Genomic DNA, 55980 nt, shown 5'->3' with positions numbered 1-55980 from the left:
GTGCGGGTGCGGGTAGCTCGACAGGCCCTTGCCGTCCACTTCCTGACGGAAGTTGTTCATCTGGTCTTCGGAGAGGCGGCCTTCCAGGAAGGCACGGGCGTAGACGCCGGGGGAAGCGTGGCCCTGGTAGTAGATCAGGTCGCCGCCGTGCTCTTCGTTGGGCGCCTTCCAGAAATAGTTGAAGCCGATGTCATAGAGGGTGGCGCTGGAGGCGAAGGTGGAGATGTGACCACCCAGATCCGGATCCTTGAGGTTGGCGCGCATGACCATCGCCAGGGCGTTCCAGCGAACCAGCGAGCGGATGCGTCGCTCCATGAACAGGTCGCCCGGCATATGGGCTTCCCTGGTCACTGGAATGGTGTTGCGATAGGGGGTATTGATGGAGTAGGGCAGCTGGGTACCACTGCGGGTAGCCAGTTCGCCCATGCGGGTCATCAGATAATGAACGCGCTCCTCGCCTTCGTGGTCGAGGACGGACTCCAGGGCGTCCAGCCATTCCTGGGTTTCGACGGGATCGAGATCTTGCATGGCTTGCTCCAGGGCGGAAAGGCTTCCAAAATCGGTCGCCTCAGGGTCGCCGCCGGCCTCTTGGGGGCAGCGAAAATTCTTGGATTTATGACCGGACGGTTCCGATCGGCGTGTAGTTTTACTACAAATTCAAATCCGTTTCAGCTCCGAGCTGTAATGGGATAAAAAACAATTCGACGTTTGTCGAACGCGCTGCTCGAGGGCTCGCGAACTCCGAACCGCGGACGAGAAAACGGTTCCCGCTCGGACCAGGTGGTCCGTCGGAATGTCCCTGGCATGGGGTTCGCGGCAGGGTGGTGGGGTTCGACCGTCCCTGCGCAGGACTGCCCATGATACCCCTCCTTCGTCCCGAACTGCCTCCGACTCTTGTCGCCTGTGCCGAGCTCGCCGACCGGCGCCTGGCCGACGCCCTGGCCCCGCTGCCCGTGGCGGCGGCCCGCCAGGCGAACTGGTCCGCGCCGCTGCGTGCCGACTGGCGGCGGGTGGCGGCCCTCAGTGATTTCGTCGTCGAGCAGTTCTGCCGCCTGCCCGAGTCCTGCCTGGCGCTGGTCGACAGCGGCGATCTGGAGCTGTCGCTGGCGCCGGGCGCCATGGCGCAGCACCTGCGCGAGGCCCTGGCCGCCTGCCCGGACGAAGCCGAGCTGGGGCGCCGGCTGCGGCGTTTTCGCATGCTGCAGCAGGTGCGCATCGTCTGGCGCGACCTGACCCGGCGCGCCGACCTGGTGGAGACCTGCCGCGACCTCAGCGACCTGGCCGACGCCTGCATCGACCAGGCCTGCGCCTGGCTCTATGCCCAGCAGTGCAGCCAGTTCGGCGTGCCGACCGGACGCCACAGCGGTCAGCCCCAGCAGCTGGTGGTGCTGGGCATGGGCAAGCTGGGCGCAGGAGAGCTGAATCTGTCGTCCGACATCGACCTGATCTTCGCCTATGGCGAGGGCGGGGAGACGCGCGGCGCGCGGCGCGAGCAGGACAACCAGGAATTCTTCACCCGCCTCGGGCAGCGACTGATCAAGGCGCTGGACGCCACTACGGTGGAGGGTTTCGTCTTTCGCGTCGACATGCGCCTGCGGCCCTATGGCAGCGCCGGCGCCCTGGTGCTTAGCTTTGCCGCCATGGAGCTCTATTACCAGGACCAGGGCCGCGACTGGGAACGCTACGCCATGATCAAGGCACGGGTGGTCGGCGGCGATCAGGCCAGCGGTGCCGAGTTGCTGACCCTGCTGCGACCCTTCGTCTATCGGCGCTATCTGGATTTCTCCGCCATCGAAGCCCTGCGCAGCATGAAGCAGCTGATCCGCCAGGAGGTGCGCCGGCGCGGCATGACCGACAACGTCAAGCTAGGCGCGGGCGGCATCCGCGAAGTGGAATTCATCGCCCAGGCCTACCAGCTGATCCACGGCGGGCGCGATCCGGCACTGCAGCAGCGGCCGCTGCTCAGGGTGCTGACCAGTCTGCGCGAGCGCGACTACCTGCCGGCCGCGGCCGAAGCCGAGTTGCGCGAGGGCTATTGCTTCCTGCGCTATGTCGAGCATGGGCTGCAGGCCATCGCCGACCAGCAGACCCAGACCCTGCCGGTGGATCCCCAGGGCCGGGCGCGGGTCGCTTTCCTCATGGGCTATGCCGACTGGGACGAATTCAGTACGGCCCTCGGAGACTGGCGCCAGCGCATCGACTGGCACTTCCAGCAGACCATCGCCGATCCCGAGGAGGAGACCCAGAGCGCCGAGCTGGAAGACAGCTGGCTGCCGCTGTGGGAGGACCTGCTCGACCCCGAGGAGTGCCTGGCGCGACTGCGCGCGGCGGGCTTCCAGGCGCCGGAGCAGGCGCTGGAGTTGCTGGCCAGCCTGCGGGCCAGCGGGCAGGTGCGGGCCATGCAGCGCGCCGGTCGCGAGCGCCTGGATGCCTTCATGCCGCGGTTGCTGGATGCGGTCAGCGCCGACGAGCAACCCGATCGAGCGCTGGAGCGGGTGCTGCCGCTGGTGGAGGCGGTGGCGCGACGCTCCGCTTACCTGGTCCTGCTCAGCGAGAATCCGCCAGCCCTGGCGCGGCTGCTGGAGCTCTGCGGCGCCAGTGCCTGGGTGGCCGAACAGATCACCCGCTATCCGGCGCTGCTCGACGAATTGCTCAACGAAGGTCGGCTCTATCATCCGCCGCAGAAGCCGGAACTGGCCGCCGAACTGCGCGAGCGCCTGATGCGCCTGCCCGAAGAGGACCTCGAGCAGCAGATGGACGTGCTGCGTCACTTCAAGCGCGCCCACAGCCTGCGGGTGGCGGCGGCGGAAATCGCCGGCAGCCTGCCGCTGATGAAGGTCAGCGACTACCTCACCTGGCTCGCCGAGGTGATCCTCGAGGAGGTGTTCGGCCTGGCGTGGCGCCAGCTGGTGCAGCGCCATGGCACGCCGCAGCGACGCGACGGCTCGCCCTGCCAGCCGGACTTCGTCATCGTCGGCTACGGCAAGGTCGGCGGCATCGAACTCGGCCACGGCTCGGACCTCGACCTGGTGTTCATCCACGACGCCGATCCCCTGGCCGAGACCGATGGTGCCAAGCCCATGGACGGCGCCCAGTTCTTCAATCGCCTCGGCCAGCGCATCATCCACCTGCTCACCACCACCACCCCGGTGGGCACCCTTTACGAGGTGGACATGCGCCTGCGACCGTCCGGCGCGGCGGGGCTGCTGGTGAGTTCGCTGGAGGCCTTCGAGCGCTACCAGCAGAGCGAGGCCTGGACCTGGGAACACCAGGCCCTGGTGCGCGCGCGGGTGGTGGCGGGTTGCCCGCGGCTTGGCGAGCGCTTCGACGAGGTGCGGGCGCGTATTCTCGGTCGGCAGCGGGAGCTCGCGACCCTGCAGGCCGACGTGGCCGGCATGCGCGACAAGATGCTCGACAACCTTGGCACCGCGGTGACCGCCGGCGGACTGGGGCCGAACGCGCGCCGGCCGGAGCAGCGGTTCGACCTCAAGCAGGATGCCGGCGGTATCGTCGATATCGAATTTATGGTCCAATATGCCGTTCTGGCCTGGTCGTGGCAGCATCCCGAATTGCTGCGTTTTCCTGACAACATCCGCATCCTGGAATCCCTCGAGGCGGCTGGTCTGGTACCGGCCACGGACGCCATTGCCCTGCGCGAAGCCTACAAGGTCTATCGCGCCGCGCTGCACCGTCTGGTGCTGCAGAAGCAGCCGGGCAAGGTGCCGGCCGACGGCTTTCTCGCCGAGCGCGACGAAGTGCGCCGTATCTGGCACGGCCTGGGGCTGGACACGCCGTCCGGCAATCCGGCCACCCTTTAGGCCGCCATCAGTAAGGAGAGGCAAGATGTCGATGTCCGTGCGCGAGCTTTCGATCAGACCGGGCCTGAGGGAGTGGGAGTCGGCCACCCGCTAGGTGCCGATCGCCTTCCAGCATGAATATTCTGATCATCGGACCCAGTTGGGTCGGCGACATGGTGATGGCGCAGACCCTCTTCGTCTGCCTCAATCGCCAGCACCCCGACTGCCAGATCGACGTCCTCGCCCCCGAGTGGAGTCGCCCGCTGCTCGAGCGTATGCCCGAGGTGCGCGAAGCCCTGAGCTTTCCCCTCGGCCACGGCGCCTTCGAGCTGGCCACCCGCCGGCGCATCGGCCAGCAGCTGCGCGGTCGCTATGACCAGGCGATCCTGTTGCCCAACTCGCTGAAGTCGGCGCTGGTGCCCTATTTCGCCGGTATTCCCACGCGCACCGGCTGGCGTGGCGAGATGAGATTCGGCCTGCTCAACGACATCCGCACCCTCGACAAAGCGCGCTATCCGCTGATGATCGAGCGCTTCATGGCGCTGGCTTACGCGCCCGGTGCGGAGTTGCCCAAACCCTATCCCAAGCCACGGCTGGCCATCGACCCGGCCAGCCGTGACGCCGCCCTGGAGCGCTTCGGCCTGAGCCTGGACCGGCCGGTGCTGGCGCTCTGTCCGGGCGCCGAATTCGGCGAGGCCAAGCGCTGGCCTGCCGAGCACTACGCCGCCGTGGCCGACGCCCGGCTGCGTCAGGGCTGGCAGGTCTGGCTGTTCGGCTCGCAGAAGGACGCCCCCGGTGGCGAAGAGATCCGCGAGTGGGTCACCCCCGGCTTCGAGGAAGATGTCTACAACCTGGCCGGGCGCACCTCCCTGGCCGAGGCCATCGATTTGCTCTCCTGTGCCGGTGCGGTCATCAGCAACGATTCCGGCCTGATGCACGTGGCCGCTGCCCTGGATCGCCCGCTGGTGGCGGTCTATGGCTCCACCTCGCCGGGCTTCACGCCGCCGCTGGCCAGCCAGGTCGAGGTGGTGCGCCTGGGGCTGGAGTGCAGTCCCTGCTTCGACCGTACCTGCCGCTTCGGCCATTACGATTGCCTGCGCCTGCTGCAGCCGAGCCTGGTGCAAGAGGCGCTTGGCCGCCTGGTCGCCGATCCGATCGAGGTGGGCTAGATGCGCGTGCTGCTGATCAAGACCTCCTCCCTCGGCGATGTCATCCATACCCTGCCGGCGCTGACCGATGCGGCCCGGGCCATCCCCGGCATCTGCTTCGACTGGGTGGTGGAGGAGGGCTTCGCCGAGATTCCCGCCTGGCACCCGGCCGTGAGCCAGGTGATCCCGGTGGCCCTGCGCCGCTGGCGCAAGCAGCCCTTTTCCGCCTGGGCCAGTGGCGAGTGGGGCGAATTCAAGGCGCGCGTGCGCGAGCAGCGCTATGACCGGGTGATCGATGCCCAGGGCCTGCTCAAGAGTGCCTGGCTGACCCGCTACGCCGAGGCACCGGTGGCCGGTCTCGACCGCAACTCCGCCCGCGAGCCCCTGGCCAGCCGCTTCTATGACGAGCGCTATCATGTCGCCAAGGGGCAGCACGCCCTGGAGCGGATCCGCCAGCTGTTCGCCCAGGCCCTGGACTATCCGCTGCCGGCGGGCGTGGGTGACTACGGCCTGGATCGGCAACGCCTGGCCGGCCCCAACGAGACGCCCTATGTGGTGTTCCTGCACGGTACCACCTGGGTCAGCAAGCACTGGCCCGAGGCCCACTGGCGCGAACTGGCCGAGCGCATGAGCCAGCTGGACTGGCCGGTGCGACTGCTGTGGGGCAACGAGGCGGAACATGCCCGTGCCGAACGCATCGCCGACGGCCTGGATGGCGTCCAGGTACTGCCGCGACTGAATCTCGCCGGGGTGGCCAAGGTGCTGGCCGGCGCCAGTGCCTGCGTGGCGGTGGATACCGGCCTCGGTCATCTGGCCGCGGCCCTGGACGTGCCCACCGTGTCGCTCTATGGCCCGACCAGTCCGAAGAAGGTCGGCGCCTATGGCCGTTCCCAGGTGCACCTGAGCGCCGTCGGCCTGGACGGCACCGACGAGCCGCGCGATCAGCCATCGGCCAGTCTCGCCGCCCTGACCCCGGAACGGGTCGAACTGGAACTGGAAACCCTGCTGTTGGAAGACCTCCCCGCATGACCCTGGCTTTCGTGCTCTACAAGTATTTTCCCTTTGGCGGCCTGCAGCGGGATTTCCTGCGCATCGCCCAGGAGTGCCAGCGCCGGGGCCATGCCATCCGCGTCTACACCCTGATCTGGGAGGGCCCGGTGCCGGAGGGCTTCGACGTGCGGGTGGCCAGGGTCAGCGCGCTGTTCAATCACCGCCGCAACGAGAAATTCCACGCCTGGCTGCAGGCCGACCTCGCCCGCGATCCGGTGGATCGGGTGATCGGCTTCAACAAGATGCCGGGGCTGGACGTCTATTACGCCGCCGATCCCTGCTTCGAGGACAAGGCCCAGACCCTGCGCAATCCGCTGTATCGCCAGTGGGGTCGCTATCGCCATTTCGCCGAATACGAACGCGCGGTGTTCGCGCCCGAGTCGTCGACCGAGATCCTGATGATCTCCGAGGTGCAGCAGCCGCTGTTCGTCAAGCACTACGGGACGCCCGCAGGGCGTTTCCACCTGCTGCCGCCGGGTATCGCCGCCGACCGTCGCGCGCCGGCCAATGCCGCCGAGATCCGCGCCGATTTCCGTCGTGAATTCGGGCTGGAGGAGGGCGAGCTGCTGCTGGTGCAGATCGGTTCCGGCTTCAAGACCAAGGGCCTGGATCGCAGCCTGCGCGCCCTGGCGGCCCTGCCCAGGGAGTTGCGTCGGCGCACCCGGCTGTTCGCCATCGGCCAGGACGATCCCAAGCCCTTCCTCCTCCAGGCCAAGGCCCAAGGCGTGAGTGACCGGGTCGAGATCCTCAAGGGCCGCAGCGATATCCCGCGCTTCCTGCTCGGCGCCGACCTGCTGATCCATCCGGCCTACAACGAGAACACCGGTACCGTGCTGCTGGAGGCGCTGGTCGCCGGGCTGCCGGTGCTGGTCACCGACGTCTGCGGCTATGCCCACTACATCGACGAGGCCCGCGCCGGCGCGGTGGTGCCGTCACCCTTCGTCCAGGAGACGCTGGACAGGATGCTCGCCGAGCTGCTGGCCGATCCCGAGCGCCGCGCGGTGCAGGGCCGCAATGGCCTGGCCTTCGCCGCCAGCGCCGATCTCTATTCGCTGCCCGAACGCGCCGCCGATGTCATCCTGGGGGTGGCATGACCCTGGAATTGCGTGAGCCCTTCGCCAGCTTCTGGGCCGGCCAGGATCCCTTCGTCGCCGTGGAGGCCCTGCAGGGTCAGGTCTATCGCGAGCTGGACGGACGCCGCACCCTGCGCACCGAAGTGGCCGGTCGTGGCTACTTCGTCAAGATCCACCGCGGCATCGGCTGGGGCGAGATCGCCAAGAATCTGCTGCAGGCCAAGCAGCCGGTGCTGGGTGCGCGCCAGGAATGGCAGGCCATCGAGCGGCTGCACCAGGTCGGCGTGCCGACCATGACCGCCGTGGCTTTTGGCGAGCGTGGCGCCAATCCGGCGACCCAGCACTCCTTCATCATTACCGAGGAGCTGGCGCCCACCGTCAGTCTCGAAGACTTCAGTCTCGACTGGCTCCGCCAGCCGCCCGAGCCCCTGCTCAAGCGGGCGCTGATCGCCGAGGTGGCGCGTATGACCGGGGCCATGCACCGGGCGGGCGTCAACCATCGCGACTGCTACATCTGCCATTTCCTGCTCGACACCGCGCAGCCGGTCAGCGTCGCCACTCTGCGACTCTGGCTGATCGACCTGCACCGCGCCCAGTGCCGCACCCAGGTGCCCCGGCGCTGGCGCGACAAGGACCTGGCCGGGATGTATTTCTCCGCCCTGGGCATCGGCCTGACGCGGCGCGACTTCCTGCGCTTCCTGCGCGGCTACTTCCAGCGGCCGCTGCGCGAGATCCTGCGCGACGAGGCGCCGCTGCTGGCGCGTCTGGAGCGCAAGGCCGCCGCCTTGGTGGAACGCAAGGAACGCTACGGGGACCGCCTCTGATGGCTGACTGGCGCATCGATTCCAGCGTCGCCCACCTGCCCGAATTCGCCACCCTGGAGGCGGTGTTCGCCCTCGGCGGCGAACGCCTGACCAGCGATCCGCTGTCGGAAGTGGTGCGCATCGAGCGCGACGGCATCCGCTATTACGTCAAGCGCTACCACGGCGCCGGCAAGGGCCTGCGGCGCTATGTCGGGCGGCCGCGGGTCAAGGCCGAATGGCAGAATCTCAAGCGTTTCGCCAAGTGGGGCATCGCCACCGCGCCGGTGGTGGCCTGGGGGATGGAGCGCTCGCCCCGGGGCTTCACCCGCGGCGCCATGATCACCCGCGAGATTCCCGATACCCTGGACCTCGCCGAACTGGCCAGGCGCGCGGATCCGCGGCTGCGCGACCGGGTGTGGGTGGACAACGTCAGCCGTCAGCTGGCCGCGGCGACCCGTACCCTGCACGACCACCATTTCGTCCATAACGATCTCAAGTGGCGCAACCTGCTGGTGGATGGCCAGGGCGTGCTCTATCTCATCGACTGCCCGGCCGGCGCCTTCTGGGTCGGCCACTGGCTGCGCTGGCGCATCGTCAAGGACCTGGCCTGCCTGGACAAGGTGGCCAAGTACCAGCTGTCGCGCACCCAGCGCCTCAGGTTCTATCTGCAATACCGCGGTCGCGCGCGCCTCAGCGACAACGACAAGGAGCGCATCCGCGAGGTGCTGGACTATTTCAAGGGGCGGGAATGAACGAGGTGTGGGCGGCCGAGGATCGGGCCGTGCTGGCCGGGCAGGGCCTGGACGGTTTCGAGGCGCTGTGGACGCTGGAGCTGACCGCGGTGGATGAACCCAACCAGGGTCGCGGCGGCTTCAGCCAGGTGTTTCGCCTGGATATCGCCGGCCGGGGCTACTACCTCAAGCGCCAGCGCGACTACCTGACCCGCACCCTGGCCCGCCCGCTGGGCGAGCCGACCTTCGCTCGCGAGAGTCGCAACATCCGCCGCTACGCCGAGCGCGGCATCCCGGCGCTGGAGCTGGCCTATTATGGCGAGCGCCGCGATGAGCAGGGCTGGCGCGCCATCCTGCTGACCCGGGCCCTGGATGACTGGCGCGATCTCGACAGCTGGCTGCGCGTCTGGGCGCACCTGGCCCCCGAGGAACGCCAGGCGGTGCTGTTCGCCGTCGGCGAGCTGGCTCGCCAGCTGCACGGCGCCGGCCAGGTGCACGGCTGCTTCTATCCCAAGCACCTGTTCCTGCAGCGCCAGGGCGAAGGCCTGGTCGCACGGCTGATCGATCTGGAAAAGACCCGGCCGCTGCTGTTCGGCCGGCGCGATCGCCTGCGCGATCTCGAACCCCTGCTGCGCCGCGCGCCGCAATGGAGCGAGCAGGACATCGCCCGCCTGCTGGCGAGCTATCTGGACCAGCCGCTGGACAGCGCCGCCGTGCGTGACTGGGGGCGGCACCTGGCCGGGCGTCGCCGCCACAAGGAGCGCAAGGCATGACCCTGGAGCAACTAACCAAGGCCGGCCGTGCGCCAGTCCTGCCGCTACGTATCGAATTGCCCAATGGCGAGCTGGAACTGCTGTCGCTGCTCAGGGTGCTGCCCGGTCAGCGCTATGTCGGCGAGGCGCTCTGGCAGGGCCGGCGGGTGCTGGCCAAGCTGCTGGTCGGCGAACGCGCGAGTCGGCAATTCGCCCGCGAGCGCGAGGGCTGTCGCCTGCTGGCGGCCGCCGCGGCGCCGACCCCTGCGCTGCTGGACAGCGGCGAGGCGAGCGGGCAGGGCGCCTGGCTGCTGTTCGACTTCATCGAGGCGGCGCCCAGCCTCGAGCAGCGCTGGCAGCCGATCGCCACCGAACCGCCCCTGTCGCCGGCACAGGACGCATTGCTCGGCGCGGCCCTTGCCACCTTGGCGCGGCTGCATGCCCAGGGACTCTGGCAAGCCGATCTGCACCTGGACAACCTGCTGGTCAAGGACGGCGCCGCCCTGGTCATAGACGCGGCGGACATCCAGGCCGAGACCGTCGGCCAGCCGCTGTCCCAGGCGCGGGTGCAGGAGAACCTGGCGGTGTTCTTCGCCCAGTTGCCGGCCGCCCTGGATGCCCAGCTGGAAGAGCTGCTGATCCACTACCTGCTGGTCAATGCCGAACACGCCCTGCGCCTGGAAGCTCTGCTGGCGCGTATCGCCGAGATCCGCCGCTGGCGCCTGGCCGACTACCTGAAGAAGAGCGGCCGGGAATGCACCCTGTTCGCCGTCACCCGCAGCGCCTTCGGCCTCATCGCCGTGCGGCGCACCTGGCTGAGTCGCCTGGAAGGCCTGCTGGCCGATCCCGATGCCGCCCTGGCCGGCCTGCCGACCTTCAAGGACGGCGGCGCCGCCACCGTGGCCCGCGTGCAGTGGCAGGACCAGGACCTGGTGCTCAAGAGATACAACATCAAGGGCTTCGGCCACTGGCTGACGCGCTTCTGGCGACCGAGTCGAGCCTGGCACAGCTGGCGCGAAGGCCATCGGCTGCGGTTCCTCGGCGTTCCCACCCCCGAGCCGCTGGCCGTGCGCGAGCGCCGCTTTCTCGGCCTGCGCGGGCGCGCCTATCTGGTCACGCCCTTCGTCGACGGACCCAATCTGCTGGAGCGCTTCGCGCCCTATGTGGAGTCGGCGCCGCCCGCGGTCGAGCTGGAGGCCCTGCTGGCGCTGGTCGACACCCTGCGTCGCGAGCGCCTCGGCCATGGCGATTTCAAGGGCACCAACCTGATCTGGCATGAAGGTCGCTGGCTGGTGATCGACCTCGACGCCCTCCAGGCCCATGCCAGCGACCGCGCCTACGCCGCCGCCTATGCCCGCGACCGCGCCCGGCTGCTGCGCAACTGGCCGGCCGACAGCGCCCTGCATCGCCTGCTCGACGAGCGTCTGCCGCCGGCCTGAGCGCCGACCCGCCATCTGTACCGGGGCTGAATCGCCGTGCGCTAGGCCCCGCTCCGGCGTGCGGCCATTACCCGTGGCCTGCCTGAACGGCTATAATTCGCCGTTTTTGAGGCGAGGCGGGCCTGCAGCGGCCTCGCGAAACCCCGGCGAACTCCTCTGGCTTCGCCCTGTACAGAGGCTTTACCTGTGTCCCTGACCGTCCTTGGCCTGTCCGGCGCCCTCAGCCACGATCCCTCCGCCGCGCTCTATATCGACGGCAAGCTGATCGCCGCGGTGGAAGAAGAACGCTTCGTGCGCGACAAGCATGCCAAGAATCGCATGCCCTACGAGTCGGCCAAGTTCTGCCTGGAACAGGCCGGGATCAGCCCCGCCGACGTCGACGTGGTGGCCATTCCCTATGCGCCCATCAGTCTCTTCGGCGAAGCCCGCTGGCATTACGCCAAGCGTTACGCCTACGCCCCGGATCGTGCCCTGGACGCCATCCTGTTCGGCAATCGTCGCTACCACCGCTACCAGAAGCGCATCGAATGGTGCCTGGTGCAGCTCGGCTTCGACCTGAAGAAGGTCAAGCTGGAAGCCGTCGAGCACCACCTGGCCCATGCCTCCAGTGCCTATCACTGCTCGGGTTTCAGCGAGAAGACCGCGATCCTCGGCATCGACGGCAAGGGCGAGTACGCCACCACCTTCTTCGGCTATGGCGAAAACGGCAAGATCCACAAGATCAAGGAGTTCTACGACCCGGACTCCCTGGGTGGCCTCTATGGCGCCCTCACCGAATTCCTCGGCTTCGAGATGCTCGATGGCGAATTCAAGGTCATGGGCATGGCGCCCTATGGCGATGCCAACAAGTACGATTTCTCGCGCCTGGCGAAATTCGAGAACGGCGAGCTGATCATCAATACCGACTACGCCAACGTCATCGGCTTCCGCCGCTACAAGGAAAAGGGCAAGGGCTACTACTTCTCGCCCAAGCTGATCGAGTGGCTGGGGCCCAAGCGTGAAGGCGACATCGCCGACGATCCCTACATCCACTACGCCGCCAGCATGCAGGCGCTGTTCGAACGCCTGGCGCTGGAGATGATGGACTACTACCTGAGCGACATCATCCGCCAGACCGGCAAGATCGCCTTTGCCGGCGGCTGCGCGCTCAACGTCAAGCTCAACCAGAAGATCATCGCCCGTCCCGAGGTCAAGGAGCTGTTCGTCCAGCCCGCCTCGGGCGACGCCGGCACCGCCGTCGGCGCTGCCGCCTACGTCTCCCATGCCCGTGGTGTGCCGGTGGAGAAGATGGAGCACGTCTATCTCGGCCCCGGCTACAGCAACGAAGACGTCATCGCCGCCTGCGCCCGCCATCCCAACGCACCCAAGTGGGAGCGGATCGACAACATGCCCCAGCGTATCGCCGAGATCATGGTGGCCGGCAATCCGGTGGCCTGGTTCCAGGGTCGCCTGGAATTCGGTCCGCGCGCCCTGGGCGGTCGCTCCATCATCGGCTGCCCCAGCGTGCCGGGCGTGGCCGATCGGATCAACGCCCAGATCAAGTTCCGCGAGCGCTGGCGGCCGTTCTGCCCGTCCATGCTCGATACCGTGGCGCCGCAGATGCTCAAGGTCGACCATCCCTCGCCCTTCATGACCTTTACCTTCGAGGTCAACGAGGAATGGAAGAGCCGGGTACCCGAGGTGGTCCACGAAGACGGCACCTCCCGCGCCCAGGTGCTGGAGCGCCGGCACAATCCGCGCTGGTACGACCTCATGGTCGAGCTGGAAAAGCTCACCGGTAACGGCGTCTCCCTCAATACCTCGCTCAACCGCCGCGGCGAACCCATGGTCTGCTCGCCCACCGATGCCCTGAACATGTTCTTCGGCTCGGACCTGCAGTACCTGATCATGGAAGACGTCCTGGTGATCAAGGAGGGGGCCGGCCTATGACGCGTTCCGCCGAACCGCGGGTGCTGCAGTTCTGTCATGGCTACGACGGTCCCTTCCTCGACTGCGCCCGCCAGACCGCCAGCCTCTTCGCGGGCAGCGGCTATCGCGTCACCACGGTCTTTCTCACCGGCACGGCCGATGCCGAGGTGGCCGCCGGCTGTGGCAGCGACGAGGTGCTGTTCCTGGAGTACTCCTCCAAGGACGTGCGGGGCCTCAAGCTCGGCGCCATCCAGGCGCTGCGCGAGATTGTCCGCTCGCGTGGCATCCGCTTCGTCATCGCCCATAGATTCAAGCCGATCTGGATCGCCTGCCTGGCCACCAATCTGCCGGTGATCGGCGTCCACCATGCCTTTGGCGACTACGACCGGCTCGGCCGGCGGCTGTTCGCCAAGCTGATGAGCAAGCGCCTGACCCTGCTGGGCGTCTCCGACGCGGTGCGCGACGAGTTGCGCCAGCGCCTCAAGGACTGGCCGGCCGAGCGGATCGAGACCCTCTACAACCGTCTGGACGTCGAGGCGGTGGAACGCGAACTGCTGCCGGCCGACGAGGCCCGCGCCGGGCTCAAGCTGCCCCAGGACGCCTGGATCGTCGGCAACGTCGGGCGCCTGCATCCGGACAAGGACCAGGCCACCCTGCTGCGCGGCTTCGCCGCCGCCCTGCCGAATCTGCCGGCCAATGCCCTGCTGGCGATCCTCGGCAAGGGCCGCCTGGAAGAAGACCTCAAGGACCTGGCCCGCGAGCTGGCCATCGCCGACCGGGTACTGTTCCTTGGTCAAGTCGAAGGCGTTCGGCGCTATTTCAAGGCGTTCGACGTCTTCGCCCTCAGTTCCGACCACGAGCCCTTCGGCATGGTCCTGCTGGAGGCCATGGCCGCCGGCGTCCCCCTGATCGCCACCTCCTGCGGCGGCGCCCGGGAGATCGTCGAGGGGGTGGGCTTCCTCTTTCCCCTGGGCGACGCCGAAGCCCTCGGCCAGGGCCTGCAGCACCTGGGCCGCCTGGCGCCGAGCCAGAGACGCGCCTGCGTGCAGCACATGCGCGAGCGCCTGGCCGAACGCTTCTCCGACGAGGCCGTGCGCCGCGACTTCTGGCGCCTGCCGATGGTCGCCGCCTTCAAGGCCCCGGCGCCGTGAAAGTCCTGTTCCTGGTCCAGAAGGAGCAACGCATCCTGCTGGACCACTTCTATGCCAGCATCGCCGCCCACTGCGACTGCGACCTGCGCTGGCTGAGTGACGAGGAGCAGGCCGACCTGCGCGGCTATTTCCGTCGCGCGGTACCCCAGCCCGAGCAATACGATCGCATCCTGCTGTTTCTGAGATTCAAGAAGCAGCTCAGGCAGGTCGCCTTCATCCGCAGCCTGCCCAATCTGGTGGAGCTGGAACACGACGCCTACCAGAATTTCATCCCCTGCAAGTACACCGGCAAATTCAGTCGCTACTACCGCGCCATGCCCCATGTCCGGGTGCTGGTCTCCGGCGCCGGCGTGGCGCGGCGGCTACAGGAGGAAGGGGTAGATGCGGTTTTCGTGCCCAAGGGCTACGACGACAGCCGGCTGCGCGACCTGGGGCTCGAACGCGATATCGAACTGGGCTTCGTCGGCAGCCTCGGCAGCGTGGCCTACAGCGGGCGCAAGCAGTTGCTGGAAGACCTGGCCCAGGTCGAGCCGCTGCTGATCACCAAGACCCGCTCGGGCGATGAATATTTGCAGACCCTCAACCGCATCCGCTTCTTCGTTGGCGCCGATGTCGGCATGGGCGAATACATGATCAAGAACTTCGAGGCCATGGCCTGCGGCTGCGTGCTCTTCACCTTCGATCAGGGCGAAGAAGAGAACCGCGCCCTGGGTTTCGCGGATGGCGTCAACGTGGTGCTCTATCGCTCGCTGGACGAGTTGCGCGAGAAACTCGCCTGGCTGCGCGGCGATCCGGCGCACGCCGCGGCCATCGCCAGGGCTGGAGAGGCCCTGGCGCGTCACTCTTTCGCTTTCGGCCACTTGGGTGCGCGCATCGTTTCGGCTATAACCCCAGCGCTGCGACCGGCAGTCGCTCCGGGGTTCCTGCACCGCCTGCTCGGCAGGCTGGGACGCTGATGCGCCGCCCGAGGTCCGGCTTTCGACTCAACTGGCAGAAAGGGTAGAACGTGCAGTTTTCCGCCGACAGCGACATCTCCGTGGTCGTCACCAGTTGCGGGCGCTTCGACCTGCTCCGGCAGACGCTGGCGACCTTCGACGAATTCAATACCGCGCCCATCCGCCGCGTCTTCATCACCGAGGATTCCGGTGACGAGGCGGTACGGGACTGCATCCCCGCCCATTGGCGCGAACACACCGAGTTCATCGTCAACAATCCCAAGCTTGGCCAGATGCGCAGCGTCGACGCCGCCTATGGTCGGGTCGAGACCCGCTGGATCTTCCACTGCGAAGACGACTGGGCCTTCTATCGCCCCGGCTTCATCGAGGATTCCCAGGCGTTGCTGGAGGCCGATCCCCAGGCGCTGCAGGTCTGGCTGCGCAGCCATGCCCATGACCTGGCGATCCACAGCCCCTACGTCTATCTCAAGCCGCGGCAGGTGCATGCCGGCATCGCCTTCCATGAAGTCGGCTCGCACAAGCCCGAATGGCAGGGCTTTTCCTTCAATCCCGGTCTGCGCCGGCGCGCCGACTACCTGCTGCACGCCCCCTACGGCGACTTGAGCGGCGAGAAGGAGCTGTCCCGGCGCTATGCCGACGCCCAGCGCCATGCGCTGATCCTGGAAAACGATGCCGTGCTGCACACCGGCTTTGACCAGCACGTGGTCAGCGACAAGGACCGCAACGACAAGCAGAAGCGCCGGCGGATGGAACGCATCAAACTGGCACTGGCCTTCCTGGTCGGCGCACTCTTGGGAGCCCTGTTGTGGTGACACCCTTGCTCGATCGCCTGCAGCAGAGTCGTTATTTCACCCTGGCGGTGCTGGTGTTCATGGCCGCCTACCTGTGCATCCCCACGGCCAAGTGGATCAACAGCTACTTCTATGCGGCGATCGCCCTGCCGGCGCTGATCCTCTTCGTGCTACGGCCGCGGCTGATCGACTGGCGCTCGCCGCTGCTGCTGCTCTGGCTGGTGTTTCTCGCCTGGTTCATCGTGCCGGGGGCACGGGCCGAGGAGGGGCAGTTCTTCAAGCACATCCTCTATGTGCTGCTGTTCGTGCTGACCGTGGCCTGCCTGGTGGATGGCGACTTCTTTCGTCGCCCCGGCCTCGTACGCCTGGCCTTCTGGGTGGTCTGCGCCTATGCCGTGGGCTCCAGCCTGGTGTTCTGGCTGACCGGCCACTATGCCGTCGGCCAGCGGGTCATCCACCTGCCGGGACGCATCTCCAATCCCATCTATGTGAGCATCTGGATGGTCTGCCTGGGCGGCCTGGCCGCGCCCACCTGGATCCGCGAGCGGCGCTGGATCGAGTTGCTGGCGGCGGTGGTGGTCAGCATCGTCGGCATCTCCTTCGCCCTGCAGACCCGCACCGGCCTGGTGGGCATCGGCTTCCTGGCCGCCCTCGGCGTGCTCTTCGCCTTTCCGCGCTTTCCGCTGCGCACCCTGGCGCTGGTGGTCCTGGTCAGTACCCTGATCGCCGGGGTGGTCCAGGTGGTGCACACCGAAGCCTGGTTCGTCGCCTTCTGGGGCCGGGCGGATTCCGGACGCATCGAACTGTTCCACTTCATGATCAAGGACTGGGAGTCCTGCGGCTGGTGGCTGGGCTGCGGCCTGGGTTACCAGAGTCACGACCTGCTGCACGGCACCGAGGCCATCCAGCACCCGCACAACATCTTCGTCTCCTTCGGCATCTACACCGGCCTGGTGTCGCTGCTGATCTTCGGCGTGCTGATGCTGGCCAGCCTGGGCGCGGCCCTGCGCCAGCGCGATCCCTGGGGACTCTATCTGGCCGTGGCCCTGCTGATGCTCAACTTCGACGGCGCCAAGCTGATCGGCAATCCGGACGAATTGTGGCCGCTGGTGCTGTTGCCCGCGGCGATGATCGTCGGGGCCGAGGTGCAGCGCCGGCGCAAGCTGGCGCTGGGACAGGCGGTGCCGGTCTAGTCCTGTAGCTGCCGGTCGAGTTCGCGCCAGTCCAGGGGCTGGCGGCAGGCTTCGGCATAGGCCCTGAGGAAGGGTTCGCGACCGGGCTCGAACAGCCAGTCGCGATCTTCGCCGTAGCGCAGCAGGTGATGGAAGTTGCGCACCCGCAGGCGCAGCGGCAGACGCCGCGCATGGCAGCGCAGATCGGCGATGTCGATCAGGCCCAGTTCGCCTTCCGGCGTCAGCACCACGTTGCCCAGGTGCAGCGAGCGGAAGTAGACGCCACAGTCGTGCAATTCGGCGATGAAGCGACCCAGGGCGGGGCGCAGCGCCGCGGCCTCGCTCGAGCTACGTAGCTGGCGCAGGGTGGCGCCCGGCAGCGGGCTGTAGTGCACCAGATCGCGCTGCAGCGAGGCGGCGCGATAGACCTCCAGAACCTGCGGACAGGGAATGCCGCGCTCGGCCAATTGGCGGGCGTTGTCGGCAAAGCGCTGGGCATAGGGAAACAGCGCCGCCGAGGTCAGCAGCCGCTTGCGGCGAAAGAGCTTGAGATAGCTGCCATCGGTGAGGCGCAGGACCTTGTCGCCATGGTGATCGGCTTCCACTACCTGGGCGGCGTCGCGCAATTCGAGATAGCGCGAATGTTCGAGAGGCTTCATGCAGGACCCGTCAACGTCAGGGCGTGCATGTTACCCGAAGGTGGCAGGCTGTGAAGTGACCCCTGCGACCTATCCGGCCGCTTGTTGCTAGAATCAGATTTTTGCCGGCAGCTTTACATGCGCCCAACACGTCAACTCCTGTATTTCGTCTACGGCGGTGCCCAGGCCTATCGGCAGGAGCTGAAGTTCAGCCTGCTCAGCGCCCTGCACTGGCGGCAGGGCCAGGACATCGCCCTCCGTATCCTGACCGATCGGCCGCAGGACTACCGCGGCTGGCCGGTGGACGTAATGGCCATCGAGGCCGCGACACTCAGGGAGTGGCAGGGGCAGCACGGCTATCTGCATCGCAGCAAGGCCTGCGCCATCGCCTGGGCCTTGCCGCGGGCCGACAAGACCCTGTTCCTGGACAGCGACACCGTGGTCCAGGCGCCACTGGCGTCGCTGTTCGACGGCATCGACAGCGGACGCGGGCTGCTGGACATCGAGGAGTGGTCCTGGCGCAAGGCCCGTACCCGCCCGGAATTCGTCCGCTTCGCGGCGGCCCTGGCCGCGCGGGGCCAGGAGCCGGCGGAAGAGACCCGGCTCTACAACAGCGGCGTCTGCGGTCTGGCGCGGGTCCATCTGCCGCGGGTCGCGCAGGCCATCGCCCTGATCGACGACTGGCATGGCCACGACGAGGAGGTCCATACCCTGGAGCAGATCGCCCTGTCGTTCAGCCTGGCGGATCTGGCCATCAGCGAGGCGCGCGGCCCCGTGCGCCACTACTACGCGGAAAAGCGCTTTCTGCATTTCATGCTGGCGCACTTCTTCGAGCGCTATGGCGAGGACTATTCGCCGGCGCTGCAGCAGCACTGGCAGGAGGTACCCCTGACCAAGCCGCTGCCCGATGTCTGGACCCGGCTGCGGGTGAAGTGGCAACTGGCCGGACTGGACAAGCAGCGGGCGAGCCTGGGACGCAAGCTGCTCTACGGCTGCCTGGCGCCCCAGGACAGCTACGCTCGTGCCTGTCGCCACGTCTGGTGGGAGCGGGCGCTGAGCGAGCGCCTCGGCGGCGGCGATCGCCAGGCCTTCGCCGAAGGCATCTGGCCCAACGACCTGCCGCGGCCGCACCTGGCCGACGAAGCCAGCGCGGCCCTCGACTACTTGCGCAAGCGGGTGCGCGGCTAGGCCGCCATCCCCGGGAAATTCCATGCGAACGCTCTTTCTCGTCGTCCTCTATGGCTTGCGCCCCGCGGAGTCGGCCACCCTCGACAGCCTGCTGGCCCAGCCCCCGGCCAGCCTGCCGGCCGACAGCGACCTGCTGGTCTGGAACAACGGTCCCCGGATGCTGGAGGACGCGGAGCGCCAGTCGCTGCTGGCGGCCCCGGGTTGGACGACGGTCCTGATCGAGGAAGACCTCGGCAACCCGCCCCTGAGCCGGGTCTACAACCAGGCACTGCGACTGGGCGCCGAGCGCCTGGTGATCTTCGACCAGGACACCGTGGTGGATGGGCGCTATCTAGAGGCGCTTGGCCAGACGGCCGAATTGCTGGTGCCCCTGGTGCTGGGCGCGGGCGCCATCCGCTATCCCCATCAGTACAAGGCGGTGGTGACCGCAGAAGGGCCCCTGGATCCCCAGGCCACTGTGACCATCAGTTCGGGCCTGTGCCTGACGCAGGGCCTGGCCGCGCGTATCGCGGCCCGCCACGGCGATGTCTTCGACGAGCGCTTCGCCCTCTATGGCGTCGATGTCTCCTTTTTCCTGCGAGTGCAGGCGCTGGCGCGGGAGGCGCCGGTGGAGCTGCGCTGCGCGGGCATCCTCGACCATTCGCTGTCCGAACTGGAAGCGGAAACCCCGGCCCAGCGGCGCTTTCGCGACATCGAGAAATTCTATGTCGCCCTGCTGCTGCGCCTGCACTACAAGGGCGCCTCGCGCGGCAAGGTGCTGCGCTACCTGGGGCGGCAGCTGCTGGGCAATCGACTGTATCTGTACGGCGTGCTGCCGCAGATGCTGCGGACCGTCCTCAGGGGGCGCCATCCCCGAGCGTAGCGCTCGGCAGCGGGCGGATCACCGCCTCGTGGCGACTGTAGTAGAGGCTTTCGGCGGGGATGTCGCGCATCACCAGGGCGCCGGCGCCGACCACTACGTTGTCACCGATGGTCAGGTGGTCGCCGACGATGCAGACGTGGGCGCCAAGGCTGACATTGTCGCCGATGAAGATGCCGACGAGTTGCGCCGGATCGTCGCTCTTGATGCCGATGGTGGTGTGCTGGCGGATCATCACGTTGCGGCCGATCACCGCCAGATTCGACACGCAGATGCCCATGCGATGGGGCAGGCGCAGCCCGGGCCCGATACGGGCGCCCAGCAGGATCTCGATATTGTGCCGGCGGATAAGCCGGCGATTGATCCGCTCGGCCAGCTTGCGATAGTTGAGCAGGCCGCGCGGGCGGCAGTAGAGGAATTGCGCCAGGCGATACCAGAACAGGAAGCTCGGACTTTCTCCCGCCATTACACGGCGGAACAGGCGCTTGAGCCGCAAGGGCTTGCCGGGTGCATCCAGCACCTCCAGGCGCCAATGGTCCTTGAGCTCGGCATAGGTGGCGATCAGCGGTTGCATGTCAGGGGTCCGCAGCGGGGGAGGGCAAGCCTAGCGGAAAATCCCGCCGCTGGGTCGGCGGCGGGTGCGTGTTAACATGGCGCTTTTGCGTCACGACGAGACCATGAGCCAAGACTCCCCTGCGCAGACCTCCAGTCTGAAGATCTATTTCCGCCTGCTCGGCTACGTGCGGCCCTACGTCGGCATGTTCGCCCTGAGTATCGTCGGCTTCCTGATCTTCGCCTCCACCCAGCCGATGCTGGCGGGCATCCTCAAGTACTTCGTCGATGGCCTGAACAACCCCGACGCCTCCATGTTCCCGGGCTGGCCGATTGTCGGTGGCCTGCATCTGGTGCAGGCGGTGCCGCTGATGATCATCCTGATCGCCGCCTGGCAGGGGGTCGGTTCCTTTCTCGGCAACTACTTCCTGGCGCGGGTCTCCCTCGGCCTGGTGCACGACCTGCGGGTGGCGCTGTTCAACCACATGCTGCGCCTGCCCAATCGCTACTTCGACGCCAACAACTCGGGTCACCTGATCTCGCGCATCACCTTCAATGTCACCATGGTGACCGGCGCCGCCACCGAGGCGATCAAGGTGGTGATCCGCGAAGGCATGACCGTGGTCTTCCTGTTCGCCTCGCTGCTGTGGATGAACTGGAAGCTGACCCTGGTGATGGTGGCCATCCTGCCGCTGATCGCCCTGATGGTGACCAGCGCCAGTCGCAAGTTCCGCAAGCAGAGCAGCAAGATCCAGTCGGCCATGGGCGACGTCACCCACATCACCTCCGAGGCCATCCAGGGCTATCGGGTGGTGCGCAGCTTTGGCGGCGAGACCTACGAGCAACGGCGCTTCCTCGATTCCAGCCTGGCCAACACCGACAAGCAGCTGACCATGACCAAGACCGGCGCGGTCTATACGCCCATGCTGCAGCTGGTCATCTACTCCGCCATGGCGGTGCTGATGTTCCTGGTGCTCTGGCTGCGCGGCGAAGCCTCCGCCGGTGACCTGGTGGCCTACATCACCATGGCCGGCCTCCTGCCCAAGCCGATCCGGCAGCTCTCCGAGGTCAGCTCCACCATCCAGCGCGGCGTGGCCGGTGCGGAAAGCATCTTCGAGCAGCTTGACGAGCCCGCCGAACGCGACGACGGCCGTGAAGAACGCGAGCGCGTCCAGGGTCGGCTGGAGGTGCGCAACCTGACCTTCCGCTACCCGGGCACCGACAAGCCGGTGCTGGAAGGCATCGACTTCGTCGCCGAGCCCGGCCAGATGGTGGCCCTGGTGGGCCGTTCCGGCAGCGGTAAGTCGACCCTGGCCAACCTCATTCCCCGTTTCTACCAGCACGAGCAGGGCGAGATCCTCCTTGACGGCCTGGAGATCCAGGACTATCGGCTGACCAACCTGCGCCGGCACATCGCCCTGGTGACCCAGCACGTCACCCTGTTCAACGACAGCGTCACCAACAACATCGCCTATGGCGACCTGGCCGGGGCGCCGATGGAGCAGGTGAAGGCGGCGGCCGAGGCGGCCTATGCCGACGAGTTCATCCAGCGCCTGCCGCAGCGGTACGACACCCAGGTCGGCGAGAACGGCGTGCTGCTCTCCGGCGGTCAGCGCCAGCGCCTGGCGATCGCCCGGGCCCTGCTGAAGAACGCGCCGCTGCTGATCCTCGACGAGGCCACCTCGGCGCTGGACACCGAATCCGAGCGCCACATCCAGGCGGCGCTGGACCGCGTCATGCAGGGCCGTACCACCCTGGTGATCGCCCACCGTCTCTCCACCATCGAGAAGGCCGACCTGATCCTGGTGATGGACCATGGCCGCATCGTCGAGCGTGGCAGCCATGGCGAACTCTTGGCGCTGAACGGCTACTATGCGCGCCTGCACGCCAAGCAGTTCGAGGACGTCGCTCCCGCGACGCCCGCGTCCCATGCTGAATAGGTTCCGTTTCTGGCGTGAACGCGGCTGGACGACCATCTCCGCCGCCGACTACGCCGCCACCTGGCAGCGCCATGGCGGCAGCGTCGCGACTCACCCTGAAATCGTCGCCCGCCTGGCCGAACTGGCCGGCATCCCGGTGCGCTACCTGGGCTGGCCCGGCGCGGATGGCCTGCAGGCCGCGGTGCCCTGCTGGGGGCGCGAGCTGGCGCTGTCGCGCACGGTACTGAAGAAGCGCCGCCAGCGCGCCCTGTTCGACCTGGGCAACGCCGAGATCATCCTGCCGGCCGCGGCCGGTACCGCCGCACCCCTGCGGCAGCGCGCCCGTTATCTGTCGCCACTGTGCGACGAGCGTTTCGCCGGTCTGCGCCGGCAGAGCGAAGAACTGGCCATGCTGCGCGAGCCGGAAGCCTGGTCGAAGAAATTCCGCTACAACCAGCGGCGCGAGCAGCGCCTGTTCGAGGACGCCGGGGGGCGCGTGGTCCCCATGGCCGAGCTGGACAGCGCCGAGCAGGCACGGATCTATGCCGAGCTGTTCGAGGCGCGCTGGGGCTTCGAGGTGCCGGGCAAGACCCGGCTCGCCGAGGTGTTCGGCCTGCTGCGGGAGTTCATGACCGGTTCGCTGCTCATGCTCGGCGAGCGTCCGGTGGCGATCCAGGTGCTCTATCGCGTGGAAGCGCCCGAATGGATCAGCGTCGAATACGTCAACGGCGGTGTCGATCCCGCTGCCAGCGACCTGAGTCCCGGCAGCGTCCTCACCTATCTGAACACCCAGGCCGCCTGGCAGGATGCCCGCGCCCTCGGCAAGGCGTTGCGCTACTCCTTCGGCCGCGCCGATCGCGACTACAAGGACCGCTGGTGCCATCGCGTCACCGTCTTCGAGAGCTGAGATGACCGCCCGCAAACAAGCCCTGCTCAAGCGTCACCGCCGCCACAAGCGACTGGTCCTGGCGGTCATCGCCGTCGTGCTGCTCGGTTGCCTGGCGCTCGGGCCCTGGTGGAGCGCGCCGCTGCTGGCGCTGCTGGTCTGGCTCGGCCACGAGGCCTGGTTCGCCGATCATCTCTTCTATTCGCCGCGCGACAACTACAGCTACCAGTTCCCTGCCGACACCCTGGTGCTGGGCCTGCATCTGGAGCACGGTCGACTGGCCGCGGTGGAATTGCCGCCGGGCGAGCTGACGCTGTTCCTGGAATGTCGGCTGCGGGCCGGCTGGCTCGGTCGCCTGCTGGATCCCCGGGTGCACCTGCGCGCCGGTGACGAAGGCGATCGCCAGGACTTCGAGCGCGGTGTGGCCGGGCGGCGCTATGTCAATCTCAGTGGCTACGCCGAGGCCCTGCGGCGTGGCGAATTGCACCTCTGGACGCGCTTCTGCCGGCTGCAGGGCGAGTTGCGCCTGCACGTCTTCGCTCAGCCGGATTTTCGCAGCAAGCGGGTCATGGTCATCGCGCCCCACGCCGACGACGCCGAACTGGCGGCGTTCGGCCTCTACAGCCAGGCACAGGAAGCCAGCATCGTCACCCTGACCCAGGGCGAGATCGAGGCCGGGCACTACCAGCGCCTGGGCCTCGATCGCCTGGCCGCGGCCCGGCTCAAGGGCCGGCTGCGCACCTGGGACAGCCTGGTCACGCCGCTGTGGGGTGGGGTGCCGCCCGCGCGCTGCGTGCAGCTGGGCTACTACTGCCTGCAATTGCCGGCCATGCGCCAGGCGCCGGAAGATACCTTCGGCTCCCGCGAGTCCGGCGACAGCGATATCCGCAGCGCCCGTCGCCACAATCCCCTGCAGCTGCCCGGCGATGGCGACGGCGTCCCCACCTGGCGCAACCTGGTCGCCGATCTGGTGGCCCTGCTGGAGCACTTCCGTCCCGAGGTGGTGGTGCTGCCGCATCCGCAGATCGATCCCCATGCCGATCACGTGGCCAGTACCCAGGCCCTGCGGGAAGCCCTGACCCTCAGCCAGTGGCAGCCCGAACTCGAGCTGCTCTACGCCAACCACCTGCACGACAACGACCGCTGGCCCATGGGCCCGGCCGAAGGCGGCATCGCCCTGCCGCCGGCCATCGAGACGCCCGCGCCCCTGGTGCCCTGGAGTCCGCTGCTGACCCCCGAGCGGCGGCTGGACAAGGCCATGGCCCTGGGTATGCAGCACGACCTGCTGGTGCCGCTGCCGGCGAAGAAGCGCCTGCGCCGGGCCATCCAGTGGCTGCTGGCCGGACGCCGCTGGCCGCGCACCGGCGAAGACGAGTTCTTCCGCAAGGCCGTACGCCGTCACGAGCTGTTCTGGATAAGCCGCCGCGACGAGCTCTGAACCCGGCGTCTCCCGCCGGCAGGCGCTTTCGGGGCGCCTTGGCCCCTATGCTATGATCGCCGCCATTTTCGCGCTTTGGAGCCTGTCCCTATGAAGCTGACCATGCCTCGCTTCGATCTCGCGCCGGTCCTGGTGGTCGGCGACGTGATGCTCGACCGCTACTGGCACGGCACCACCTCGCGGATCTCCCCCGAGGCGCCGGTGCCCGTGGTGCGCGTCGACCAGCACGAGGATCGTCCCGGTGGCGCGGCCAACGTCGCCCTCAATATCGCCGCCCTGGGCGCGCCGGCCTATCTGGTCGGCGTCACCGGCCAGGACGAAGCCGCCGATGCCCTCACCGACAGCCTGAGAGCGGCTCACGTGCAGGTGCGCTTCCAGCGCATCGCCCAGCAGCCGACCATCGTCAAGTTGCGCATCATGAGTCGCCATCAGCAACTGATCCGGGTCGACTTCGAAGAGCCCTTCGACACCGATGCCCAGGCGCTGGCCTCGGACACCGCCGCCATGCTGGCCGGGGTCAAGGTGCTGGTGCTGTCCGACTACGGCAAGGGCGCCCTGAAGAATCACCAGGCCCTCATCCAACTGGCCCGGGCGCGCAACATCCCGGTGCTGGCCGATCCCAAGGGCAAGGACTTTTCCATCTATCGCGGCGCCAGCCTGATCACGCCGAATCTCTCCGAATTCGAAGCCATCGTCGGCGTCTGTGCCGACGACGCCGAGCTGGTGGCCAAGGGCAGCGAATTGATGGCGCGCCTGGATCTGGGCGCGCTGCTGGTGACTCGCGGCGAGCACGGCATGACCCTGCTGCGTCCCGCTCAGCCGGCTCTGCATCTGCCGGCGCGTGCACGCGAGGTGTTCGATGTCACCGGCGCAGGCGACACCGTGATCTCCACCCTGGCGGCTGCCCTGGCCGCCGGCGAGGACCTGCCCCAGGCCGTGGGGCTGGCCAATCTGGCCGCCGGCATCGTCGTCGGCAAGCTGGGTACCGCCGCCATCAGCGCCCCCGAGCTGCGGCGCGCGGTGCAGCGCTCGGAAGGCTCCGAGCGTGGCGTCCTGACCCTGGAACAGCTGCAGCTGGCCATCGAGGACGCCCGCGCCCATGGCGAGAAGATCGTCTTCACCAACGGCTGCTTCGACATCCTCCACGCCGGTCACGTGACCTACCTGGAGCAGGCGCGCGCCCAGGGCGATCGCCTGATCGTCGCGGTCAACGACGATGCCTCCGTGACCCGTCTCAAGGGCCCGGGCCGGCCGATCAACAGCGTCGACCGGCGCATGGCGGTGCTGGCCGGCCTCGGCGCGGTGGACTGGGTCATCCCCTTCAGCGAGAACACCCCGGAGCGCCTGCTGGAGCAGGTGCGCCCGGATGTGCTGGTCAAGGGTGGCGACTACAAGAGCGTCGAAGAGGTGGTCGGCGCCCAGATCGTGCAGGCCTACGGTGGCGAGGTGCGCATCCTCGGCCTGGTGGAAAACAGCTCCACCACCGCCATCGTCGAGCGCATCCGCAACCGCACCTGAGCGCGGACTCCCGGGTTAAGCTGGGCGCAGAACCTCCCTGGAGCTGCGCCATGCCCTCGACGCCCCTGCTGATCCTTGGTACTGCCGTTTCTACCGACCCGCACGCTGGCCAACCGCTCGGTCATCCGCTCAAGCTGGCCAATCGGCATGGTCTGATCGCCGGCGCCACCGGCACCGGCAAGACCGTGACCCTGCAGCGCCTCGCCGAAGCCTTCAGCGACGCCGGCGTCGCCGTCTTCGCCGCCGACATCAAGGGCGATCTCTGCGGCCTCGGCGCGGCCGGAGCGCCCCAGGGCAAGCTGGCCGAGCGCATCGCCGCCCAGGGTCTGCCGCACCAGCCCCAGGCCTATCCGGTCACCCTCTGGGACGTCGACGGCAAGCGCGGTCATCCGCTGCGTACCACCCTGAGCGAGATGGGCCCGCTGTTGCTGGGCAATCTGCTGGAGCTGACCGACAGCCAGCAGGCCGCCTTGCACGCCGCCTTCAAGGTGGCCGATCGCGAGGGCCTGCTGCTGCTCGATCTCAAGGACCTCAAGGCGGTCCTCAATCACCTGCGCGAACAGCCCGACGCCCTCGGCGAGGACCGCGCGCTGTTCACCGGCGCCTCGGCCCAGGCGCTGCTGCGCCGGCTGGCGACCCTGGAGCAGCAGGGCGCCGAGGCCTTCTTCGGCGAGCCGGCGCTGCAACTGGAAGACGTGCTGCGCCCGGAGGCCGACGGCCGCGGACGCATCCACCTGCTCGATGCCAGTCGCCTGGTGCACGAGGCGCCCAAGGTCTATGCCACCTTCCTGATCTGGCTGCTGGCCGAGCTGTTCGAGCAGCTGCCCGAGCGCGGCGATGCCGATAGGCCGGTGCTGGCGCTGTTCTTCGACGAGGCCCATCTGCTGTTCGGCGACACCCCCAAGGCCCTGCGCGATCGCCTGGAGCAGGTGGTGCGACTGATCCGTTCCAAGGGCGTCGGCGTCTATTTCGTCACCCAGTCGCCCAGCGATCTGCCGGACGCCATCCTCGCCCAGCTGGGCTTGCGCATCCAGCACGGCCTGCGCGCCTTCACCGCCCGGGAGCAGAAGGCCCTGCGCGCGGTGGCCGACGGCTTCCGGCCCAATCCGGCGTTCGACAGCCTGCAGGTGCTGACCGAGCTGGGCATCGGTGAGGCCCTGGTGGGCAGCCTGGAAGACAAGGGCACGCCGGCGATGGTCCAGCGCGTGGCCATCGCCCCGCCGCAATCCCGAGTCGGCCCGCTGAGCGAAGCCGAGCGCCAGACGCTGATCCGCCAGTCGCCCCAGGCGGGTCGCTATGACCGAGCCGTGGATCGCGAATCGGCCTACGAGATCCTGCGGGATCGTCAGGCCGAGCGGGTGCCGGCGGAGTCGCCGGCAGCGGCACAGACCAAGGCCGGGCAGGGCGGTGCACTCAGCGATCTGGTAGGCGAGCTCGCGGGACATGCGCTCAGGAGTGCGGCGCGCCAGGCGGCCAATCAACTCGGACGGCAGCTGGTCCGGGGGCTGCTTGGCTCCCTGCTGGGTGGCAAGCGCCGCTAGCCGGGCCGCAGGCAAAAAAAGACCCCGCCTGGGCGAGGTCCTTGAGCTTCACGCAGTCATTACATGCGCGGGGCGACGGGGTTGGCGTCGTTGGAGATGGTCACTTCCACGCGACGGTTCAGGGCGCGGTCGGAGGCGTTGCTGTTGCTGGCCACCGGGAAGGCCTTGCCATAGCCACGGGTCTGGATGCGGCTCGGCTCGACGCCGGCGCTGACCAGGGCGGTCTGGATGGCCTGGGCGCGACGCTCGGACAGCTGCTGGTTGTAGGAGTCGCTGCCGACGCTGTCGGTGTAACCCTCGACGATCACCTTGCGCTCGGGATTCTGCTTCAGGTAATCGGCCAGCTTCTGGGCATTGGCGTAGCCCTGGGGCTTGAGTTCGGCCTTGTTGAAGTCGAACAGCACATTGCCGAAGGTCACCACGGTGCCGCGCTCGGTCTGCTTGGCCTGCAGGGCGTCCTGCAGCTGCTTGAGCTGGGCGGTACGGGCATCCAGGCGAGCCTGGGTACGTTCGGCGTCGACATTCTGCATCTGGGCTTCGGTCATGCGCAGCTTGATGGTCTGCATGGCCGTCTGGATGCGCTGGTTGGTCAGGTAGGCCAGCTGGTCGACGGTCTTCTCGTTTTCACCGTCCTTGTAGGCCTTCTCGGCCTTCTGCAGCCAGGTACCGGCGTCCTTGGTCTCCAGGGCGGCCAGTTGGGCGGCCTGGGGCTGGGATTCCAGCGCCGAGTAGTCGGACTTGGCCTGTTCCAGATTCGGGTTGGGCGGCGTGGAGCAGGCGGCCAGGGCCAGGCTGAGCAGCGACACGGCAGGGATCAGAATGTGTTTACGCATGATGGTCGTCCTTTGAATTCGTGAAGGGAGGAAAGGGGCGGTCGCTTACTGCTGGACCTTCTTCTGCAGGTTCTGCTGGAGCTGCAGGTTGATCTGACCTTCCTCACGGATCTGCTGGATGCTGTTCTGGGCATCCTTGAGCGCGGCGTCGGCCTTGGCGGCCTGGGTCTTGCGGGTGGCCAGGCGGGCATCCCACTCGGCCTGTTCGGCCAGTTGCTTGGCTTCGTCGTACTTCTCGTTGGACAGGGCGGTCTGGGCCTGGGTCCACTTGTCCTGGGCCGACTTGGTCTCGATGGGGGCGAACTGGTTGCCACCGGAGCTCACGGCCTCGTTGACGGCGGACTGGGTCACGGCCATCTGGGCGGTCGGCGGATTGCCGGCGCAACCGGCCAGCAGCAGCGAGCTGCCCAGGGCAAGGGCTGCAAGTTTCAGGGTGCAGGCTTTGGAAAGGGACTTTTGGGCAGTGGCACTCTTCATGGATTCAAGCTCCGTTGTTGATCCGAAAAGCGCGCCGCCGGCACGGGCAGGGCGGGCGCCTGGTCAGTTGAAAGCCGCACGTGGAAGCAAGTCCGATCCGTCCCCAAGGGGCCGTGACGGGTACTGGTAACCAGCCCTCGTCCAGCGCTGCGGTCTGACTCTGTGACCGCTCATCCGGCAAAAATGTTCACTGGCTATCGAATTTCGGCGTGCGCGGAAGCCCTTGGCAGAGCGGTATCGGCGTAGGTAAAGCTGCAGGTCGGCGGCTAGCCGGGCGTTTCGGACTGCAGGCGATGCAGGTGCTTGCGCGCCAGTTCCAGGAAGCGCGGCGTGGTGCCGGCATCGGCATAGAGGGGGTCGCCGAGTTCATCGGTGGCCACCACGTCCTCACCCTGCACATAGGGGAAACTGGCTTCCAGTTCTTCGAAGGCGGCCGCCAGCAACTCGCCGAGCAGGGCTTCGGGCGTGCGCTGGGGATAGAGTTCGCAGAGCGCCTCGAGACGGGCCGCGGTCTCGACTTCCAGGTCGAGGCGGTAGCTGCGGGTGGTGCCGGAGGGGGTGGCCTGCTGCTCCCATTGGTGAGCGAGTTCGCGAATCTTCATGAGCATCTCCCGTGGCTTAGGCAAAGGTCGGATATTCAGGTTGAGCGAGGCTGGGCACCCTGCAACAGCCGGGGCTTGCAACCGTGACAGCAGGGTGCTGTCCTCTGCGCTAGACCGCAGCGGTTGCCGTGAGGTCCGAACCGGTACTTTCGAGGAGCACGAGATGGTGGAAATCGACGTTCGCCTGCGCGAGCAGGTGCGGTTGCTGGGCGATCTGCTGGGGCAGACCATCGCCGACCAGCATGGCGCGGCCTTTCTCGACAAGATCGAGCGGATCCGCAAAGGCGCCAAGGCCGCCCGTGGCGGCTCCGCGGAGGGTGCCCGCCAACTGGGCGACACCCTGGATACCCTGGCCGAAGACGAGCTGCTGCCAGTGGCGCGGGCCTTCAGCCATTTTCTCAACCTGGCCAACATTGCCGAGGAATATCATCGGGTCAGACGGCGCACCGAAGACGAGCCGCCCCCCTTCGAGCAGCAGGTGCTGCCGGAATTGCTGGAGCGGCTGGGCGCGGCCGGGCACTCCGGCCAGGCACTGGCCGAGCGGGTCGCGGCGCTGGACATCGATCTGGTGCTGACCGCCCATCCCACCGAGGTCTCCCGGCGCACCCTGATCCAGAAATACGACGAGATCAGCGCGCAACTGGCGGCCCTCGATCATCGCGACCTGACCGCTGCCGAGGTGGCCGCCATCGAGGCACGGCTGCGCCGGCTGATCGCCGAGGCTTGGCACACCGAAGAGATCCGCCGCCAGCGCCCGACGCCGGTGGACGAAGCCAAGTGGGGCTTCGCGGTGATCGAGAATTCGCTCTGGCAGGCGATACCCAGCCTGCTGCGCAAGCTGGATGCCGGCCTGCAGCAGCGCACCGGCCAGCGGTTGCCGCTGACGGCGGCGCCGGTGCGCTTCTCGTCCTGGATGGGGGGCGACCGCGACGGCAATCCCAATGTCACCGCCGCCATCACCCGCGAGGTGCTCCTGCTGGCGCGCTGGATGGCCGCTGATCTCTATCTGCGCGATGTCGATCGGCTGGCCGCGGAGCTGTCCATGCAGGCGGCCAGTCCGGCCCTGCGCGAGCAGGCCGGCGATCACCCGGAGCCCTATCGCAAGGTGCTCAAGGTGCTGCGCGAGCGGCTGCAGATCACCCGCAGCTGGGCGGCCCATGCCATCACCGATCCCCATGCCGGCGCCCGCCATGTCCTCAGCGACAACGCCGAGCTGATCGCGCCGCTGCAGCTGTGCTACGACTCCCTGCAGCGCTGCGGCCTGGGGGTCATCGCCGACGGTTCCCTGCTCGATACCCTGCGGCGGGCCCGCACCTTCGGCCTCTATCTGGTCCGCCTGGACATCCGCCAGGACGCTGCGCGCCATGCCGCGGCCATGGCCGATATCTGCCGCTACCTGGACCTGGGCGACTATGCCGCCTGGAGCGAGGAGCAGCGCCTGGAATTCCTCCGCGGCGAGCTCGGCAGCCGGCGCCCCCTGCTGCCGCTGGACGCCGAGCTGGAGGCCGATACCCGGGAGGTGCTCGCCACCTGCCGCGTCATCGCCGCTTCGCCGCCCGATGCGCTGGGCTCCTATGTCATCTCCATGGCCGGCGCCGCATCCGACGTGCTGGCCGTGCAGCTGCTGCTGCGCGAGTGTGGGGTGCGGCAGCCGATGCGCGTGGTGCCGCTGTTCGAGACCCTCGACGACCTGGATCACGCCGGCACCGCCATCGCCAGCCTGCTCGACCTGCCCGACTATCGTGCGCGGCTGGCCGGTCCCCAGGAGGTCATGATCGGCTATTCCGACTCGGCCAAGGACGCCGGCACCCTGGCGGCCGCCTGGGCCCAGTACCGTGCCCAGGAAGCCCTGGTGGACATCTGCGCCAGTCGTGGCGTCGAACTGCTGCTGTTCCATGGCCGTGGCGGCACCGTGGGGCGTGGCGGTGGCCCGGCTCACGCGGCCATCCTCTCGCAACCGCCGGGCTCGGTGGCCGGGCGCTTCCGCACCACCGAACAGGGCGAGATGATCCGCTTCAAGTTCGGTCAGCCAGCCATCGCCGAGCAGAATCTGGCGCTGTACCTGGGCGCCGTGCTGGAGGCTACCCTGTTGCCGCCACCGGCACCCGAGCCGGCCTGGCGCGAGCAGATGGATCGCCTCGCCCGCGATAGCTTGCAGGCCTATCGCGGGGTGGTGCGCGAGGATCCGCATTTCGTTAGCTATTTCCGTCAGGCCACGCCCGAGCAGGAGCTGGGCCGGTTGCCCCTGGGCAGTCGCCCGGCCAAGCGCCGCGAAGGCGGCGTGGAAAGCCTCAGGGCCATCCCCTGGATCTTTGCCTGGACCCAGACCCGGCTGATGCTGCCGGCCTGGCTCGGCTGGGAAAGGGCGCTGGAAGAAGCCGAGCGCCGTGGCGAATCGCCGCTTTTGCGCGAGATGCGCGAGCGCTGGCCGTTCTTCCAGACGCGCATCGACATGCTGGAAATGGTGCTGGCCAAGGCCGAAGCCGAACTGGCGCGGCTCTATGATGAGCGCCTGGTGGAGGCTGATCTGCAGGTCCTCGGCAGCCAGTTGCGCGAGCGGCTGCGCCAGGCCGGGGTGGCGGTATTGCGCCTGACCGGGCAGGACGAATTGCTCGAGCACCATCCGGAAACCCTGGTGTTCATCGCCGTGCGCAACACCTATCTCGATCCGCTGCATCTCCTGCAGATCGAGTTGCTGGCCCGGGCGCGGGCGGCGGGCGAAAGCCAGCCGGCCGCACTCGATCAGGCGCTGCTGGTGAGCGTGGCCGGGATCGCCGCAGGACTGCGCAATACCGGCTGAACAGACTGTCGCTTTTGCCGGGGTCCGGCGTCGTCTGGACGGCCCCGGCACCTGCGACGCTTGGTAACTTGTGCGGCCAGGGGGCGCTGTGTATGGTTGGTCCCTTTGGCCGTCTCGTGTCGTCGACAACAATCATCGCGACAGCGCCCCACGCGGGCTGCCAGTCCGAGACCATTCTAAGGAGCAACAGATGCGCGTAATCCTGCTGGGAGCGCCCGGTGCCGGCAAAGGTACTCAGGCCCGGTTCATCACTGAGAAATTCGGCATTCCGCAGGTTTCCACCGGCGACATGCTGCGTGCCGCGGTCAAGGCCGGCACGCCCCTGGGCCTGCAGGTCAAGGACATCATGGACAACGGCGGCCTGGTCTCCGACGAGATCATCATCGCCCTGATCAGCGAACGCATCCTCGATGCCGATTGCGCCAAGGGTTTCCTGTTCGACGGCTTCCCGCGCACCATTCCCCAGGCCGAGGCCCTCGAAGCCGCGGGCGTCAAGATCGACCACGTGCTGGAAATCGCCGTCGATGACGAGGAAATCGTCCAGCGCCTGTCCGGTCGCCGCGTGCACCCGGGTTCGGGTCGCGTCTATCACGTCGAGCACAATCCGCCCAAGGTTGCCGACACCGACGACCTGACCGGCGAGCCGCTGGTACAGCGCGAAGACGACCGCGAAGCCACCATTCGCAAGCGTCTGGACCTCTATCATTCCCAGACCAAGCCGCTGGTGGAGTTCTACCAGAAGCTGGGCGCCGCCCAGGGCACGCCGAAGTGCAGCCGCATCGAGGGCGTGGGTTCGGTGGATGCCATCACCGCCAAGGTGCTGCAGGCCCTGAACTAAACGCCGGTAACGGCCGCCTGTGCCTGCAGGCGGCCCGGTCAAGGCGCCGTCCTGGCGTCATGACCGATGGGCGGGTCCCCTCGCGTCCCGTCTTCCTCTAGAATGCGCAGCCTTTTCCCTAGTCGCGGATTCGCCCCATGTCCATCCTGCTCGCCCTCGACACCGCCACCGAAGCCTGTTCGGTCGCCTTGCATCTGGGCGACGAGATCATCCATCGCTACGAGATCGCGCCACGCCTGCATGCCCAGCGGGTCCTGCCCATGGTGCAGGAGTTGTTGGCCGAGACCGGTCTGAGTCTGGCGCAGGTGGACGCCATCGCCTTCGGTCGCGGTCCGGGCGCCTTCACCGGCGTGCGCATCGCCATCGGCGTGGTGCAGGGCCTGGCCTTCGGTCTGGAGCGACCGGTGCTGCCGGTGTCGAATCTGGCGATCATCGCCCAGCGCGCCTGGCGCGAGCGTGGCGTGACCCAGGTGGCCGCCGCCATCGATGCGCGCATGGACGAGGTCTACTGGGGCTGCTATCGCCTCGCCGGCGACGCCATGGTGCTGGCGGGGACGGAAGCCGTGCTGGCGCCCGAAGCCGTCGTCCTGCCGGCTGCCGCCACCGGCGACTGGTTCGGTGCCGGCACCGGTTGGGGTTACGTCGGTCGCATGGCCGTGCCGCTGACCGAGCGGGATGCCACCCTGTTGCCCCATGCGCAGGATCTGGCGGTCCTTGCGGCCTCGGCCTGGCAGCGCGGCGAAGCCGTGTCCGCCGAATCCGAAGCGGCGCAACCCGTCTATCTGCGTGATCGGGTCGCCACTCCCAAGCAGTCGGTCTGACGTCAGGAAACCCGGCGTAATAGTCTGACGTCCAAGCCGTATATGCCGCTCGTCCGCCGGTCGTGACGGGCGTCCGGCCCTTGATTGTCATAGCTTTCGACCCTACTTAGAGTAGTGCCATCCGTTCGGGACCTGCCATGCGCATTGACAGCGGCTATTCCTCCTCAGCTTATCCCCTGAATCGTTCCTCGCGCGCGGTCACGCCCGTACGCGAGGTGGCGAAGGACGAGGACGCCCGTCAGAACGCCATCGCCCGCGAGGCCACGGGCAATCCCCGGCCCGACGTCGCGCCCGTCCGCCGCGTCGAGGCGACCGCGGCGACCGATACCGGCAACGGCGGTGGTAATGGCCTGGTGCTCAGCGAGCGGGAAGGGCGCTTTGCCAGTCAGCTCACCGCGCGTGCGCAACAGGCTCTGGCCAGCTACGGCAGCACCGCCGCCCTCGGCGCCGAGCCGGACGGCTCCTCCAGCGTCGTGGGCCTCGATCTTTACGCCTGATGCTGCCGTACTTTCTCGGCTGCCCTTCCTGGAACGACAACGCCTGGCGTGAAAGCCTCTACCACGGCCTGCGCCCGGCTGATTTCCTGCCGCGCTACGCCCAGGTGTTCAATGCCGTGGAAGGCAATACCACCTTCTATGCCTGGCCCGCGGCGGACACCATCCGCCGCTGGGCCGAGCTGATGCCTGCCGACTTCCGCTTCTGCGCCAAGTTTCCCCGCGACATCAGCCATGCGGAGGATCTGCGGGTGCAACTCGCCAGCGCGCGCACCTTTCTCGAACTGCTGGCGCCCCTAGGCGAGCGGGCCAGTCCGCTGTGGCTGCAGCTGCCCGCCGGCTTCGGGCCCGATCGACTCAAGGAACTGCAGGTCTTTCTCTCGGCCATGGCGCCGCGTTGCGCCCTGGCCGTGGAGGTCCGGCACCTGGCTTTCTTCGACAAGGGCGAGTCCGAGCGGGCCTTGAATCGCCTGCTAATGGACCGGGGCGTGGAGCGCGTCGGCCTGGATTCGGCTGCCCTGTTCAGCGCCGATCCGAGCGAGCCGGCCGTGCGCCTGGCCCAGGCCAAGAAGCCGCGGGTACCGGCGCGTGCCCTGGCGTTCAGCGAGCATCCCCAGGTGCGCTTCATCGGCCGCCTGGAACTGGCCGCCAACGACTATTACCTGGCCAAGTGGGTCACCCGGGTCGCCGACTGGATCGAGGCGGGCAAAATGCCCTATGTCTTCCTGCACACCCCGGACAACCGTCAGGCGCCCGAGCTGGCCCTGAGATTCCACGCTCAGCTGCGTGAGCGCCTGCCTGGCTTGCCCGCGTTGCCCGAGTTGAGCACCGCCGACACCGAACAACTCGGCCTGCTCTAGTCCGCGCCCTTCGTCGCGATACGTTTGGCGACGTTTTCGCCGGCATTCCCGTTGTCCGCTCCGGTCAGATGAAGTCTCTCGCTTGACGATCCTCTTCGGCGCGCCGCATGAAAGCCAGACACCTGCTCGGTCTCGTCATCCTGCTCTATGGCGGTCTGCACACCGCCTTCGACCAGGGCTGGCTGCGCATCCCGCCGGCCTACAACCCCTGGGCGCCGCTGGATATCCAGGCACCCACCAATGCCGTCACCCGACTCAAGCTCTGGCGCCTGCAGGCCGATGCCGACTATTGCGCGGCGTCCCTGGCCACGTCGGCGCTCAACTATCGCGAATTGCGCGGCAATGCGGGTTCGGCCGACTGCCCGCTGGAGCGGACGGTGCGCATCCAGCGCGGCGAAGGGGTAAGACTCAGCGGCAGCTTCCTCGCCAGCTGTCCCCTGGCCGTCAGCTTCGCGCTGTTCGAGCGGCAGGCCCTGCAGCCGGCGGCCGAAGCCGTCTATGGCCAGCGGGTGGCCGAGGTGGAGCACTACGGCAGCTTTGCCTGCCGCAACATCTATGGCCGCGCCAGCGGCCGGCGCAGTCAGCACGCCACCGCCAATGCCCTGGACATCGCCGGACTGCGCCTGGCCGACGGTCGGCGGATCAGTGTGGCGCGGGACTGGAAGGGCGATCCCCAGGCCCAGCGCTTGCTGCGGCTGGTGCGTGACGGCGCCTGCCGGTCCTTCAATACCACCCTGGGACCGGACTACAACGCGGCGCACCGCGATCATTTCCATGTCGACATGGGTGGCTTCCGCGTCTGCCGGTAGAATGACCGGTCTTTTCGCCAGCGAGTCGCCCATGTCCACCGCCCGCCCCGCGCTTATCGTCGAAGCCCTGGAACCCGCCTTCATCGAGGCTGCTGCTGACTGGGCCACGCGCCTGGGTCTGCCCCTGGGCACGGCCACGACCGAGGAATTCGCCCTGCAAGTCGGTACTCAGGGCCTGCAACTGGTGCAGCGCGGCCCGGAGGCGCCAGGTCCGGTACGGGTGGACTTCGTCGAGGGGGCGGCGGCGCACAGGCGCAAGTTCGGCGGCGGCGCCGGCCAGATGGTCGCCAAGGCGGTCGGGGTCGGACCCGGCGTACGCCCGCGCATCCTCGATGCCACCGCGGGGCTGGGCCGCGACGCCTTCGTGCTGGCGACCCTGGGCTGTGCCGTGACGCTGGTCGAGCGCCAGCCGCTGATCTCCGCCCTGCTCGAAGACGGCCTCGCCCGCGCGGCACGGGATCACGAAGCGGCCCGCATCGCCGCCCTGATGACCCTGGTGCGGGCCGACTCCACCGCCTACCTGCAAAGCGGGGAAGGCGAGGCGCCGGAGGTGATCTACCTGGATCCCATGTTCCCGCACCGCGACAAGAGCGCCCTGGTGAAGAAGGAAATGCGCCTGTTCCGGCCGCTGGTGGGCGACGATCTGGACGCCCCGGCGCTGCTGGCCGCGGCCCTGGCCCGCGCCAGTCACCGGGTGGTGGTCAAGCGTCCGCGCAAGGCGCCAGCCATCGAGGGGGTAAAGCCGGGCTATGTGCTGGAGGGCAAGTCCAGCCGCTACGATATCTATCCGAAGAAGAGCTTCAAGTCCTCCTAGAGCAGCTAACAATCTTACTGTGCGTCCGCCAAGCGGGCGCGTGCAGTGCTCGGAATTCTCGTGTACCGCTCGTACACTCGAACGCGAGCCCGGTGCGGTTCCTGCGCGTTGCGCGCACCCACCTGACAACCGCTCGTTACGCTTTGTTGGCCGCTCTGAACGAAAAAGCCCTCGGGCGGAAGGACTCCGACCGCGGGCGCTGGTGTCACCGACTTCAGACGGTTGCGGGCTTGGGTGCGCGCCGCTTGCGCCAGGCACGGTAGAAGGGCAGGGCCACCATCAGGATGCAGACGATCCAGATGACCTGGCTGATGCCGCTCTGCCAGAGAATGCCCACTTCGCCGTTGGAGATCGACAGCGCGCGTCTCAGGCTGGTCTCCATCAGCTCGCCAAGGATGAAGCCCAGCAACAGCGGCGAGAGGGGGAAGTCCAGCTTGCGCATGATGTAGCCGAAGATGCCCACGCAGACCATCAGCACCAGGTCGAAGGTGGTGGCATGCACCGCGTAGACGCCGATGCCGGTGATGATGGCGATGGCCGGGGCCAGCGACCAGTTCGGCACATCGAGGATCTTGGTGAACATCTTCACCATGGGCACGTTGAGGATGAGCAGCATGACGTTGGCGATGAACAGCGAGGCGATCAGGCCCCACACCAGATTCGGCTCGTTCTGGAACAGCAGCGGGCCGGGGGTGATGTTGTACAGAGTCAGGGCGCCGATCATCACCGCGGTGGTGCCCGAGCCGGGGATGCCCAGGGTCAGCATGGGAATCATGTTGCCGCACACCGCCGCGCCGATGGCGGTTTCCGGCGCGGCCAGGCCACGCAGGTCACCCTTGCCGAACTTGCCATCGGCACCGGCCATGCGCTTCTCGGTGGTGTAGGCCAGGGCGCTGGCCAGGGTCGCGCCGGCACCCGGCAGGACGCCGATTATGAAGCCGCTCACCGAACTGCGCAGGTTGACCATGAACACGCTGCGGGCTTCGCGCACGTTGAACAGCATGCGCCCGGTGGCCTTGACCGCGACCTGGCCATGATGGGTCTGCTCCAGCAGCAGGAGCAGTTCGCTTACCGAGAACAGCCCCAGCACCAGGATCACGAAGTCGATGCCGTCGGCCAGGTGCACGTTGTCGAAGGTGAAGCGATAGACGCCGCTGTTGGCATCGATGCCCACGGAGGCGATGGCCAGGCCGAAGAGTGCGGCGACCAGGGTCTTGACCGGCTTCTCGGCGGCCATGCCGGAGAGGCTGAGGATGGCCAGGGCCATCAGCGCGAAGTACTCCGCCGGACCGAAGGCGATCGCCCACTTGGCCAGCAGCGGCGAGAACAGCACCATGCCGCAGGTGGCGATGAAGGCGCCGATGAAGGAGCTCCAGGCCGACAGCGACAGGGCCACGCCCGCCATGCCCTGGCGTGCCAGCGGATAGCCGTCCAGACAGGTCATCATGGTCGCGGCTTCGCCGGGGATGTTCAGCAGGATCGAAGAGATCCGGCCGCCGTATTCGCAGCCCAGATAGACCGCCGCCAGCAGGATCAGCGACGTCTCCGGCGGCAGGCCCAGGGCGAAGGCCACCGGGATCAGCAGGGCGATGCCGTTGATCGGCCCGAGACCCGGCAGCAGACCCACCACGGTGCCGATCAAGGTGCCGATCAGCGCCACGATCAGGTTGGTCGGCGTCATGGCGACGCCAAAGCCCTGCATCAGAAAATTCAAGGTTTCCATGTTAGCCTTCCAGGAATTCCAGCACGCCAAGGGGTAGGGGGACTTCCATCACCCGGTCGAACAGCACATAGAGACTTACCGAGAGCAGCAGGCTGACCAGGGCACAGGGCATCAGGCGGCCGCCATAGAGCAGGCCACACAGGGTGGCGGTAAGGAAGGCGCTCAATGGGAAGCCCAGCGGCTGGAAGGTCAGGGCGTAGCCCAGCAGGATGACGCAGCAGGCCACCACCTTGCGCAGCGACGAGGCGTCGAGCGGCTTCTGGTCTTCGCCATCGCCGATCGGCGTGGGGCGGATGATCAGATAGGCGAGGCCCAGGCTCATCAGTCCGAACATCAGCATCGGATAGGCCCGCGGACCGACCGGCTCGTAGGAGAAGGGCGCCTGGTAATCCCGGGCGATGAACAGCATGACGAGTCCGGCCACCAGCCAGACCGCCATGAAGGCGCGTTGGAAGATCATGTCGACATCCTCGAAGGCGCCCGGAGGGGCGCCAGGGGCGGGGGCTCTGTTATTGGATCAGGCCGAATTCCTTGGCCATGCCGCGGTAGCGCGCGACTTCCTTCTGCACATAGGCGTCCAGTTCGGAACCGGTCATGGCGAAGGGGAAGAGCTCGCGCTGATCACGCAGCTTGGCGAAGTCGTCGGACGCCAGCAGCTTGTCGAAGCTGGCTTTCCACCAGTTGTACTGTTCGTCGGTGACCTTCGGGCCGACATAGAAGCCACGCACCACCGGCCAGACGATGTCGTAGCCCTGCTCGCGTGCGGTGGGGATGTCCTTCATCGCCGGTTCGTCGAAACGCTGCTCGGCGAAGACCGCCAGGAGGCGCATGTTGCCGGCCTCGACATGGGGCATGGAGTCGGAGATGTCGGTGCTGCCGACTTGGATGTGGCCACCCAGCAGCGCGGTGGCGATCTCGCCGCCACCTTCCAGGGCCACGTAGCGCAGGTCCTTGGGATTGATGCCGGCGGCCTTGGCGATCAGCGCCGTCTGCATCCAGTCCTGGCTGCCCACGGTGCCGCCGGAACCTATGACCACCTTGCTCGGGTCCTTCTTCAACGCCTCGACCAGATCACCTAGGGTCTTGTAGGGCGAATCGGCCTTGACCGCGATGGCACCGTAGCTGGCACCCACCGCCGCCAGCCAGCGCACGGCCTTCTCGTCGAAGCGACCGAACTTGCCCTGGGCCAGGTTCAGCAGCGAACCACTGGAGAAGGCGACGATGGTGTCGCCATCCGCCGGACGCTGAGCCACTACGGTGTTGTAGGCCACCGCGCCGACGCCGCCGGGCATGTAGGTCACGCGCATGGGCCTGTCCAGCAGCTTGGCTTCCACCAGGCCGCTCTGAGCCAGCTTGCAGGTCAGGTCGAAGCCACCACCCGGCGAGGCTGGGGCGATGCATTCGGGACGCTTGGGTTCGGCCATGGCCTGGGCGGATAGCAGCACGGAGGCGGCCAGGGTCAGGGTGAGGGTGCGCAAGGTGGTGCTCATCGACGTCTTCCTTTTGTTGTTATTTCAGAAGCTGACAGGCGGACACGGCTCAGGCTCGCCAGGACGGCGATCGTTCGGAGAGGTAGCACGGGAGCACGTGGAGCTGCGCGAGGGCGAGCATGGATGTCGTTCCGCTTGTTATTGTTGTTGGCCAACCAGGGGTGGCGCTTGGGCAAGCATCATGCGGTTCTGGGACCGCTACCTTTCACTCTAGACCGCCAAGCTTTCAACAGCCTTTCAGTCGTGAAAGGCAACGAATGTGCATGGCTAGCAGCGGGTCAAGGGGCCACTATCCGGTAAACTCGGACCTTTTAGGCAGGAGCTGTCAGCGTGCGCATCCTATTGGTCGAAGATCATCCGCCACTGGCCGAAAGCGTTGCCCAGGCGCTCAAGAATGCCGGTCTTAACGTCGATTTGCTCAACGATGGCGTGGCCGCTGACCTGGCCCTGCAGAGCGAAAGCTATGCCCTGGCCATTCTCGACGTCGGCCTGCCGCGCATGGATGGCTTCGAGGTGCTGGCGCGCCTGCGCGAGCGCGGCGATCGCCTGCCGGTGCTGATGCTCACCGCCCGCGGCGAGGTCAAGGACCGGGTGCAGGGCCTCAACCTCGGCGCCGACGACTACCTGGCCAAGCCTTTCGAACTCACCGAGCTGGAAGCCCGGGTCAAGGCCCTGCTGCGCCGCAGCGTGCTGGGCGGGGATCGCCAGCAGCGCTGTGGTCCGCTGATCTACGACCTCAATACCTCGCGCTTCACCCTGGGCGAGGAGGCGCTGTCGCTCACCTCCCGCGAGCACGCCGTGCTGGCCGCGCTGATCGCCCGTCCCGGCCGGGTCATGAGCAAGGAACAACTCGCCGCCCAGGTCTTCGGCCTGGACGAGGAAGCCAGTCCCGAGGCCATCGAGATCTATGTGCACCGCCTGCGCAAGAAGCTGGAAGCCGGCGCGGTACGCATCGTCACCTTCCGCGGCCTGGGCTATCTGCTGGAAGAGCAGCATGGCTGAGGTGGCGAAGGCGGCGGGCAGTCTGCGTGGCCGCCTGCTGCTGCGCATGGTCATCCTGCTGGCGGTAATCCTGGCGATCAGCAGTCTGGCGGCCTATCTCAATGGCCGGCGCCTGGCCGACGTGGCCTATGACCGGACGCTGCTGGCTTCGGCCCGTACCATCGCCGCGGGCCTGTCGGCGTCCAACGGCACGCTGCGCGCCGATGTGCCCTACATCGCCCTGGACAATTTCGCCTACGACAACGTGGGGCGTATCTTCTACCAGGTGTTGGATACCCGGGGTCGGCTGATCTCCGGTTACGAAGAGATCCCACCCCCGCCGCCGGGGACGTCCCTGACCCGCGACTATCCGGCCCTGGCGCGCTTCTACAACAGCACCTATCGCGGCAAGGATGTACGGGTGGTCAGCCTGGCCCAGCCGGTCAGCCAGCCGGATCTCACCGGCATGGCCGAGATCCGCGTCGCCGAGACCGCCGAAGCTCGCGAGGAGGTGGCCCGCAGTCTGCTCACCGACACCCTGATCCGCCTCGGGCTGATGGGGTTAGGTGCCATCCTGCTGGTGTGGATGGCAGTGGGTGCCGCCCTGCGTCCGCTGGAGCGCCTGCGCCAGGCGGTGGAAGAGCGTGGGGTGGACGACCTGCGACCGCTGCCGGAGGTCCGGGCGCCCCAGGAACTGCTGCCGCTGGTGCATGCCCTGGAAGGCTTCACCCTGCGCCTGCGTCGCCTGTTCGAGCGCCAGGCCGACTTCATCGCCAACGCCGCCCACGAATTGCGCACCCCGCTGGCGGCGATCAAGGCGCGCGTCGAACTGGGCCTGCGCGAACGCGAGCCCCAGGCCTGGTACGCCACCCTGGAGGTGACCCGCGCGAGCACCGATCGCCTGGCGCGCCTGGCCAATCAGCTGCTGTCGCTGGCACGCATCGAGAGCGGCGCCCAGGCCATCGCCGAGGGGGGCGCCGAACGCCTGGAACTCAGCGAGCTGGCCAGGGAGCTGGCCATGGCGCTGGCGCCGCTGGCCCATGCCAAGGGCGTCGCCCTGGCCTTCGAGCCCTTCGCCAGGGCGCCGGTGATCGGCGAGCCGACGCTGCTCAACGAGCTGCTCTGCAATCTGGTGGAAAATGCCCTGGCCCATAGCCAGCCAGGTGGCAACATCGTGGTGCGGGTGCTGGCCCCGGCGGTGCTGGAGGTCGAGGATGACGGTCCCGGCATTCCGGCCAATGCGCGGGCCAAGGTCTTCGAGCGCTTTCAGCGCCTGGATCCGCAATCCGGGGGCGCCGGGCTGGGATTGGCCATCGTCGGTGAGATCTGCGCCGCCCACCGGGCCCGCATCCAGTTGCTGGACGGCGCGCTCGGCGGCCTAAGGGTGCGGGTCGAATTTCCCGCCGAGGAAGCCTAGGCTCAGCCGAGCAGGGTGCGCGACTGTTCCACCGCGTCCCAGAAGGACTGATCCTGGGCGGGGTCCGGCTGGTTGTTCAACCCCAGGCGGATGCCGGCCGGCAGCGTCTGCACCGCGATCTCCTGCTGGCCCAGGCGCTGCGCATGCAGCTGGGTCGCGACCTGCACGATATCGGCATAGTCGGCCGCCGCGGGCTGGCGCTCCAGCGCCAGATACTCCCGGGGCACGCAGGCGATGTCGGCTGGGAAGTCCCAGACCTTGAGAATGCGTTCGCCGATCTGCGGATGGATGCGCGCCGTCACCTGGTCGAGGGTGATGGCGTTGGCCAGCAGCTCTTCCTGTTCTTCGGCATAGGTGAGGATCGGCAGCACGCCGATCTGGTGCACCAGGCCGGCGAGCAGGGCGCGGTCGGCCATCAGGCGCGTGTACTTCTTGCACAGCGCATGGCTGATGGCGGCGATCTCGGTGCCCTGGCTCCAGACCTCGCGCATCTTGCGATCCACGGCGTCGCTGGTGGCCTGGAACATCTGCTGCATGGCCAGGCCCGTGGCCAGGTTCGCCGTGTAGTTGATGCCCAGGCGCCCGACCGCCATCTGCAGGTCGGTGATCTCCTTGCTGGTGCGCAGCAGCGGGCTGTTGACCACCTTGATCAGGCGCGCCGTCAGGGCCGCGTCCATGGCGATCACCCGGCTCAGCTCGGCGACACCCACGTTGGGGTCTTCGGCCGCTTCTCTGACCTTCAGCGCCACCTCGGGAAGGGTGGGCAGCACCACGCGATCGGTGTCTATCGCGTGAAGAAGATCCTGGACAACTTTTTCGGCAAGAGGAGTCATGACGTACCTGTGTGAGGAGCGGAAAAGGCGATCCCAACCTTCAGCGCTTTATTTCACGATCGCTATCGAGTGAGTAGGGCAAATCGAGTAAACGGCAGTTTGGCCCGTCCGAGCTGCCCACCGAGACGCGTCCATCCTCGGCGGCATCGCCCTGCAGCACCGCGAGGAATTCGCAGCCCTCGGCGCTAGACGCGGCGAGCACCACCTCGCCCACGCTGCTGCCATGCACCGGCGAGAACAGCTCGGTACCCACGGCGGGGGGCTGGTCGCTGCCGGCGAGTCGATAGAGGCGCCGCTTGAGCTTGCCCAGGTACTGCATGCGCGCGACGATCTCCTGGCCGGTGTAGCAGCCCTTGCGAAAGCTCACGCCATCCAGCGCCTGCAGATTGATCATCTGCGGGACGAACAGCTCGCGGGTCGCGCCGAACACCTGGCCCACGCCGGCCCGCACCTGGGCCAGCAGCCACTCATCGAGCGCGACCTCCGGCAAGGCCGGCGCCGCTGCGTCCGCCGCGCGCCAGGTCTCGACCCGACCATCCTCCAGCCGCAGGGCGAAGCCGCCATCGAGCGGCGCCACGGCATTGGCCTGGTCACCCAGCACGACATCGGGACAGGCGCTGGCGAAACCGGCGGCAGAGAGCCCCAGGCGTTGCCAGTGGCTGCTTTCATCGCTCAGCGTCGACTTGGAGAAGACCGCATACTTCTTCAGGTCGGTCAGCAAGGGCTCGACCAGCTCCGCGGCCATTGCCAGCAGATAGCCGTCGGCCTGCTTGACGATGCGGAAGCTGGACACCAGGCGCCCCTTGGGCGTGCAGCGACCCCCCAGGCCGGCCTGGTCGTCAGCGAGATAGTTGAGGTTGCAGGTCACCTGCCCTTGGAGAAACTTGGTCGCATCGACCCCGCGGATGGCCAGGACGCCTTCGTGGGTCAAGCGGCAGAAATACGGCGAGTCGGCCATTGCGGCAGCAGCTCCGTGTCGAGTGAAGCCGCTCATCATAGGCGCGCCCGGGATGAATGTCAGGCGCACTGCGCGGCAGGGCGCTTCGGGCTTATACTGCGCCGATCGTCGCAGGAGTCCCCATGAGTACCGAAGCTACCGAACTCAACAGATTGTACTGGCACAGCCGTCGCGGCATGCTGGAACTGGATGTATTGCTGGTGCCCTTCGTCAAGGAGGTCTATTCCTCCCTGGGCGCGGAAGACCAGGCCCGCTATCGCAAGCTGCTCGAGTGCGAGGACCAGGACATGTTCCACTGGTTCATGCAGCGCGGCGAACCGGAAGACGCCGATCTGCAGCTCATCGTGCGCATGATTCTGGACCGTGTCCAGCCGGCTTGAGCCCTTCGAATGCCGCTGGAGCGCCTCTGCCGGCCTCCTGCGGCTGCACGCCCTGGGCGCGTTCGCCGCGGGGATCTGCCCTTGGCTGGCGGCCATTCCCTGGACGCTCAAGCCGCTTTTGACGCTGCTGGTACTCTGGTCCTGGCAGCGCGTGCGCCAGCGCCAGCTCCAGCAGCGCTACCCCGGCGTGCCACGGCGGCTGCGGCATGGCGCCGAGGGTTGGCAGCTCTGGTCGCCAGCGACCGGTTGGCAGGCCATCCAGGTGCGCCCGGACAGCTTGGCCCTGCCGCGGCTGGTGGTGCTGCGCTATCGGGTGCCGGACGAAAGACGCACCCGCAGTCTCTGCATCGCCCGCGACAGCCTCGCCGCGGACGCCCATCGCCGCCTGAGAGTCAGGCTTCGCTTCGCGCCGCGCCGGTTCGCGGCACCAGAATAGTGTCCCGGGCCGTGCTGGCGAGTTGCGGATAGTCCAGGGTGAAGTGCAGGCCGCGACTCTCCTGGCGGGCGAGGGCGCTCTCGATGATCAGTTCCGCCACCTGCGCCAGGTTGCGCAGCTCGATCAGGTCGCGGCTGACTCTATAGTTGCTGTAGAACTCGTCGATCTCGTCCATCAGCAGCCGAATGCGATGGCGGGCGCGCACCAGTCGCTTGGTGGTGCGCACGATGCCGACATAGTCCCACATGAAGCGCCGCAATTCGTCCCAGTTGTGCGCGATCACCACGTCCTCGTCCGAGTCCGTCACCTGGCTGGCATCCCAGTCGGGCAGGTCGCGCGGCATGCCGATCTCGGTCTCTTGCGCCTGGATGTCCAGCGCCGCCGAGCGCGCGTAGACGAAGCACTCCAGCAGCGAATTGCTGGCCATGCGATTGGCGCCATGCAGACCGGTACAGCTGGTTTCGCCGATGGCGTAGAGGCCGGCGAGATCCGAGCGTCCGTGCTCATCGACGCGCACCCCGCCACAGGTGTAGTGCGCGGCCGGTACCACGGGGATCGGATCGCGGGTGATGTCGATACCCAGTTCCAGGCAGCGGCGATAGACCGTGGGGAAGTGCTCCTGCACGAAGTCCGCCGGCTTGTGGCTGATGTCGAGGAAGACGCAGTCGATGCCCAGGCGCTTCATCTCGTGGTCGATGGCCCGCGCCACCACGTCGCGCGGAGCCAGGTCGGCGCGGGGGTCGAAGCGCGGCATGAAGCGTTCCCCATCGGGCAGGCGCAATACGGCACCCTCGCCACGCAGGGCCTCGGTGATCAGGAAGCTCCGCGCATGGGGGTGATAGAGGCAGGTGGGATGGAACTGGTTGAATTCCAGATTGGCCACCGAGCAGCCGGCGCGCCAGGCCATGGCGATGCCGTCACCGCTGGCGCTGTCCTGGTTGGTGCTATAAAGGTAGGCCTTGCTGGCGCCGCCGGTGGCCAGCACCGTGAAGTGCGCGTGCAGGGTATCCACCTGGTCGCTGGTGCGGTCGAGCACATAGGCGCCCAGGCAGCGAGCGCCCGGCCGGCCGAGTTTTTCCGTGGTGATCAGATCCACCGCCACGCGCTGGCTGAGCAGCTGGATATTGGGACGGCCTTCCGCGGTGCGCAGCAGGGTGTCGAAAATCGCCATGCCGGTGGCATCGGCGGCGTGGATGATGCGTCTGTGGCTGTGGCCGCCTTCCCGGGTCAGGTGAAAGCCCAGGCCGCCCTTGGCGGCGTCCTGCTCGCGGGTGAAGGGCACGCCCTGGTCGATCAGCCACTGCATGGCCTCGCGGCTGTGCTCGACGGTGAAGCGCACGGCGGCTTCGTCACACAGCCCGGCGCCCGCGACTAGGGTATCCTGCACGTGCGCCTCGACGGTATCGCCCTCGTCCAGCACGGCGGCGACACCCCCCTGCGCCCAGTAGGTCGAGCCATGCGCCAACTCGCCCTTGCTCAGCACCGCGATCGACAGCGTCGCGGGCAGATTGAGCGCGAGCGTCAGGCCCGCGGCGCCACTGCCGATTACCAGGACATCGAATTCCAGATGACGCGCCATGACGTTTCCTTCTCACCGAGACGGCGAGTATAGGAACAAGGCGGCTGACGGCATAGCCGTTGGCAGGAAGCGGGCAGGGAACTCGCGGGAGCAAAGCAGGGTCTATGTACAGATAATCGCTCATCCGTGCGGCCGGAGTGCCTAGACGAGAATGGGCCATCTGCCAAAGCTAAATCAGTGATACCCAGGAGCGATCAGCAGCCATTTCAGTGCTCGCTCATCAACTGCTGTGGAGGGGAGAACTTTCGTGCAACAGCCCAGTCTAGCAGCGCGCGTCGATAGTGAAAGCAAGGACGATACCGAGCTGCAAGCCAAGGATAGCAAGCAAGCCCTGCCCACTCAGGAGCAGGATCAACAACTGGTCGAGCGCGTACAACGTGGCGACAAGCGTGCCTTTGACCTGCTGGTGCTCAAGTATCAGCACAAGATTCTCGGTCTGATCGTGCGTTTCGTCCACGATACCCAGGAAGCCCAGGACGTCGCTCAGGAGGCTTTTATCAAGGCCTATCGCGCCCTTGGGAACTTCCGTGGCGATAGTGCTTTCTACACCTGGCTCTATCGCATCGCCATCAACACGGCAAAGAACCATCTGGTTGCCCGGGGTCGTCGTCCACCGGACAGCGACGTCAGTGCCGAAGATGCGGAATTTTATGAAGGCGACCATGCTCTAAAGGATATCGAGTCCCCGGAGCGGTCCCTTTTGCGGGATGAGATCGAGGCCACCGTGCATCGGACCATCCAGCAACTCCCGGAAGATCTGCGCACCGCGCTGACCTTGCGTGAGTTCGAAGGCCTCAGCTACGAGGACATTGCCAATGTAATGCAATGTCCGGTGGGAACGGTCCGCTCCCGGATTTTCCGGGCTCGGGAAGCGATAGACAAAGCATTGCAGCCCCTGCTGCGTGATGCATAGACAGCGACGACAGCTTTTAGAGAGGTAATACGTATGAGTCGTGAAGCCCTGCTGGAATCCCTGTCCGCTGTTATGGATAACGAAGCGGACGAATTCGAAACCCGGCGCGTCATCGCCGAGGTCAGCAAGGACCCGGAATTGCGCGCCACCTGGTCGCGCTACGCCATGGTCAGCGCCGTGATTCGCGGTGAGCCCATGCTGCCGAATCTGGATATCGCCAAGGGCGTCACCACCACGCTGGAGCGTGATGAGATCGCCGCAACGCCGGCAGCGGCACCTGTTGCCGCTCAGGCGAGCAAGGGTCGCTGGTCGAGCCTGGGTCGTGTCGCGGTAGCCGCGTCCGTGACCTTCGCCGTCCTGGCGGGCGTGCGGATGTACAACCAGTCCGACGTCTCCACCCAGGGTCTGGCCCAGCAGGCGCCGAGCCAGCTGACCGTGCCGCAACCCGCGCGTAGCCCGGCCGTGCTGGCCAGCTTCAGCGAAGAAAGCACCAAGGCCAATGCCCAGGTCAAGGCTGATCAGCCTGCAGCAGGTGAAAAGCAGGACGCTCCTGCCCAGCGCTGATCTGCTGGCTTCACCTCGAAACGGCGCCCGGAGTCCAGCTCCAGGCGCCGTTTTTTTTGCCCTGGAGATTTTCGACCAGGTCGCAAAAAAGCTTCGAAAGCTATCGTTCAGCAAGGGCGTGGTATTTCTGCTGCCAGTCGTCACTGACAGTGCCTCCGATCCGGGAGAGGCAGGTCGCCAGCGATGTGTTCAAGTCATTGGATAGAGTGGAGCTGCATGCGCATGCGCAATCTAAAGCATTACACGGCGGCCCTGATGGGGCTCTGGCTGATGGGACTGACGGCCATGGCTCGGGCCGATCTGCCGGATTTCACCGGCCTGGTCGAGGCGGCGTCGCCCGCGGTCGTCAACATCAGTACCCGTCAGAAAATTCCCGAAGGTCGGGGCGCCGGCGCCATGACCATGCCGGATCTGGAAGGTCTGCCGCCGGGCATCCGTGAATTCTTCGAGCGCAGCATTCCGCAGATGCCGCGCAGTCCCCGGGGCAAGCAGGAGCAGGCCCAGTCGCTGGGTTCCGGTTTCATCATCTCCCCCGATGGCTACATTCTGACCAACAACCATGTAGTCGCCGATGCCGACGAGATCCTGGTGCGCCTTTCCGATCGCAGCGATCACACCGCCAAGCTGATCGGCGCGGATCCCCGCACCGACGTCGCCCTGCTGAAGATCGACGCCAAGGACCTGCCTACCCTCAAGCTGGGCAACTCCGACCAGCTCAAGGTCGGTGAGTGGGTACTGGCCATCGGCTCGCCCTTCGGTTTCGATCATTCGGTCACCGCCGGTATCGTCAGCGCCAAGGGCCGCAGCCTGCCCAATGAAAGCTACGTGCCCTTCATCCAGACCGACGTAGCCATCAACCCGGGCAACTCCGGCGGCCCGCTGTTCAACCTCAAGGGTGAAGTGGTCGGGATCAACTCGCAGATCTTCACCCGCTCCGGTGGCTTCATGGGGCTGTCCTTCGCCATCCCCATCGACGTCGCCATGAACGTGGCCAATCAGCTGAAGACCGAAGGCAAGGTCAGCCGTGGCTGGCTCGGCGTGGTCATCCAGGAAGTGGACAAGGATCTCGCCGAATCCTTCGGCCTGGATCGCCCGGCGGGTGCCCTGGTCGCCCAGACCCTGGACGACGGTCCCGCGGCCAAGAGCGGCATCAAGGTGGGTGACGTCATCCTCTCGGTCAATGGCCAGAAGATCGAGGAATCCGCCGACCTGCCGCACCTGATCGGCAACCTCAAGCCGGGGGCCAAGGCCGACATGGAGATCATCCGCGAGGGCAATCGGCAGAACCTCAGCGTCACCGTGGGCGACATGCCCAAGGATGACCAGGCCGCTTCCGGTGGCGAGCGTGGTTCCGACCGGGCCAGCAATCGCCTGGGCATCGCCGTGGCCAACCTGACCCCCGAGCAGAAGAAGACCCTGGATATCCAGGGCGGCGTGGTCATCAACAAGCTCAGTGGCGACGGTCCTGCCGCGGCCATCGGCCTGCGTCCGGGCGATGTCATCACCCACCTGAACAACCAGCCGATCGAATCGGCCCCGGCCTTTGAGAAGATCACCTCGGCGCTGCCGGCGGGTCGCTCCATCTCGATGCGCGTGGTGCGCGAAGGTCGCGCCAGCTTCATCACCTTCAAGCTGCCGGGCAAGTAACGGCAAGGCAGTCGAGCAGGGGCGGGCGACCGCCCCTTCTTTTTGTCCGCTCGAACGGCGCGAGTCCCCTTGTTTGCCGCATTAAGGTAAACTCCCCCGCTATTTTCCCGGCGGATGTTCCGCCGCTGGCTATTCGAGTGCTGATTCGTGAGTGATCTGAGCCATATCCGCAATTTCTCCATCATCGCCCACATCGATCACGGCAAGTCGACGCTTGCGGATCGGTTCATCCAGATGTGTGGTGGTTTGAGCGACCGAGAAATGGAGGCCCAGGTCCTGGATTCCATGGATCTCGAGCGTGAGCGCGGGATCACCATCAAGGCCCACAGCGTTACGCTGTACTACAAGGCCGAAGATGGTAAGACCTACCAGCTCAACTTCATCGATACCCCTGGCCACGTCGACTTCACCTATGAAGTCAGCCGCTCGCTGGCCGCCTGCGAGGGCGCGCTGCTGGTGGTGGACGCGGGGCAGGGCGTGGAAGCCCAGTCGGTCGCCAACTGCTACACCGCCATCGAGCAGGGCCTCGAGGTCATGCCGGTGCTGAACAAGATGGATCTGCCCCAGGCCGATCCGGACAAGGTCAAGGCCGAGATCGAGCACATCATCGGCATCGATGCCACCGACGCCGTGCCCTGCAGTGCCAAGAGCGGCATGGGTGTGCCGGAGGTGCTCGAACAGCTGGTCAAGGTCATTCCGCCGCCGGAAGGCGAGATCGACGCGCCGCTGCAGGCGCTGATCATCGACTCCTGGTTCGACAACTACCTGGGCGTCGTCTCGCTGGTGCGCGTCAAGCACGGACGGGTCAAGAAGGGCGACAAGATCCTGGTCAAGTCCACCGGCAAGGTGCACCAGGTCGACAGCGTCGGCGTCTTCTCGCCCAAGCACACCGAGATGCCTGATCTGAAGGCCGGTGAAGTGGGCTTCATCATCGCCGGTATCAAGGAAATCCTCGGTGCTCCGGTCGGTGACACCCTGACCCTCAGCGCCACCCCTGACGTGGCCATGCTGCCGGGCTTCCAGCGGGTCAAGCCGCAGGTCTACGCCGGTCTGTTCCCGGTCAGCTCCGACGACTTCGAGGACTTCCGCGAAGCGCTGCAGAAGCTCACCCTCAACGACGCGGCCCTGCAATACGAGCCGGAAAGCTCCGAGGCCCTCGGCTTCGGCTTCCGCATCGGCTTCCTCGGCATGCTGCACATGGAGATCATCCAGGAGCGCCTGGAGCGGGAATACGATCTCGACCTCATCACCACGGCGCCGACCGTGGTCTTCGAGGTGGTGCTCAAGGATGGCAGCACCATCTATGTCGACAACCCCTCGAAACTGCCGGACCTGGCCTCCGTCGCCGAGATGCGCGAGCCCATCGTCCGCGCCAACATCCTGGTACCCCAGGAGCACCTGGGTAACGTCATCACCCTGTGTATCGAAAAGCGTGGCGTCCAGCGCGACATGCAGTTCCTCAGCAGCCAGGTGCAGGTCAGCTACGATCTGCCGATGAACGAGGTAGTGCTGGACTTCTTCGACCGCCTGAAGTCGGTGAGCCGCGGCTATGCGTCGCTCGATTACAGTTTCGATCGCTTCGAGGCGGCCAGCCTGGTCAAGCTCGACGTCCTCATCAACGGCGAGAAGGTCGACGCCCTGGCTCTGATCGTCCATCGCGACAAGGCGCACTACAAGGGTCGCGCCCTGACCGAGAAGATGAAGGAGCTGATCCCGCGGCAGATGTTCGACGTGGCGATCCAGGCAGCCATTGGCGGTCAGATCGTCGCCCGTACCACCGTCAAGGCGCTGCGCAAGAACGTCCTGGCCAAGTGCTATGGCGGTGACGTCTCCCGTAAGCGCAAGCTGCTGGAAAAGCAGAAGGCGGGTAAGAAGCGCATGAAGCAGGTTGGTAGCGTAGAGATTCCTCAAGAGGCCTTCCTGGCCGTGCTCAAGGTGGATAGCTGAAGCCCATGTCCTGGAACTTCCCTCTGTTGCTGGTTCTCGCGGTCGCCGTCTGCGGCGCCCTGGCGCTCATCGATCTGCTGGTGCTCGCACCGCGTCGTCGCAAGGCGATCCAGACCTACGGGCAGCAGGTCAGCGAGCCTGATCCCGTGGTCCTGGAGCAGTTGAACAAGGAACCGGCGCTGGTCGAGTACGGGAAGTCCTTCTTTCCCGTCCTGGCCATCGTGCTGATCCTGAGATCTTTCCTGGTGGAGCCGTTCCAGATTCCTTCGGGCTCCATGAAGCCGACCCTGGAAGTGGGCGACTTCATCCTGGTGAACAAGTTCGCCTACGGCATTCGCCTGCCGGTGATCGATCTCAAGGTCATCCCGATCGGTGATCCCCAGCGTGGCGACGTCATGGTGTTCCGCTATCCCAGCGATCCCAGCGTCAACTACATCAAGCGCGTGATCGGGGTGCCGGGCGATACCATCCGCTATACCAGCGACAAGCAGCTGTACATCAACGGCCAGCGCGTCAGCGAGGAGCTGGTGGGCGACGAGCCGGGCTCGCTGGGCAGCGTCAAGCTGTTCAAGGAACAACTGGGCAAGGCCGAACACCTGATCCGCGAAGAGATGACCCGCTACCGCATGGAGCCCGACCACGAGTGGAAGGTGCCGGCCGGTCACTACTTCATGATGGGTGACAACCGCGACAACTCCAACGACAGTCGCTACTGGGACGATCCCAACATTCCCCGTGACCTGCTGGGCATGGTTCCCGACCGCAACATCGTCGGCAAGGCCTTCGCCGTCTGGCTGAGCTGGCCGGAGCCCAAGCTGCAAAGCATGCCCACCCTGTCTCGCGTAGGTATCATCAGATGAATGAACGCAGAGTGCCCGGTCTCCCGTCGCGTCAGCAGGGGCTGTCGTTTCTCGGTGGTCTGCTCGGACTCTGCGTCATCGCCTTCCTGGCCAGCACGGCCATGAAACTCGTTCCGCATTACCTGGACTACAATGCTCTGACCAAGGTCATCGAATCCATCGGCGACAACCCCGATAACCAGATTCGCAGCGTGTCCGACGTCTACAGCTACGTGGGGAAGGGTATGCAGGTGAACGACATCCGTGATCTCGATCTGCAAAAGGCCATGCGCGTCGAAGCCGACGGCAACCACCTGCAGATCCACCTCGACTATGAAAAGCGTGAACACCTGATCCGCAACATCGATCTGGTCGTTCGTTTCAATCGTGATTTCCGTATAAATCTCCCGTGACTTTATCTCTAGATCGCCTCGAGCGTCGGCTGGGTTATACCTTCCAGGACCCGGACCTGATGCTGCTCGCCCTCACGCACCGCAGCTTTGCCGGTCGCAACAACGAACGCCTGGAATTTCTCGGCGACGCCATCCTCAACTTCATCATCGGTGAAGCCCTCTACGATCACTTCCCCCAGGCCCGCGAAGGCCAGCTGTCCCGCTTGCGGGCCAAGCTGGTGAAAGGCGAGACCCTGGCGCTGCTGGCCCGCAGCTTCGAACTCGGTGACTACCTGCGCCTGGGCTCCGGTGAGCTGAAGAGCGGCGGCTTTCGGCGCGAATCCATTCTCGCCGATGCCATGGAAGCCCTGATCGGCGGCATCTATCTGGATGCCGGCATGGACGCGGCGAAAGACCGGGTCATGGCCTGGCTGGGGCCGCAACTGCGCGAGCTGACGCCGGTGGATACCAACAAGGATCCCAAGACGCGGCTGCAGGAATTCCTCCAGGCGCGCGCCTGCGACCTGCCGCGCTACGAGGTGGTCGCCATCGAGGGAGAGCCCCATTGCCGGGTCTTCTTCGTCGAATGCGAGATCGCCATGCTCAATGAAAAGACGACGGGGCAGGGCGCCAGTCGCCGCATCGCCGAACAGATAGCGGCCTCGGCGGCCTTGATCGCCCTGGGCGTGGAGAATGGTCATGAATGATGAGCTGAAGGCATCGCGCTGCGGCTACGTAGCCATCGTGGGTCGTCCCAACGTCGGCAAGTCCACGCTGCTCAACCATATCCTCGGGCAGAAGCTGGCCATCACCTCGCGCAAGCCGCAGACCACCCGGCACAACATGCTCGGCATCAAGACCGAGGGTGAGGTCCAGACCATCTATGTGGATACCCCCGGTCTGCACAAGGAAAACCAGAAGGCGCTCAACCGCTTCATGAACAAGACGGCCGTCACCGCCCTGCGCGATGTGGACGTCGTGGTGTTCGTGGTCGACCGCACCCGCTGGACCGACGAAGACCAGATGGTGCTGGAACGGGTGCGCTTCGTGAAGTGCCCGGTGCTGCTCGCCGTCAACAAGATGGATCGCCTGGAAGACAAGGCCGACATGCTGCCGCACCTGCAATGGCTGCAGGAGCAGTTGCCGGAAGCCGCGCTCATTCCGATCTCCGCCCAGCACGGCCACAATCTCGACGCCCTCGAGGAGCTGGTCGCCGAGCGCCTGCCGGAAGGCGACCACTTCTTCCCCGAGGACCAGATCACCGACAGATCCAGCCGCTTCCTTGCGGCCGAACTGATCCGGGAAAAGATCATGCGCCAGCTGGGAGCGGAGTTGCCCTATCAGGTCGCGGTCGAGATCGAGGAATTCAAGTACGACAGCGGCGTGCTGCACATCCATGGCCTGATTCTGGTCGAGCGTGATGGCCAGAAGAAGATCCTCATCGGCCAGGCGGGCGAGCGCATCAAGCGGATCGGCCAGGAAGCCCGCCACGACATGGAAACCCTGTTCGACGCCAAGGTCATGCTCAATCTCTGGGTCAAGGTCAAAGGCGGCTGGTCCGATGACGAGCGTGCCCTGCGCTCTCTGGGTTATTCCGACCTCTAGCGATGCAGGCGTCCGAGCCGCTGTTCGTCCTGCATTCGCGTCCTTACCGGGAAAGCAGTGCGCTGGTGGATGTGTTCGGCGCCTTTGGCCGGGTCCGTACCGTATTGCGCGCGGCCCGCTCCCGCTCCGGAAGTCTGGCCAGACCCTTCATCCCGCTCGAGGCTCAGCTTAGCGGGCGAGGGGAGCTGAAGAATCTGCAGAAGGTGGCGGCCCTGGCGCCGCCCTTTCTGCTCCAGGGGCAGGCCCTTTTCAGTGGCTTCTACCTCAACGAGCTGCTGGTCCGGCTGCTGCCCGCCGAGGATCCCTATCCCGCCCTCTTCGAACTCTATGGTCTGACCCTGGCCGCCCTGGTCCAGGGTCGTCCGGTCGAACCCCTGCTGCGCACCTTCGAATGGCGTCTGCTTGATCTGCTGGGCTACGGTTTTTCGCTGGCCCAGGCCCTGGATGGTCGGGCCATCGAGGCCCAGCGTCTCTATCGCTTCATTCCGGATCAGGGCTTCGAGCCCGTCGACGAGGTTCGCCCGGGCTGTCTGGCTGGCGCGGAAATCCTGGCACTGGATCGCGGCGAATGGGACGATCCCACGGTAGTCCGCGCTGCCAAGCGCCTGATGCGCCAGGCCCTGGCGCCGCACCTGGGCAGCAAACCCCTGATGAGTCGCGAATTGTTCGCCAAGCCAAGTGAATAAGCCATGAAAGAGTTCAGTCGTGTTCTGTTGGGCGTCAACATCGATCATGTCGCCACCCTGCGCCAGGCTCGGGGTACGAGATATCCCGATCCGGTCAAGGCGGCACTGGACGCCGAGGAGGCGGGAGCGGATGGCATCACCCTGCACCTGCGTGAGGACCGTCGCCATATCCAGGAGCGGGATGTCCGCCTGCTGCGTGACCTCCTGCAGACCCGCATGAATCTCGAAGTCGCCCTGACCCCGGAGATGCTGGCGTTCGCTCGGGAGATCCGGCCCGAGCACGTCTGCCTGGTACCGGAGCGCCGGGAAGAACTGACGACCGAAGGTGGCCTGGATGTCCTGGGGCAGGTCCAGCGCATCCGTGATGCCATTGCCGCGCTGCCCGCTTCGGAAGTGTCCCTCTTTATAGACCCCGATCTGCAGCAGATTCAGGCCGCCAAGGACAGCAGCGCCCCGGTGATCGAGTTGCACACCGGTCGCTATGCGGAAGCCGAGACCCAGGAAGAACAGGCTCATGAGTTGCAGCGCCTGGCCAGGGCGGTGGAATTCGCCACCGGCCTCGGGCTGGTTGTCAATGCCGGCCACGGCCTGCACTACCATAATGTCCAGCCGATCGCGGCGCTGCCGGGTATCAACGAGCTGAACATCGGTCACGCCATCGTGGCCCAGGCGGTCTTCGTCGGCTTCAAGCAGGCGGTCAGGGACATGGCCGAATTGATCCGCTGCAACTCGGTCGTAAAATAACTGTTGACCTGCTTTGAAACTCCCCTATAATGCGCCCCACTTCCGGCGCAGATGCTGAAGCGGCTTGAAAATCAAGCACTTAGGTCTGAGTCGGGCGAGGGGTCCACGGATTCTTCGCCATTCGGTTTTCACCTCAGGGTGATGACGAAATGAAGCGGAGGGGGTTGACAGCATCTTGGGATGCTGTA

At 66.6% G+C, this 55980-nt stretch carries 53 protein-coding genes and 1 other RNA gene (1 of these 54 only partly in view); 42 read left to right on the top strand and 12 right to left on the bottom strand.

Going from position 1 to position 55980, the window contains the following annotated elements; translation table 11 throughout:
• A protein-coding gene (aceE, locus tag PVZ77_RS03495; RefSeq protein ID WP_273809804.1) for a pyruvate dehydrogenase (acetyl-transferring), homodimeric type crosses the window boundary here: on the bottom strand, positions 1–528 show its start. The gene continues 2115 nt to the left of window position 1, outside the view; the window shows 528 of its 2643 coding nt (coding positions 1–528); its start codon is at positions 526–528; its stop codon lies off the left edge, out of view.
• 329 nt (positions 529–857) lie between these two features.
• On the opposite strand from aceE, the gene glnE reads away from it, so the two are divergent.
• The 13 genes from glnE (at position 858) to PVZ77_RS03430 (ending at position 16792) form a co-directional block, all read left to right on the top strand.
• Positions 858–3818 carry a bifunctional [glutamate--ammonia ligase]-adenylyl-L-tyrosine phosphorylase/[glutamate--ammonia-ligase] adenylyltransferase gene (glnE, locus tag PVZ77_RS03490; protein WP_273809802.1) on the top strand — a complete coding sequence of 987 codons (2961 nt, stop codon included), beginning with the start codon at positions 858–860 and terminating at the stop codon, positions 3816–3818.
• Between the two features lie 113 nt (positions 3819–3931).
• Positions 3932–4966 (top strand): lipopolysaccharide heptosyltransferase II, encoded by a 1035-nt coding sequence (waaF, locus tag PVZ77_RS03485; protein ID WP_273809801.1) that lies wholly within the window; start codon positions 3932–3934, stop codon positions 4964–4966.
• Positions 4967–5974, top strand: a complete 1008-nt coding sequence (gene waaC, locus PVZ77_RS03480) for a lipopolysaccharide heptosyltransferase I (protein ID WP_273809800.1) — start codon at positions 4967–4969, stop codon at positions 5972–5974.
• Positions 5971–7089 carry a glycosyltransferase family 4 protein gene (locus tag PVZ77_RS03475; RefSeq protein WP_273809798.1) on the top strand — a complete coding sequence of 373 codons (1119 nt, stop codon included), beginning with the start codon at positions 5971–5973 and terminating at the stop codon, positions 7087–7089. The genes waaC and PVZ77_RS03475 overlap by 4 nt, the downstream gene beginning before the upstream one ends.
• On the top strand, positions 7086–7892 hold the full coding sequence (gene rfaP, locus PVZ77_RS03470) for a lipopolysaccharide core heptose(I) kinase RfaP (RefSeq protein ID WP_273809796.1): 807 nt from the start codon (positions 7086–7088) through the stop codon (positions 7890–7892). The genes PVZ77_RS03475 and rfaP overlap by 4 nt, the downstream gene beginning before the upstream one ends.
• Positions 7892–8623, top strand: a complete 732-nt coding sequence (locus PVZ77_RS03465) for a lipopolysaccharide kinase InaA family protein (RefSeq protein ID WP_273809794.1) — start codon at positions 7892–7894, stop codon at positions 8621–8623. The genes rfaP and PVZ77_RS03465 overlap by 1 nt, the downstream gene beginning before the upstream one ends.
• Positions 8620–9375: a lipopolysaccharide kinase InaA family protein gene (locus tag PVZ77_RS03460; protein WP_273809792.1), complete on the top strand. Its 756-nt coding sequence runs from the start codon at positions 8620–8622 to the stop codon at positions 9373–9375. Before PVZ77_RS03465 ends, PVZ77_RS03460 begins: the two co-directional genes overlap by 4 nt.
• The gene (locus tag PVZ77_RS03455; RefSeq protein WP_273809790.1) at positions 9372–10793 is read left to right on the top strand and encodes a lipopolysaccharide kinase InaA family protein; all 1422 of its coding nucleotides are present in this window, start codon (positions 9372–9374) and stop codon (positions 10791–10793) included. The genes PVZ77_RS03460 and PVZ77_RS03455 overlap by 4 nt, the downstream gene beginning before the upstream one ends.
• A 186-nt stretch (positions 10794–10979) precedes the next feature.
• Positions 10980–12722: a carbamoyltransferase family protein gene (locus PVZ77_RS03450; RefSeq protein ID WP_273809788.1), complete on the top strand. Its 1743-nt coding sequence runs from the start codon at positions 10980–10982 to the stop codon at positions 12720–12722.
• Positions 12719–13852, top strand: a complete 1134-nt coding sequence (locus PVZ77_RS03445; RefSeq protein WP_273809787.1) for a glycosyltransferase — start codon at positions 12719–12721, stop codon at positions 13850–13852. Before PVZ77_RS03450 ends, PVZ77_RS03445 begins: the two co-directional genes overlap by 4 nt.
• Positions 13849–14808, top strand: coding sequence for a glycosyltransferase family protein (locus PVZ77_RS03440; protein ID WP_273809785.1), 960 nt, complete (start codon positions 13849–13851; stop codon positions 14806–14808). Before PVZ77_RS03445 ends, PVZ77_RS03440 begins: the two co-directional genes overlap by 4 nt.
• Before the next feature lie 50 nt (positions 14809–14858).
• Entirely contained in the window at positions 14859–15620 is a 762-nt protein-coding gene (locus PVZ77_RS03435) for a glycosyltransferase family 2 protein (protein WP_273809783.1), read from the top strand.
• A 5-nt stretch (positions 15621–15625) separates the two neighbouring features.
• Positions 15626–16792 (top strand): O-antigen ligase family protein, encoded by a 1167-nt coding sequence (locus PVZ77_RS03430; protein WP_273809782.1) that lies wholly within the window; start codon positions 15626–15628, stop codon positions 16790–16792.
• On the opposite strand, the gene PVZ77_RS03425 is transcribed toward PVZ77_RS03430, so the two are convergent.
• Positions 16789–17430 carry a lipopolysaccharide kinase InaA family protein gene (locus PVZ77_RS03425; RefSeq protein ID WP_273809780.1) on the bottom strand — a complete coding sequence of 214 codons (642 nt, stop codon included), beginning with the start codon at positions 17428–17430 and terminating at the stop codon, positions 16789–16791. The genes PVZ77_RS03430 and PVZ77_RS03425 overlap by 4 nt on opposite strands.
• Before the next feature lie 117 nt (positions 17431–17547).
• On the opposite strand from PVZ77_RS03425, the gene PVZ77_RS03420 reads away from it, so the two are divergent.
• Positions 17548–18597: a hypothetical protein gene (locus PVZ77_RS03420; protein WP_273809779.1), complete on the top strand. Its 1050-nt coding sequence runs from the start codon at positions 17548–17550 to the stop codon at positions 18595–18597.
• Positions 18598–18619: 22 nt separating this feature from the next.
• A complete protein-coding gene (locus tag PVZ77_RS03415) occupies positions 18620–19459 on the top strand; it encodes a hypothetical protein (RefSeq protein WP_273809776.1) in 840 nt (279 codons plus the stop codon).
• Here the strand turns inward: PVZ77_RS03415 and PVZ77_RS03410 are convergent.
• A complete protein-coding gene (locus PVZ77_RS03410; protein WP_273809775.1) occupies positions 19434–20030 on the bottom strand; it encodes a serine acetyltransferase in 597 nt (198 codons plus the stop codon). The two genes, PVZ77_RS03415 and PVZ77_RS03410, sit on opposite strands and share 26 nt — an antisense overlap.
• Positions 20031–20133: 103 nt before the next feature.
• Between PVZ77_RS03410 and msbA the strand changes: the two genes are divergently transcribed.
• From msbA to PVZ77_RS03385, 5 genes are all read left to right on the top strand, one after another.
• Positions 20134–21948 (top strand): lipid A export permease/ATP-binding protein MsbA, encoded by a 1815-nt coding sequence (msbA, locus tag PVZ77_RS03405; protein WP_273809773.1) that lies wholly within the window; start codon positions 20134–20136, stop codon positions 21946–21948.
• Positions 21938–22834 (top strand): GNAT family N-acetyltransferase, encoded by an 897-nt coding sequence (locus PVZ77_RS03400; RefSeq protein ID WP_273809771.1) that lies wholly within the window; start codon positions 21938–21940, stop codon positions 22832–22834. Before msbA ends, PVZ77_RS03400 begins: the two co-directional genes overlap by 11 nt.
• A gap of 1 nt (position 22835) precedes the next feature.
• Entirely contained in the window at positions 22836–24251 is a 1416-nt protein-coding gene (locus PVZ77_RS03395) for a PIG-L deacetylase family protein (RefSeq protein WP_273809769.1), read from the top strand.
• A 90-nt stretch (positions 24252–24341) separates the two neighbouring features.
• Entirely contained in the window at positions 24342–25769 is a 1428-nt protein-coding gene (gene hldE / locus PVZ77_RS03390) for a bifunctional D-glycero-beta-D-manno-heptose-7-phosphate kinase/D-glycero-beta-D-manno-heptose 1-phosphate adenylyltransferase HldE (RefSeq protein WP_158889509.1), read from the top strand.
• 50 nt (positions 25770–25819) lie between these two features.
• Positions 25820–27310: a helicase HerA-like domain-containing protein gene (locus PVZ77_RS03385; protein WP_273809766.1), complete on the top strand. Its 1491-nt coding sequence runs from the start codon at positions 25820–25822 to the stop codon at positions 27308–27310.
• A 59-nt stretch (positions 27311–27369) separates the two neighbouring features.
• Here PVZ77_RS03385 and PVZ77_RS03380 read toward each other — a convergent pair whose 3' ends face one another.
• The 3 genes from PVZ77_RS03380 to PVZ77_RS03370 form a co-directional block, all read right to left on the bottom strand.
• Positions 27370–28143 carry an OmpA family protein gene (locus PVZ77_RS03380; protein WP_273809765.1) on the bottom strand — a complete coding sequence of 258 codons (774 nt, stop codon included), beginning with the start codon at positions 28141–28143 and terminating at the stop codon, positions 27370–27372.
• 45 nt (positions 28144–28188) lie between these two features.
• Positions 28189–28620: a DUF4398 domain-containing protein gene (locus PVZ77_RS03375; protein WP_007161972.1), complete on the bottom strand. Its 432-nt coding sequence runs from the start codon at positions 28618–28620 to the stop codon at positions 28189–28191.
• A gap of 266 nt (positions 28621–28886) precedes the next feature.
• Positions 28887–29222, bottom strand: a complete 336-nt coding sequence (locus PVZ77_RS03370; protein WP_273809764.1) for a pilin assembly protein — start codon at positions 29220–29222, stop codon at positions 28887–28889.
• Between the two features lie 163 nt (positions 29223–29385).
• Here PVZ77_RS03370 and ppc point away from each other — a divergent pair, with 163 nt between their 5' ends.
• The 8 genes from ppc to PVZ77_RS03330 all read left to right on the top strand — a co-directional run bounded on the left by ppc (position 29386) and on the right by PVZ77_RS03330 (position 36810).
• Positions 29386–32022: a phosphoenolpyruvate carboxylase gene (gene ppc / locus PVZ77_RS03365; RefSeq protein ID WP_273809762.1), complete on the top strand. Its 2637-nt coding sequence runs from the start codon at positions 29386–29388 to the stop codon at positions 32020–32022.
• 190 nt (positions 32023–32212) lie between these two features.
• A complete protein-coding gene (gene adk, locus PVZ77_RS03360; protein ID WP_273809760.1) occupies positions 32213–32860 on the top strand; it encodes an adenylate kinase in 648 nt (215 codons plus the stop codon).
• A 137-nt stretch (positions 32861–32997) separates the two neighbouring features.
• The gene (tsaB, locus tag PVZ77_RS03355) at positions 32998–33681 is read left to right on the top strand and encodes a tRNA (adenosine(37)-N6)-threonylcarbamoyltransferase complex dimerization subunit type 1 TsaB (protein WP_273809758.1); all 684 of its coding nucleotides are present in this window, start codon (positions 32998–33000) and stop codon (positions 33679–33681) included.
• Positions 33682–33818: 137 nt separating this feature from the next.
• Positions 33819–34178: a hypothetical protein gene (locus PVZ77_RS03350; protein ID WP_273809757.1), complete on the top strand. Its 360-nt coding sequence runs from the start codon at positions 33819–33821 to the stop codon at positions 34176–34178.
• The gene (locus PVZ77_RS03345) at positions 34178–35035 is read left to right on the top strand and encodes a DUF72 domain-containing protein (RefSeq protein WP_273809755.1); all 858 of its coding nucleotides are present in this window, start codon (positions 34178–34180) and stop codon (positions 35033–35035) included. The genes PVZ77_RS03350 and PVZ77_RS03345 overlap by 1 nt, the downstream gene beginning before the upstream one ends.
• Positions 35036–35142: 107 nt before the next feature.
• A complete protein-coding gene (locus PVZ77_RS03340; protein ID WP_273809753.1) occupies positions 35143–35844 on the top strand; it encodes an extensin-like domain-containing protein in 702 nt (233 codons plus the stop codon).
• A gap of 31 nt (positions 35845–35875) precedes the next feature.
• Entirely contained in the window at positions 35876–36658 is a 783-nt protein-coding gene (locus PVZ77_RS03335) for a class I SAM-dependent methyltransferase (RefSeq protein WP_273809752.1), read from the top strand.
• A 60-nt stretch (positions 36659–36718) separates the two neighbouring features.
• Positions 36719–36810: non-coding RNA, sX9 sRNA (locus PVZ77_RS03330), on the top strand.
• Positions 36811–36872: 62 nt separating this feature from the next.
• On the opposite strand, the gene PVZ77_RS03325 is transcribed toward PVZ77_RS03330, so the two are convergent.
• Genes PVZ77_RS03325 through PVZ77_RS03315 form a run of 3 tightly spaced genes read right to left on the bottom strand, consistent with a single transcriptional unit; the run spans position 36873 to position 39871 of the window.
• Complete coding sequence (locus PVZ77_RS03325; protein ID WP_273809751.1) at positions 36873–38381, bottom strand: tripartite tricarboxylate transporter permease; 1509 nt, start codon at positions 38379–38381, stop codon at positions 36873–36875.
• A gap of 1 nt (position 38382) precedes the next feature.
• Entirely contained in the window at positions 38383–38841 is a 459-nt protein-coding gene (locus PVZ77_RS03320; protein WP_017640135.1) for a tripartite tricarboxylate transporter TctB family protein, read from the bottom strand.
• 49 nt (positions 38842–38890) lie between these two features.
• Positions 38891–39871: a Bug family tripartite tricarboxylate transporter substrate binding protein gene (locus PVZ77_RS03315; protein WP_133862960.1), complete on the bottom strand. Its 981-nt coding sequence runs from the start codon at positions 39869–39871 to the stop codon at positions 38891–38893.
• Positions 39872–40201: 330 nt separating this feature from the next.
• Between PVZ77_RS03315 and PVZ77_RS03310 the strand changes: the two genes are divergently transcribed.
• Entirely contained in the window at positions 40202–40873 is a 672-nt protein-coding gene (locus tag PVZ77_RS03310; RefSeq protein WP_007161984.1) for a response regulator, read from the top strand.
• On the top strand, positions 40866–42269 hold the full coding sequence (locus tag PVZ77_RS03305) for a sensor histidine kinase (RefSeq protein WP_273809748.1): 1404 nt from the start codon (positions 40866–40868) through the stop codon (positions 42267–42269). The genes PVZ77_RS03310 and PVZ77_RS03305 overlap by 8 nt, the downstream gene beginning before the upstream one ends.
• 2 nt (positions 42270–42271) lie before the next feature.
• Here the strand turns inward: PVZ77_RS03305 and PVZ77_RS03300 are convergent, their stop codons facing one another.
• Entirely contained in the window at positions 42272–43102 is an 831-nt protein-coding gene (locus PVZ77_RS03300; protein ID WP_273809746.1) for an HDOD domain-containing protein, read from the bottom strand.
• A 40-nt stretch (positions 43103–43142) separates the two neighbouring features.
• Positions 43143–44060, bottom strand: coding sequence for a CAF17-like 4Fe-4S cluster assembly/insertion protein YgfZ (ygfZ, locus tag PVZ77_RS03295; protein ID WP_273809744.1), 918 nt, complete (start codon positions 44058–44060; stop codon positions 43143–43145).
• Positions 44061–44182: 122 nt separating this feature from the next.
• Here ygfZ and PVZ77_RS03290 point away from each other — a divergent pair, with 122 nt between their 5' ends.
• Both PVZ77_RS03290 and PVZ77_RS03285 read left to right on the top strand, forming a co-directional pair.
• Positions 44183–44440 carry an FAD assembly factor SdhE gene (locus PVZ77_RS03290; RefSeq protein ID WP_133862956.1) on the top strand — a complete coding sequence of 86 codons (258 nt, stop codon included), beginning with the start codon at positions 44183–44185 and terminating at the stop codon, positions 44438–44440.
• The gene (locus PVZ77_RS03285; RefSeq protein ID WP_273809742.1) at positions 44424–44876 is read left to right on the top strand and encodes a protein YgfX; all 453 of its coding nucleotides are present in this window, start codon (positions 44424–44426) and stop codon (positions 44874–44876) included. The genes PVZ77_RS03290 and PVZ77_RS03285 overlap by 17 nt, the downstream gene beginning before the upstream one ends.
• On the opposite strand, the gene nadB is transcribed toward PVZ77_RS03285, so the two are convergent.
• Positions 44833–46455 carry an L-aspartate oxidase gene (gene nadB / locus PVZ77_RS03280; RefSeq protein WP_273809741.1) on the bottom strand — a complete coding sequence of 541 codons (1623 nt, stop codon included), beginning with the start codon at positions 46453–46455 and terminating at the stop codon, positions 44833–44835. The genes PVZ77_RS03285 and nadB overlap by 44 nt on opposite strands.
• 331 nt (positions 46456–46786) lie before the next feature.
• On the opposite strand from nadB, the gene rpoE reads away from it, so the two are divergent.
• From rpoE to pdxJ, 10 genes are all read left to right on the top strand, one after another.
• Positions 46787–47368, top strand: coding sequence for an RNA polymerase sigma factor RpoE (gene rpoE, locus PVZ77_RS03275; protein ID WP_026083736.1), 582 nt, complete (start codon positions 46787–46789; stop codon positions 47366–47368).
• A gap of 33 nt (positions 47369–47401) precedes the next feature.
• Positions 47402–47932 carry a sigma-E factor negative regulatory protein gene (locus PVZ77_RS03270; protein ID WP_273809739.1) on the top strand — a complete coding sequence of 177 codons (531 nt, stop codon included), beginning with the start codon at positions 47402–47404 and terminating at the stop codon, positions 47930–47932.
• Positions 47933–48154: 222 nt separating this feature from the next.
• Positions 48155–49579 carry a DegQ family serine endoprotease gene (locus tag PVZ77_RS03265; RefSeq protein WP_273809736.1) on the top strand — a complete coding sequence of 475 codons (1425 nt, stop codon included), beginning with the start codon at positions 48155–48157 and terminating at the stop codon, positions 49577–49579.
• 147 nt (positions 49580–49726) lie between these two features.
• Complete coding sequence (gene lepA / locus PVZ77_RS03260; protein WP_187978494.1) at positions 49727–51526, top strand: translation elongation factor 4; 1800 nt, start codon at positions 49727–49729, stop codon at positions 51524–51526.
• A gap of 5 nt (positions 51527–51531) precedes the next feature.
• Complete coding sequence (gene lepB, locus PVZ77_RS03255) at positions 51532–52386, top strand: signal peptidase I (RefSeq protein ID WP_133862950.1); 855 nt, start codon at positions 51532–51534, stop codon at positions 52384–52386.
• Positions 52383–52778 (top strand): DUF4845 domain-containing protein, encoded by a 396-nt coding sequence (locus PVZ77_RS03250; RefSeq protein WP_133862949.1) that lies wholly within the window; start codon positions 52383–52385, stop codon positions 52776–52778. Before lepB ends, PVZ77_RS03250 begins: the two co-directional genes overlap by 4 nt.
• Positions 52775–53464, top strand: a complete 690-nt coding sequence (gene rnc / locus PVZ77_RS03245; protein WP_133862948.1) for a ribonuclease III — start codon at positions 52775–52777, stop codon at positions 53462–53464. Before PVZ77_RS03250 ends, rnc begins: the two co-directional genes overlap by 4 nt.
• A complete protein-coding gene (era, locus tag PVZ77_RS03240; protein WP_273809732.1) occupies positions 53457–54362 on the top strand; it encodes a GTPase Era in 906 nt (301 codons plus the stop codon). The genes rnc and era overlap by 8 nt, the downstream gene beginning before the upstream one ends.
• 2 nt (positions 54363–54364) lie before the next feature.
• A complete protein-coding gene (recO, locus tag PVZ77_RS03235; protein ID WP_187978495.1) occupies positions 54365–55048 on the top strand; it encodes a DNA repair protein RecO in 684 nt (227 codons plus the stop codon).
• Between the two features lie 3 nt (positions 55049–55051).
• Positions 55052–55792 carry a pyridoxine 5'-phosphate synthase gene (pdxJ, locus tag PVZ77_RS03230; protein WP_273809730.1) on the top strand — a complete coding sequence of 247 codons (741 nt, stop codon included), beginning with the start codon at positions 55052–55054 and terminating at the stop codon, positions 55790–55792.
• Positions 55793–55980 lie beyond the last annotated feature (188 nt).

It is taken from the genome of Pseudomonas sp. SHLD1, from assembly GCF_028640935.1.
GTDB lineage: Bacteria > Pseudomonadota > Gammaproteobacteria > Pseudomonadales > Pseudomonadaceae > Chryseomonas > Chryseomonas aestiva.
The sequence above is the reverse complement of the archived record's forward strand: the minus strand, read 5'-3'. Positions and strand labels throughout refer to the sequence as shown.

Bases quoted from the DNA above. Each gene is read 5' to 3' on its own strand.
- era (WP_273809732.1), top strand. From the start codon at position 53,457: ATGAATGATGAGCTGAAGGCATCGCGCTGCGGCTACGTAGCCATCGTG.
- PVZ77_RS03350 (WP_273809757.1), top strand. From the start codon at position 33,819: ATGCGCATTGACAGCGGCTATTCCTCCTCAGCTTATCCCCTGAATCGT.
- PVZ77_RS03290 (WP_133862956.1), top strand. From the start codon at position 44,183: ATGAGTACCGAAGCTACCGAACTCAACAGATTGTACTGGCACAGCCGT.
- PVZ77_RS03375 (WP_007161972.1), bottom strand. From the start codon at position 28,620: ATGAAGAGTGCCACTGCCCAAAAGTCCCTTTCCAAAGCCTGCACCCTG.
- PVZ77_RS03420 (WP_273809779.1), top strand. From the start codon at position 17,548: ATGCGCCCAACACGTCAACTCCTGTATTTCGTCTACGGCGGTGCCCAG.
- PVZ77_RS03410 (WP_273809775.1), bottom strand. From the start codon at position 20,030: ATGCAACCGCTGATCGCCACCTATGCCGAGCTCAAGGACCATTGGCGC.
- adk (WP_273809760.1), top strand. From the start codon at position 32,213: ATGCGCGTAATCCTGCTGGGAGCGCCCGGTGCCGGCAAAGGTACTCAG.
- PVZ77_RS03425 (WP_273809780.1), bottom strand. From the start codon at position 17,430: ATGAAGCCTCTCGAACATTCGCGCTATCTCGAATTGCGCGACGCCGCC.
- PVZ77_RS03340 (WP_273809753.1), top strand. From the start codon at position 35,143: ATGAAAGCCAGACACCTGCTCGGTCTCGTCATCCTGCTCTATGGCGGT.
- PVZ77_RS03270 (WP_273809739.1), top strand. From the start codon at position 47,402: ATGAGTCGTGAAGCCCTGCTGGAATCCCTGTCCGCTGTTATGGATAAC.
- PVZ77_RS03455 (WP_273809790.1), top strand. From the start codon at position 9,372: ATGACCCTGGAGCAACTAACCAAGGCCGGCCGTGCGCCAGTCCTGCCG.
- lepB (WP_133862950.1), top strand. From the start codon at position 51,532: ATGTCCTGGAACTTCCCTCTGTTGCTGGTTCTCGCGGTCGCCGTCTGC.
- PVZ77_RS03265 (WP_273809736.1), top strand. From the start codon at position 48,155: ATGCGCAATCTAAAGCATTACACGGCGGCCCTGATGGGGCTCTGGCTG.
- tsaB (WP_273809758.1), top strand. From the start codon at position 32,998: ATGTCCATCCTGCTCGCCCTCGACACCGCCACCGAAGCCTGTTCGGTC.
- PVZ77_RS03320 (WP_017640135.1), bottom strand. From the start codon at position 38,841: ATGATCTTCCAACGCGCCTTCATGGCGGTCTGGCTGGTGGCCGGACTC.
- pdxJ (WP_273809730.1), top strand. From the start codon at position 55,052: ATGAAAGAGTTCAGTCGTGTTCTGTTGGGCGTCAACATCGATCATGTC.
- PVZ77_RS03475 (WP_273809798.1), top strand. From the start codon at position 5,971: ATGACCCTGGCTTTCGTGCTCTACAAGTATTTTCCCTTTGGCGGCCTG.
- PVZ77_RS03370 (WP_273809764.1), bottom strand. From the start codon at position 29,222: ATGAAGATTCGCGAACTCGCTCACCAATGGGAGCAGCAGGCCACCCCC.
- recO (WP_187978495.1), top strand. From the start codon at position 54,365: ATGCAGGCGTCCGAGCCGCTGTTCGTCCTGCATTCGCGTCCTTACCGG.
- PVZ77_RS03300 (WP_273809746.1), bottom strand. From the start codon at position 43,102: ATGACTCCTCTTGCCGAAAAAGTTGTCCAGGATCTTCTTCACGCGATA.
- PVZ77_RS03400 (WP_273809771.1), top strand. From the start codon at position 21,938: ATGCTGAATAGGTTCCGTTTCTGGCGTGAACGCGGCTGGACGACCATC.
- PVZ77_RS03465 (WP_273809794.1), top strand. From the start codon at position 7,892: ATGGCTGACTGGCGCATCGATTCCAGCGTCGCCCACCTGCCCGAATTC.
- PVZ77_RS03315 (WP_133862960.1), bottom strand. From the start codon at position 39,871: ATGAGCACCACCTTGCGCACCCTCACCCTGACCCTGGCCGCCTCCGTG.
- PVZ77_RS03305 (WP_273809748.1), top strand. From the start codon at position 40,866: ATGGCTGAGGTGGCGAAGGCGGCGGGCAGTCTGCGTGGCCGCCTGCTG.
- PVZ77_RS03445 (WP_273809787.1), top strand. From the start codon at position 12,719: ATGACGCGTTCCGCCGAACCGCGGGTGCTGCAGTTCTGTCATGGCTAC.
- rfaP (WP_273809796.1), top strand. From the start codon at position 7,086: ATGACCCTGGAATTGCGTGAGCCCTTCGCCAGCTTCTGGGCCGGCCAG.
- PVZ77_RS03415 (WP_273809776.1), top strand. From the start codon at position 18,620: ATGCGAACGCTCTTTCTCGTCGTCCTCTATGGCTTGCGCCCCGCGGAG.
- PVZ77_RS03345 (WP_273809755.1), top strand. From the start codon at position 34,178: ATGCTGCCGTACTTTCTCGGCTGCCCTTCCTGGAACGACAACGCCTGG.
- PVZ77_RS03460 (WP_273809792.1), top strand. From the start codon at position 8,620: ATGAACGAGGTGTGGGCGGCCGAGGATCGGGCCGTGCTGGCCGGGCAG.
- PVZ77_RS03250 (WP_133862949.1), top strand. From the start codon at position 52,383: ATGAATGAACGCAGAGTGCCCGGTCTCCCGTCGCGTCAGCAGGGGCTG.
- waaF (WP_273809801.1), top strand. From the start codon at position 3,932: ATGAATATTCTGATCATCGGACCCAGTTGGGTCGGCGACATGGTGATG.
- hldE (WP_158889509.1), top strand. From the start codon at position 24,342: ATGAAGCTGACCATGCCTCGCTTCGATCTCGCGCCGGTCCTGGTGGTC.
- PVZ77_RS03325 (WP_273809751.1), bottom strand. From the start codon at position 38,381: ATGGAAACCTTGAATTTTCTGATGCAGGGCTTTGGCGTCGCCATGACG.
- msbA (WP_273809773.1), top strand. From the start codon at position 20,134: ATGAGCCAAGACTCCCCTGCGCAGACCTCCAGTCTGAAGATCTATTTC.
- PVZ77_RS03335 (WP_273809752.1), top strand. From the start codon at position 35,876: ATGTCCACCGCCCGCCCCGCGCTTATCGTCGAAGCCCTGGAACCCGCC.
- ygfZ (WP_273809744.1), bottom strand. From the start codon at position 44,060: ATGGCCGACTCGCCGTATTTCTGCCGCTTGACCCACGAAGGCGTCCTG.
- PVZ77_RS03385 (WP_273809766.1), top strand. From the start codon at position 25,820: ATGCCCTCGACGCCCCTGCTGATCCTTGGTACTGCCGTTTCTACCGAC.
- nadB (WP_273809741.1), bottom strand. From the start codon at position 46,455: ATGGCGCGTCATCTGGAATTCGATGTCCTGGTAATCGGCAGTGGCGCC.
- PVZ77_RS03395 (WP_273809769.1), top strand. From the start codon at position 22,836: ATGACCGCCCGCAAACAAGCCCTGCTCAAGCGTCACCGCCGCCACAAG.
- glnE (WP_273809802.1), top strand. From the start codon at position 858: ATGATACCCCTCCTTCGTCCCGAACTGCCTCCGACTCTTGTCGCCTGT.
- PVZ77_RS03380 (WP_273809765.1), bottom strand. From the start codon at position 28,143: ATGCGTAAACACATTCTGATCCCTGCCGTGTCGCTGCTCAGCCTGGCC.
- waaC (WP_273809800.1), top strand. From the start codon at position 4,967: ATGCGCGTGCTGCTGATCAAGACCTCCTCCCTCGGCGATGTCATCCAT.
- ppc (WP_273809762.1), top strand. From the start codon at position 29,386: ATGGTGGAAATCGACGTTCGCCTGCGCGAGCAGGTGCGGTTGCTGGGC.